At 71.4% G+C, this 54,850-nt stretch carries 58 protein-coding genes (1 of these 58 cut by a window edge); 16 read left to right on the top strand and 42 right to left on the bottom strand.

From position 1 onward, the window contains the following. Positions 1-537, bottom strand: partial view of a TetR/AcrR family transcriptional regulator gene (locus ACFWBW_RS00290; RefSeq protein WP_385367112.1) — the 5' portion only. 90 nt of this gene lie to the left of the window's left edge; only the first 537 of its 627 coding nucleotides appear in the window; the start codon lies at positions 535-537; its stop codon lies beyond the left edge, outside the window. A 124-nt stretch (positions 538-661) separates the two neighbouring features. Between ACFWBW_RS00290 and ACFWBW_RS00285 the strand changes: the two genes are divergently transcribed. Then, entirely contained in the window at positions 662-1,531 is an 870-nt protein-coding gene (locus ACFWBW_RS00285) for an NAD(P)-dependent oxidoreductase (RefSeq protein ID WP_385367110.1), read from the top strand. Between the two features lie 38 nt (positions 1,532-1,569). Here the strand turns inward: ACFWBW_RS00285 and ACFWBW_RS00280 are convergent, their stop codons facing one another. The 16 genes from ACFWBW_RS00280 to ACFWBW_RS00205 all read right to left on the bottom strand — a co-directional run bounded on the left by ACFWBW_RS00280 (position 1,570) and on the right by ACFWBW_RS00205 (position 15,637). Then, on the bottom strand, positions 1,570-2,247 hold the full coding sequence (locus tag ACFWBW_RS00280; protein ID WP_385367108.1) for a hypothetical protein: 678 nt from the start codon (positions 2,245-2,247) through the stop codon (positions 1,570-1,572). 229 nt (positions 2,248-2,476) lie between these two features. Next, on the bottom strand, positions 2,477-3,475 hold the full coding sequence (locus ACFWBW_RS00275; protein WP_385367106.1) for a pirin family protein: 999 nt from the start codon (positions 3,473-3,475) through the stop codon (positions 2,477-2,479). A 137-nt stretch (positions 3,476-3,612) separates the two neighbouring features. Continuing rightward, positions 3,613-4,338, bottom strand: coding sequence for a class I SAM-dependent methyltransferase (locus ACFWBW_RS00270; protein ID WP_385367104.1), 726 nt, complete (start codon positions 4,336-4,338; stop codon positions 3,613-3,615). Between the two features lie 170 nt (positions 4,339-4,508). Then, the gene (locus ACFWBW_RS00265) at positions 4,509-5,174 is read right to left on the bottom strand and encodes an O-methyltransferase (RefSeq protein ID WP_385367102.1); all 666 of its coding nucleotides are present in this window, start codon (positions 5,172-5,174) and stop codon (positions 4,509-4,511) included. Positions 5,175-5,188: 14 nt separating this feature from the next. Next, positions 5,189-5,995: an aspartyl/asparaginyl beta-hydroxylase domain-containing protein gene (locus ACFWBW_RS00260; protein WP_385367100.1), complete on the bottom strand. Its 807-nt coding sequence runs from the start codon at positions 5,993-5,995 to the stop codon at positions 5,189-5,191. A gap of 119 nt (positions 5,996-6,114) precedes the next feature. After that, a complete protein-coding gene (locus ACFWBW_RS00255) occupies positions 6,115-6,840 on the bottom strand; it encodes a 2OG-Fe(II) oxygenase (protein WP_385367098.1) in 726 nt (241 codons plus the stop codon). Between the two features lie 28 nt (positions 6,841-6,868). After that, complete coding sequence (locus ACFWBW_RS00250; RefSeq protein WP_385367096.1) at positions 6,869-7,171, bottom strand: phosphopantetheine-binding protein; 303 nt, start codon at positions 7,169-7,171, stop codon at positions 6,869-6,871. A gap of 11 nt (positions 7,172-7,182) precedes the next feature. After that, the gene (locus ACFWBW_RS00245; protein ID WP_385367094.1) at positions 7,183-8,490 is read right to left on the bottom strand and encodes an AMP-binding protein; all 1,308 of its coding nucleotides are present in this window, start codon (positions 8,488-8,490) and stop codon (positions 7,183-7,185) included. Further along, the gene (locus tag ACFWBW_RS00240; protein ID WP_385367092.1) at positions 8,483-9,766 is read right to left on the bottom strand and encodes an MFS transporter; all 1,284 of its coding nucleotides are present in this window, start codon (positions 9,764-9,766) and stop codon (positions 8,483-8,485) included. Before ACFWBW_RS00240 ends, ACFWBW_RS00245 begins: the two co-directional genes overlap by 8 nt. Continuing rightward, complete coding sequence (locus ACFWBW_RS00235; protein ID WP_385367090.1) at positions 9,766-10,767, bottom strand: radical SAM protein; 1,002 nt, start codon at positions 10,765-10,767, stop codon at positions 9,766-9,768. The genes ACFWBW_RS00240 and ACFWBW_RS00235 overlap by 1 nt, the downstream gene beginning before the upstream one ends. Then, positions 10,761-11,996: a dienelactone hydrolase family protein gene (locus ACFWBW_RS00230; protein ID WP_385367088.1), complete on the bottom strand. Its 1,236-nt coding sequence runs from the start codon at positions 11,994-11,996 to the stop codon at positions 10,761-10,763. Before ACFWBW_RS00230 ends, ACFWBW_RS00235 begins: the two co-directional genes overlap by 7 nt. Then, positions 11,993-12,967, bottom strand: a complete 975-nt coding sequence (locus tag ACFWBW_RS00225; protein WP_385367086.1) for a GNAT family N-acetyltransferase — start codon at positions 12,965-12,967, stop codon at positions 11,993-11,995. The genes ACFWBW_RS00230 and ACFWBW_RS00225 overlap by 4 nt, the downstream gene beginning before the upstream one ends. Continuing rightward, positions 12,951-14,213 carry a B12-binding domain-containing radical SAM protein gene (locus ACFWBW_RS00220; protein ID WP_385367084.1) on the bottom strand — a complete coding sequence of 421 codons (1,263 nt, stop codon included), beginning with the start codon at positions 14,211-14,213 and terminating at the stop codon, positions 12,951-12,953. Before ACFWBW_RS00220 ends, ACFWBW_RS00225 begins: the two co-directional genes overlap by 17 nt. A 261-nt stretch (positions 14,214-14,474) precedes the next feature. After that, positions 14,475-14,768, bottom strand: coding sequence for a hypothetical protein (locus ACFWBW_RS00215; RefSeq protein WP_385367082.1), 294 nt, complete (start codon positions 14,766-14,768; stop codon positions 14,475-14,477). 296 nt (positions 14,769-15,064) lie between these two features. Beyond that, positions 15,065-15,241 (bottom strand): hypothetical protein, encoded by a 177-nt coding sequence (locus ACFWBW_RS00210; RefSeq protein WP_385367080.1) that lies wholly within the window; start codon positions 15,239-15,241, stop codon positions 15,065-15,067. A gap of 117 nt (positions 15,242-15,358) precedes the next feature. Next, positions 15,359-15,637 carry a hypothetical protein gene (locus ACFWBW_RS00205; protein WP_385367078.1) on the bottom strand — a complete coding sequence of 93 codons (279 nt, stop codon included), beginning with the start codon at positions 15,635-15,637 and terminating at the stop codon, positions 15,359-15,361. A gap of 124 nt (positions 15,638-15,761) precedes the next feature. Between ACFWBW_RS00205 and ACFWBW_RS00200 the strand changes: the two genes are divergently transcribed. Next, a complete protein-coding gene (locus ACFWBW_RS00200; protein ID WP_385367076.1) occupies positions 15,762-16,787 on the top strand; it encodes a LuxR C-terminal-related transcriptional regulator in 1,026 nt (341 codons plus the stop codon). A gap of 191 nt (positions 16,788-16,978) precedes the next feature. On the opposite strand, the gene ACFWBW_RS00195 is transcribed toward ACFWBW_RS00200, so the two are convergent. The 4 genes from ACFWBW_RS00195 to ACFWBW_RS00180 are packed head-to-tail and all read right to left on the bottom strand — an operon-like array spanning position 16,979 to position 19,514. Further along, positions 16,979-17,938, bottom strand: a complete 960-nt coding sequence (locus ACFWBW_RS00195; RefSeq protein WP_385367074.1) for a helix-turn-helix domain-containing protein — start codon at positions 17,936-17,938, stop codon at positions 16,979-16,981. Between the two features lie 24 nt (positions 17,939-17,962). Continuing rightward, positions 17,963-18,430 carry an SseB family protein gene (locus tag ACFWBW_RS00190; protein WP_243330916.1) on the bottom strand — a complete coding sequence of 156 codons (468 nt, stop codon included), beginning with the start codon at positions 18,428-18,430 and terminating at the stop codon, positions 17,963-17,965. Positions 18,431-18,478: 48 nt separating this feature from the next. After that, positions 18,479-18,682, bottom strand: a complete 204-nt coding sequence (locus tag ACFWBW_RS00185; RefSeq protein WP_385367072.1) for a DUF397 domain-containing protein — start codon at positions 18,680-18,682, stop codon at positions 18,479-18,481. Further along, a complete protein-coding gene (locus tag ACFWBW_RS00180; protein WP_385367070.1) occupies positions 18,663-19,514 on the bottom strand; it encodes a helix-turn-helix transcriptional regulator in 852 nt (283 codons plus the stop codon). Before ACFWBW_RS00180 ends, ACFWBW_RS00185 begins: the two co-directional genes overlap by 20 nt. A gap of 118 nt (positions 19,515-19,632) precedes the next feature. Between ACFWBW_RS00180 and ACFWBW_RS00175 the strand changes: the two genes are divergently transcribed. The 5 genes from ACFWBW_RS00175 (at position 19,633) to ACFWBW_RS00155 (ending at position 24,453) form a co-directional block, all read left to right on the top strand. Next, positions 19,633-19,842, top strand: coding sequence for a hypothetical protein (locus ACFWBW_RS00175; RefSeq protein WP_385367068.1), 210 nt, complete (start codon positions 19,633-19,635; stop codon positions 19,840-19,842). Then, positions 19,839-20,246: an ATP-binding protein gene (locus tag ACFWBW_RS00170; RefSeq protein WP_385367066.1), complete on the top strand. Its 408-nt coding sequence runs from the start codon at positions 19,839-19,841 to the stop codon at positions 20,244-20,246. Before ACFWBW_RS00175 ends, ACFWBW_RS00170 begins: the two co-directional genes overlap by 4 nt. A gap of 67 nt (positions 20,247-20,313) precedes the next feature. Continuing rightward, the gene (locus tag ACFWBW_RS00165) at positions 20,314-22,140 is read left to right on the top strand and encodes an acyl-CoA dehydrogenase (protein WP_385367453.1); all 1,827 of its coding nucleotides are present in this window, start codon (positions 20,314-20,316) and stop codon (positions 22,138-22,140) included. A 174-nt stretch (positions 22,141-22,314) separates the two neighbouring features. Continuing rightward, on the top strand, positions 22,315-23,058 hold the full coding sequence (locus ACFWBW_RS00160) for a hypothetical protein (protein ID WP_385367064.1): 744 nt from the start codon (positions 22,315-22,317) through the stop codon (positions 23,056-23,058). A 99-nt stretch (positions 23,059-23,157) separates the two neighbouring features. Next, on the top strand, positions 23,158-24,453 hold the full coding sequence (locus ACFWBW_RS00155; RefSeq protein WP_385367062.1) for a M18 family aminopeptidase: 1,296 nt from the start codon (positions 23,158-23,160) through the stop codon (positions 24,451-24,453). A 10-nt stretch (positions 24,454-24,463) separates the two neighbouring features. Here the strand turns inward: ACFWBW_RS00155 and ACFWBW_RS00150 are convergent, their stop codons facing one another. From ACFWBW_RS00150 to ACFWBW_RS00135, 4 genes are all read right to left on the bottom strand, one after another. After that, entirely contained in the window at positions 24,464-26,365 is a 1,902-nt protein-coding gene (locus ACFWBW_RS00150) for an NHL domain-containing thioredoxin family protein (protein ID WP_385367060.1), read from the bottom strand. Between the two features lie 97 nt (positions 26,366-26,462). Continuing rightward, a complete protein-coding gene (locus ACFWBW_RS00145) occupies positions 26,463-27,347 on the bottom strand; it encodes a hypothetical protein (protein ID WP_385367058.1) in 885 nt (294 codons plus the stop codon). Continuing rightward, entirely contained in the window at positions 27,344-27,865 is a 522-nt protein-coding gene (locus tag ACFWBW_RS00140; RefSeq protein ID WP_385367056.1) for a SigE family RNA polymerase sigma factor, read from the bottom strand. Before ACFWBW_RS00140 ends, ACFWBW_RS00145 begins: the two co-directional genes overlap by 4 nt. 288 nt (positions 27,866-28,153) lie before the next feature. Beyond that, positions 28,154-28,957, bottom strand: a complete 804-nt coding sequence (locus tag ACFWBW_RS00135; protein WP_385367054.1) for a hypothetical protein — start codon at positions 28,955-28,957, stop codon at positions 28,154-28,156. Between the two features lie 32 nt (positions 28,958-28,989). On the opposite strand from ACFWBW_RS00135, the gene ACFWBW_RS00130 reads away from it, so the two are divergent. Further along, positions 28,990-29,493 (top strand): LURP-one-related/scramblase family protein, encoded by a 504-nt coding sequence (locus ACFWBW_RS00130; RefSeq protein ID WP_385367053.1) that lies wholly within the window; start codon positions 28,990-28,992, stop codon positions 29,491-29,493. A gap of 292 nt (positions 29,494-29,785) precedes the next feature. On the opposite strand, the gene ACFWBW_RS00125 is transcribed toward ACFWBW_RS00130, so the two are convergent. Further along, positions 29,786-30,565 carry a carbon-nitrogen family hydrolase gene (locus ACFWBW_RS00125; protein WP_385367051.1) on the bottom strand — a complete coding sequence of 260 codons (780 nt, stop codon included), beginning with the start codon at positions 30,563-30,565 and terminating at the stop codon, positions 29,786-29,788. A gap of 172 nt (positions 30,566-30,737) precedes the next feature. On the opposite strand from ACFWBW_RS00125, the gene ACFWBW_RS00120 reads away from it, so the two are divergent. Together ACFWBW_RS00120 and ACFWBW_RS00115 are read left to right on the top strand one after the other, a co-directional pair. Beyond that, positions 30,738-31,568, top strand: coding sequence for a maleylpyruvate isomerase family mycothiol-dependent enzyme (locus ACFWBW_RS00120; protein ID WP_385367049.1), 831 nt, complete (start codon positions 30,738-30,740; stop codon positions 31,566-31,568). 25 nt (positions 31,569-31,593) lie between these two features. After that, on the top strand, positions 31,594-32,583 hold the full coding sequence (locus ACFWBW_RS00115; RefSeq protein ID WP_385367047.1) for a helix-turn-helix domain-containing protein: 990 nt from the start codon (positions 31,594-31,596) through the stop codon (positions 32,581-32,583). A 296-nt stretch (positions 32,584-32,879) separates the two neighbouring features. Here the strand turns inward: ACFWBW_RS00115 and ACFWBW_RS00110 are convergent, their stop codons facing one another. The 7 genes from ACFWBW_RS00110 to ACFWBW_RS00080 all read right to left on the bottom strand — a co-directional run bounded on the left by ACFWBW_RS00110 (position 32,880) and on the right by ACFWBW_RS00080 (position 39,768). Beyond that, the gene (locus ACFWBW_RS00110; protein WP_385367045.1) at positions 32,880-34,307 is read right to left on the bottom strand and encodes a nitrate/nitrite transporter; all 1,428 of its coding nucleotides are present in this window, start codon (positions 34,305-34,307) and stop codon (positions 32,880-32,882) included. Then, positions 34,304-34,972 (bottom strand): GntR family transcriptional regulator, encoded by a 669-nt coding sequence (locus tag ACFWBW_RS00105; protein ID WP_385367043.1) that lies wholly within the window; start codon positions 34,970-34,972, stop codon positions 34,304-34,306. The genes ACFWBW_RS00110 and ACFWBW_RS00105 overlap by 4 nt, the downstream gene beginning before the upstream one ends. A 127-nt stretch (positions 34,973-35,099) precedes the next feature. Then, a complete protein-coding gene (locus tag ACFWBW_RS00100) occupies positions 35,100-35,426 on the bottom strand; it encodes a hypothetical protein (RefSeq protein ID WP_385367041.1) in 327 nt (108 codons plus the stop codon). Positions 35,427-35,458: 32 nt separating this feature from the next. Next, positions 35,459-37,375, bottom strand: coding sequence for a C1 family peptidase (locus tag ACFWBW_RS00095; protein WP_385367039.1), 1,917 nt, complete (start codon positions 37,373-37,375; stop codon positions 35,459-35,461). Between the two features lie 192 nt (positions 37,376-37,567). Next, positions 37,568-37,975: a HEAT repeat domain-containing protein gene (locus tag ACFWBW_RS00090; RefSeq protein ID WP_385367452.1), complete on the bottom strand. Its 408-nt coding sequence runs from the start codon at positions 37,973-37,975 to the stop codon at positions 37,568-37,570. A 225-nt stretch (positions 37,976-38,200) separates the two neighbouring features. Then, on the bottom strand, positions 38,201-39,076 hold the full coding sequence (locus tag ACFWBW_RS00085; RefSeq protein ID WP_385367037.1) for a hypothetical protein: 876 nt from the start codon (positions 39,074-39,076) through the stop codon (positions 38,201-38,203). Positions 39,077-39,282: 206 nt separating this feature from the next. Beyond that, on the bottom strand, positions 39,283-39,768 hold the full coding sequence (locus tag ACFWBW_RS00080) for a GNAT family N-acetyltransferase (RefSeq protein WP_385367035.1): 486 nt from the start codon (positions 39,766-39,768) through the stop codon (positions 39,283-39,285). Between the two features lie 345 nt (positions 39,769-40,113). Here ACFWBW_RS00080 and ACFWBW_RS00075 point away from each other — a divergent pair, with 345 nt between their 5' ends. Together ACFWBW_RS00075 and ACFWBW_RS00070 are read left to right on the top strand one after the other, a co-directional pair. Further along, a complete protein-coding gene (locus ACFWBW_RS00075) occupies positions 40,114-41,343 on the top strand; it encodes a DUF1266 domain-containing protein (protein WP_385367033.1) in 1,230 nt (409 codons plus the stop codon). Next, positions 41,340-41,915: a GNAT family N-acetyltransferase gene (locus tag ACFWBW_RS00070; RefSeq protein WP_385367031.1), complete on the top strand. Its 576-nt coding sequence runs from the start codon at positions 41,340-41,342 to the stop codon at positions 41,913-41,915. Before ACFWBW_RS00075 ends, ACFWBW_RS00070 begins: the two co-directional genes overlap by 4 nt. A gap of 19 nt (positions 41,916-41,934) precedes the next feature. Here the strand turns inward: ACFWBW_RS00070 and ACFWBW_RS00065 are convergent, their stop codons facing one another. From ACFWBW_RS00065 to ACFWBW_RS00055, 3 genes are read right to left on the bottom strand one after another with little or no spacing between them, the layout of a single operon-like run. After that, positions 41,935-42,324, bottom strand: coding sequence for a VOC family protein (locus tag ACFWBW_RS00065; RefSeq protein ID WP_385367029.1), 390 nt, complete (start codon positions 42,322-42,324; stop codon positions 41,935-41,937). Between the two features lie 24 nt (positions 42,325-42,348). Beyond that, on the bottom strand, positions 42,349-43,575 hold the full coding sequence (locus ACFWBW_RS00060) for a DUF418 domain-containing protein (protein ID WP_385367027.1): 1,227 nt from the start codon (positions 43,573-43,575) through the stop codon (positions 42,349-42,351). Between the two features lie 27 nt (positions 43,576-43,602). After that, entirely contained in the window at positions 43,603-44,589 is a 987-nt protein-coding gene (locus ACFWBW_RS00055; RefSeq protein ID WP_385367025.1) for a DMT family transporter, read from the bottom strand. 149 nt (positions 44,590-44,738) lie between these two features. Between ACFWBW_RS00055 and ACFWBW_RS00050 the strand changes: the two genes are divergently transcribed. Together ACFWBW_RS00050 and ACFWBW_RS00045 are read left to right on the top strand one after the other, a co-directional pair. Beyond that, entirely contained in the window at positions 44,739-45,680 is a 942-nt protein-coding gene (locus tag ACFWBW_RS00050) for a LysR family transcriptional regulator (RefSeq protein ID WP_385367023.1), read from the top strand. A 73-nt stretch (positions 45,681-45,753) separates the two neighbouring features. After that, positions 45,754-46,164, top strand: a complete 411-nt coding sequence (locus ACFWBW_RS00045) for a PPOX class F420-dependent oxidoreductase (protein ID WP_385367021.1) — start codon at positions 45,754-45,756, stop codon at positions 46,162-46,164. Positions 46,165-46,197: 33 nt separating this feature from the next. Here the strand turns inward: ACFWBW_RS00045 and ACFWBW_RS00040 are convergent, their stop codons facing one another. From ACFWBW_RS00040 to pdhA, 6 genes are all read right to left on the bottom strand, one after another. Continuing rightward, positions 46,198-46,947: a hypothetical protein gene (locus tag ACFWBW_RS00040; protein ID WP_385367019.1), complete on the bottom strand. Its 750-nt coding sequence runs from the start codon at positions 46,945-46,947 to the stop codon at positions 46,198-46,200. Positions 46,948-47,002: 55 nt separating this feature from the next. Next, positions 47,003-48,382 carry a hypothetical protein gene (locus ACFWBW_RS00035; protein WP_385367017.1) on the bottom strand — a complete coding sequence of 460 codons (1,380 nt, stop codon included), beginning with the start codon at positions 48,380-48,382 and terminating at the stop codon, positions 47,003-47,005. A 52-nt stretch (positions 48,383-48,434) separates the two neighbouring features. Further along, positions 48,435-49,376, bottom strand: coding sequence for a GNAT family N-acetyltransferase (locus tag ACFWBW_RS00030; protein WP_385367015.1), 942 nt, complete (start codon positions 49,374-49,376; stop codon positions 48,435-48,437). A 171-nt stretch (positions 49,377-49,547) separates the two neighbouring features. Continuing rightward, positions 49,548-50,978 carry a dihydrolipoamide acetyltransferase family protein gene (locus ACFWBW_RS00025; protein WP_385367014.1) on the bottom strand — a complete coding sequence of 477 codons (1,431 nt, stop codon included), beginning with the start codon at positions 50,976-50,978 and terminating at the stop codon, positions 49,548-49,550. Between the two features lie 13 nt (positions 50,979-50,991). Further along, positions 50,992-51,972 carry an alpha-ketoacid dehydrogenase subunit beta gene (locus ACFWBW_RS00020; protein WP_385367012.1) on the bottom strand — a complete coding sequence of 327 codons (981 nt, stop codon included), beginning with the start codon at positions 51,970-51,972 and terminating at the stop codon, positions 50,992-50,994. A gap of 5 nt (positions 51,973-51,977) precedes the next feature. Then, positions 51,978-53,183, bottom strand: a complete 1,206-nt coding sequence (gene pdhA, locus ACFWBW_RS00015; protein WP_385367010.1) for a pyruvate dehydrogenase (acetyl-transferring) E1 component subunit alpha — start codon at positions 53,181-53,183, stop codon at positions 51,978-51,980. A 325-nt stretch (positions 53,184-53,508) separates the two neighbouring features. Between pdhA and ACFWBW_RS00010 the strand changes: the two genes are divergently transcribed. Together ACFWBW_RS00010 and ACFWBW_RS00005 are read left to right on the top strand one after the other, a co-directional pair. Further along, a complete protein-coding gene (locus ACFWBW_RS00010; protein ID WP_266906697.1) occupies positions 53,509-54,171 on the top strand; it encodes a response regulator transcription factor in 663 nt (220 codons plus the stop codon). Between the two features lie 164 nt (positions 54,172-54,335). Further along, positions 54,336-54,752, top strand: a complete 417-nt coding sequence (locus ACFWBW_RS00005) for a pyridoxamine 5'-phosphate oxidase family protein (RefSeq protein ID WP_327253906.1) — start codon at positions 54,336-54,338, stop codon at positions 54,750-54,752. Positions 54,753-54,850 lie beyond the last annotated feature (98 nt).

Here is a 54,850-nt window from a genome sequence, read left to right as displayed (position 1 = left end):
GCGGGTGACCTGGGAGGTCATCTCGGCGCCCTCCAGGGTGTTGATCACCGTGACCGCCAGGTCGCGGGCCTGCGCCTCCGGGTGGCCGCAGGCCAGGAGCTTGGCGGCGACGAGCTCCTGCCAGTTCGCGAAGGCCTGGGCGCAGGCCGCCTGGAGCTCCGGCAGGCGGCCGACCGATTCCAGCGCCGTGGGCGTCACCGGGCAGCCGTCGCGCCAGTCGGATGCTTCGAGCGCCTCGGCGAGCAGCTCCGCGACGGCCTCGATGGCGCGCGCCGGGTCCGCGTGGGCGGACAGCCCGACGCGGAGCCCCTCGGCGAACTCCTCGTCGCCGAAGTGGATCGCGGCGACCGCGAGCTCCTGCTTGCCGCCGGGGAAGAAGTGGTACAGCGAGCCGAGGGTGGCTTCCGCCTCGCGGACGAGCTGCTTGACCGGCGCGTTCTCGTACCCGCCGTGCTGGAGCAGGCGCGAGGCGGTGCGGACCAGCCGCTCCCGCGTCCCGAGTCCGTCCGCCGCCGTCTTCACCTCTGCTGCTGCCATGGGGGGAACCCTACCGCCGAATCTAGATAGAGCGTTCGTTCTAGTGCGTGCTACGTTCGTTCCGAGCGCTGGATAGAGCGTTCGTTCTAGAGACGCGCAGCATCGATCCGAGGAGAGCTCTGCCATGAACCAGCCGACGCACAAGGTCACCGTCATCGGACTCGGCCCCATGGGCCGGGCCATGGCCGCCGCCTACCTGGACGCCGGGTACGAGGTCACCGTCTGGAACCGCAGCCCCGGCAAGGACACCGAGCTCGTGGCGCGGGGCGCGCGGCGGGCCGCCGACGCCGCCGGCGCGGTCGCCGCGAGCGGGCTGACCGTGCTCAGCCTCATCGACGTGGACGCCATGTACACGGCCCTGGCCGGCGCCGACCTCGGCGGCCGGGTCCTGGCCAACCTGTCCTCCGACGTACCCGACAAGGCCCGGGCGGCCGCCCGCTGGGCGCAGGAGCGCGGAGCCTCGTACCTCACGGGCGGGGTCAACGTCCCGCCCACCGGCATCGGCCAGGAGGGCTCGTCGATGTTCGTCAGCGGTCCCGAGGACGTCTACGCCGCCCACCGCGCGGCGCTCGACCTGCTCTCCGCCACCGACTACCGGGGTACGGACGCCGGGTACGCGCAGCTCTACTACCAGCTCAACATGATCATGTTCTGGACCGCGTACACCGGCTGGTACCAGGCCCTCGCCGTGGCGAAGGCCAACGGCCTGACGGCCGCGGACATCGTGCCGTACGCCGGCTACACGGCCGACACCATGCGCACCTTCTACGAGGGCTCCGCCCCGCTGATCGACGCGGACGCGCACGAGGGCGAGCACGAGCGCCTTGCCATGTGCGCGGCGAGCGTGGAGCACATCCTCCACACCGCCGCCGACTCCGGCGTGGACACCGGGATCCTGGCCGCGCACGCCGACCTGTACCGCCGCGGAGTCGCCGCGGGCTTCGGCGCCGACAGCAGCTCGCGACTGATCCAGCTGCTGGGTGCGGGCGTCTGAGGGCCTGAGGGCCTGCCGGGCGTCCCCGTCCACCGGCCCTAGCCCGCGGCCACCTCGAACTCGATGGTCTTGCTTCCCGTCTGGCCCCAATTGGTGGTGATGTCGGCCTGCAACGTGTAGCTGCCGACCTCCCTGAGGCTGTCGCCGAAGTTGAAGAGGGTGCTGCTCGGCGGCCGGCAACGGCCGCTGCTGTGGAGCTTGACCACCTCGCCACCGCGTTTGAGCGTCCACTGCACGAAGCAGCCGGTGTCCAGGCGACCCGTCACGTCGTAGACCTCGGTGTTGGCGCCGGGCGTGGACCGGGCCCGCCAGACGTTCGGCCCGATCTGGCCACCCGACCCCATCAGGATGCGAACGGTCAAGGGGCCGGTGTGCTGCGGGGATTGACGCGCGGGAGGCGCGGAGGACGGCTTCACCGGCGGCGAGGTCTTGGGCTCGGACCCGGGACGCCGCTCCGGCGTGGTGGGCCGGTCGGTCCCGGACGGTTCCGGCTCCGGCTCGGGGGACGGCACGCGCGTGGCGCTGCCGGTGTCGGGCGACGTCTGGCCGTTCGGGCGCGACGAGGGCTGCGCCGGGGGCTGTGCGGACGTCGCGGGCGGCGGGGCGTCCGGGGCCAGCAGCTCCTTGACGGCGACCAGTCCGCCGAGAACGGTGAAGATGAAGACGACGATGACGATAAAGGGGTGATCGGCCAGATTCCTCTGTCCAGCGCTCAACGAGATTCCCTCCCCCTGACCCCGTTCTCTACCGCCGGGGTGACCTCGTGAGCTGCCGACCCTAGCGGCTCCCGGACCACCCCTGCGGGCGAATGCCGCCGCCGCGTCGTGCCGTTTCGACCGTCGGCGCGGCCCGGCCCGCCAACGGCGTCCGGCCGGTCCGGGCTCGCGCCCGGCCGGCCGGTGACGTACTCACGTCGAGGTCGGGCCCCTCAGGACCCCGGGACACCTACTCGGTGTCGGCCTCGCCCGTGCCGCGGTGGCCGAGGCCGGTGCGGGCGGTGGTGGGGATGCGGCCCAGCCGGCCCGCCTGGAAGTCGTCGAACGCCTGCTGCAGCTCGTGCTTGCTGTTCATCACGAACGGCCCGTAGTGCGCCATCGGCTCCCGGATCGGCTGCCCGCCGAGCAGGACGATCTCCAGTGCGGGGGCGTTGGAGTCCTGGCCCTCGTCGGCCCGCAGGGTCAGCGAGCCGCCCTCGCCGAAGACCGCGGTCTGCCCGGTGTGGACGGGCCGCCGGTCCTCGCCGACCGAGCCGCGCCCCGCCAGTACGTACGCCAGGGCGTTGAAGTCCTCGCGCCACGGGAGGGTGATCTTCGCGCCGGGCGCGACCGTCGCGTGGATCATCGTGATCGGGGTGTGGGTGATGCCGGGGCCCTGGTGGCCGTCCAGCTCACCGGCGATCACGCGGAGCAGGGCGCCGCCGTCCGGTGTGGACAGCAGCTGGACCTGGCCGCCGCCGATGTCCTGGTAGCGCGGGGGCATCATCTTGTCGGAGGCGGGGAGGTTCACCCACAGCTGGAGGCCGTGGAACAGCCCGCCGGACACCACGAGCGACTCCGGCGGTGCCTCGATGTGCAGCAGGCCGCTGCCCGCGGTCATCCACTGGGTGTCGCCACCGTTGATGACTCCGCCGCCGCCGTTGCTGTCCTGGTGGACGAAGGTTCCGTCGATCAGGTAGGTGACGGTCTCGAAGCCGCGGTGGGGGTGCCACGGGGTGCCCTTGGGCTCGCCCGGGGCGTACTCCACCTCGCCCATCTGGTCCATCATGATGAACGGGTCGAGGTACTGGTAGTTGATCCCGGCGAACGCACGGCGCACCGGGAATCCCTCACCCTCGAAGCCACCCGGGGCGGTCGTGACGGCCAGCACCTTGCGGGCGGTCGTCTCCTGGGCCGGCTCCCCGACGCGCGGGAGCGTCAACGGGTTCTCCACAGTCACTGCAGGCATGGTCGGAACCTCCTTCTGGCGTCGAGTTTAGTTGAAACCCGAACTTTCTGCCACCCGGAGAACATCCCCCCTCCCCGCCGCATTCCCGGAGCCCTCACCTCTGCGTTCCCGGAGCCCTCCCCGTACCGCCGGCCCCGTCAGAGCGGGCGCCGGAAGAGCCCGGTGTTCAGGAGCGACACCCCGAAGAGCGGGGAATCGGACGGCTGCCTCCTCATGGCACGCAGCTCGATCTCGGTGAAGGCGGGGAAGAGGCCGCGCAGGTCATCGAGGGTGTAGGCCAGTCCGCCGTCCAGGCTGCGCGTGCGGTAGAACTCCTCGTCGGGCAGTTTCGAACCCGTCGCTCCCGAGGCGAAGCACGCCAGCGCGAAGTGGCCACCGGGGGCGAGCGCCCGCTCCAGCAGGGCCAGGTAGCTGATCCGGCGGTGCGGCGGCAGGTGGTGCAGGCAGCCGGAGTCGTAGATCAGGTCGTAGCGGCCGGGCGGCAGATCGACGGTGAAGATGTCACCACAGTGGAAGCGGACGTCCGCACCGGCTTCCCGGGCCCTCTCCTCTCCCCAGGCCACCGCGGTGCGGGAAAGGTCGACCGCGTCCACCTCGTAGCCCTGCGCGGCGAGGAAGACGGCGTTGCGCCCGGGCCCGCAGCCCAGGTCCAGGGCCCGGCCGGGTGTGATGAGGCCGCGTTCCAGGTACGAGGCCAGGTTCTCGTCCGGCTTGTCGACGAAGAACGGGATGTCGCGGGACCGGTTGGCGTAGAACTCGTCCCACCAGTCGCACGATCCATCCGTCCAGCGGTCGGTCTCCGTGGTGAACAGTCGATCCAACATCTGCAGGACGTCGTCCACCGTGCGGATGTCACGGGTCACTTGTCTTCCTCCTCGTCGGTCACGCCCTGCGATCGGCACGGCTCATTGGTGTATCCGCCCACTCGGGCCCGGGGGGCGGGGGGCGGCGGGGGCGGCGGGGGCGGCGGGCGGCGGCGGGGGGCGCCTTCCGCCGAACCGGTCGGGAGGCGCCCACGGGCCCCGTGCCGCTGTCAGCTCATCCGGATGACGAGCATGCCGTCGTGCCCTCGGTGGCCCACCGTCTGGAAGACCACCCCGTCGACCCGATCGGAGCTGCTGACCAGTTCGAGCACCCGCTGCGTGGCGCGGACGGCGCCGTTCGACGTCTCCAGGTTCCGGACTTCGCCGGACCTCACGACGTTGTCGAAGACGATGACGCTGCCGGAGCGGCCCAGTCGCAGGCAGCTCTCGAAGTAGGTGACGTTGTTGTGCTGGTCGGCGTCGATGAAGAAGAAGTCGAAGGGCTCGGCCCTCTCGTCCGCGAGCCGCTCCAGCTGTTCGGCGGCATTGCCCACCCGGACCTCGACGCGGTCGTCGAGCCCGGCCGCCCTGATGTTGTCCGCGGCAACCACGGCGTGCACCGGGTTGTTCTCGATGGTTACCATGCGGCCGCCCGGAGGCAGCGTCTTGGCCAGCCACAGGGCGCTGTAGCCGCCCAGGGTTCCGACCTCGAGTATCCGCCGGGCACCGACCATCCGCGCCAGCAGGCTGATCTGCTTGCCCTGGAGCGCGGACACGTTGATGACCGGCAGGTCGGCCTCCTCGGCGACGTCAAGGGCGCGTGCGAGGTCGGGGTCGGGCGCACACAGCACGCCACTGAGGAATGATTCGGTCTCGGACCAGGTGTCGACAGTCACGGCGGTCTGTTCTCCTAAGCGGCGAGGGAAGTCGGTCCGGGGGACGAGGCGTCCATCTGGTGCGCCCAGAAGTGCCGTGAGTACATGCGCCGCCAGACGCCCATCATGTGCGTGAGGGCCTCGATCTCCGGCGGGGTGAGCTCCGGGTGCCAGAAGTCGAAGAGCAGCACCGTCCGGCGCTCCTCGCCCTCGTTCCACACCTCGTGGTCGTAGGAGTCGTCGAAGACGAACGCCTTGCCCTCCTGCCAGGCACGCGTCTCCGATTCGACCCGGATGCGGGACCCCTCGGTCGCCACCAGGGACAGGTGGCAGCGCAGGTGCGCATTGCTGAAGCCGGAGTGCGGGCGGATGTGCGTACCGCCCATGATCGTCGAGAAGTACGTCATGCCGCTGTCGGTGGCCCCGTGGATGCCCGAGAGCGTCTTCAGCGTGTTCGGGAAGGCGGAGACGTTCTTGGCGTACGGGCGGCCGATGCACGACAGGTACAGCGCACGCCACTTGCCGTCCTCGGCCAGGCCCGTGGGATGCGATACGGCGCTGTCGAGGTTGACGCCCAGGGACTTCAGCTCCTCGAGGATCGCCGGAGCGGCGGCCTCGAGCCCGTCGAGCCAGGGGAAGTCCTCCCGGCTCCACCACGGCCGGGCCGTGAGTCCGGGGAAGTAGATCTCCGGCGTCTGGAGACCGCCCATCTCACCGACCCGCCCCTCGGCGGTGATCTCCAGTCCTTCCCTGATGCGCTCGACCTGCTCGGGGTCGACCTTTCCCTGTGCGAGCCACCGGTCGAACTCCCGAGGGCCTTCGGTGATCCACAGTTCTTCCATGTTCCTGTTTCCAATCCTGCGAGAGATGCGAGAGATGCGAGAGAAGCGGGGGAAGCGGGGGAAGCCGGTAGGCCTGGGCCTGGGCCTGCCTAGGCCGATGCTTGGGTGCTCAGGGGGCCCTAGACGGCACCGAGCAGGGACGACAGCCGTTCCACGGACCGCTGTTCGGGCGCGGGAGCGGCGCCGGCGACGAAGCCGGTCATCGTCTGCCGCAAGGTCGTCCCCGCCGTCCGGTCCACCCGGTTGATGCAGTGGATGGTGCCTTCCTGGACGAGGACCAGCCGGTTCGGCTTCGGCACGACGGCCGTCAGGGCGTGCGACGCCAGGCTCGCCTTCGCCTCGACGGCCTCCATCGCGGACATGCCGGTCGTGTCGACGCCGAGGGTCTCGGGATCGGCGTCCAGGATGAGCAGTTCGCCGGCCCAGGACGCCTTCCATTCCTCGTGGAGGAAGAAGACGAACTCCCCCAGCCGGCCGCTCGCCACATCGTTGTGCCAGCCCAGCCGGCTTCCCGCGGGGTACTGCCAGAAGCTGAAGCCGACCGCCGACCAGTCCTGTCCGGGCACTCCGAACATGTCGGCGTGCGAGCCGAGTTCGCCGAGGATCGTCCGGTAGGCGGCGGGCTGCTCGTCCCGGTCCCGCGACTCCGCCGTCGGCGCCCCGGTGTCCTGCCGGAGCACGGCTCCGCGGGAGCGGAAGGCGTGCCCGTCCGTCTCCGGATAGATGACGCTGGCGACTTCTTCGAATCGCCGGCGCTCCATCACCGCACGGATCTCCGCGAGCTGGTCCGGCGGCAGGAAGTCATCGATGACCCGGTACCGCGCTCCGCTGGCGACGACATTCATGAATACTCGACCTTTCTCTTTGTCCGACTCAGCGCGCTGCGCGCCGACATTCCGCGAGTGCACGTGCCAGACCGAGGACCGTGCGCGATTCGGGAGTCACGACCACCACGTCGGGCAGCAGGACGTCGAAGCGCTCTTCGAGCACCGTGAGCACCTCCAGCCAGGTCAGGGAGTCGAGACCGAGCTCCGCGGGCGATTTCAGCAGCGTGTCCTCGTCCGCCGTGCGCAGGCACCGCAGCCGGGCCAGCACGCTGTCGTCGGCCCCTGCCTTCCCGGCCGCGGTGACGATCGCGTCCATCACCGCCGTCAGCCCGTCAGGGGAATCCGGCACCGGTTGTTCCGTCATTTCGTCCTGATCCATTCCGTGAGCGCAGCGCGGTCCAGCTTTCCGATGGCGGTCCGCGGGAATTCCGCAAAGATCCTCAGCCGCGGGGCGACACCGGACGGAGCGCTCGCGTACAGCGCGTCCTCCACGGTTTCCCGCGAGGGCGGCCGTCCGGACACCACCGCGTAGACGTCCTCGAACTCCGCGTCGCCGGCCCGGGGGAGGACCAGGAACTCGACCTCCTCCACACCCGCCACTTCGCCGACGGCGGCCCGGACCGGGGAGACGTCCACGAACTTGCCGTTGACGCGTACGGCTCCGGGCTCGCGCTCGGCGAACCACACCTGACCCGAGGCGTCCCGCTCGACGACGTCCCCGGTGCGCCACAGCAGCGAGTCGCGTACGGGCTCGTGCGCGTAGCCCCAGACGGGGGTCGCCGTGCGCACGACCAGCTCGCCCCGGGATCCCGGATCCGGGCCGGCGATCCCGACCGCGGGGATCGGCTGCCCGAGCCCGCGGGATCCGATGAACATCCCGCCGGTCTCGCTCGACCCGTACCCCCGGGTGACCGGGACGCCGAAGCGGGCCGCGCAGGCGGCGTCCAGCTCGTCCGAGACCGGGCCGGCGCCGACGAGGACCGCCCGCGGCCGGGAGTCCCCCGTGCGCCGGGTCTTCGTCAGCAGCCGCAGCAGGGCCGGGGTGACGGCCAGCTTCGTGCTCCTGCCCCGGTCCAGATCCCGGGCCACGCCCGAGGGCGTCGTGAACGGACGGGCGTCGACCCGGCACCCGGACAGCAGCGCGGAGAGCGCCACCCCCGAACCGAAGGAGTGCGCCACCGGTACGGGGATCCTCACGGTGTCCTCGGCGCCCAGGCCCAGGCCCGCGCGGTAGCCGATGTGCTCCGCGCGGATGCTCTCTACGCTGCGCCGCGCGAGCTTGGGCTCGCCGGTGGATCCGGACGTCTCGTGCAGCAGGCCGAGACCGGCGGGAACCGGCCCGGCCGCGGTGGCGCGCCGTGCCACCGCGATCTCCCCGGCGGGCCCGGGAGCGACGGTGAAGGACGCGCCGTGCGCGGCGAACGCCTGCGGCTCGCGGGGGGTCACCCACGCCGCGGCGCCGGTGTTCCAGCACGCGACCACGGCCGCCAGGAGCGTCTCCGGGGCGAGGCCGGAGAAAACGAGCAGGTCGCCGTCCGTGACACCCGCTCCGCGGTACTGCTCGGCGCACCGCGCGATGCGGCTCGCGGTGGCCTGCGGGAGTCCCTCGCCGATCCGTCCCGCGGACGAGAGGACGGCCGCGGCCAGCCCGCGCCGGGCCTCAGACACCGGACTCGGGGGCCGGCGTCACGGAACGGATCAGCCGGTCCATCCCGGTGATGGGGAGAGCCGTCAGGAGGGCACCCGCCACACCGATCCACAGGCAGGGCACGATGCCGATCTGCGAGCCGAGCCAGCCGGCCAGGATCGCCGCGAGGGGCATGCTTCCCCACACCACGAACCGGATCGAAGCGGTCATCCGGGCCAGCATGTTCTTGGGACAGACCCGCTGGCGCACGCTCACCTGCGCGATGTTGAAGGTCACCGCGCCCCAGGTCATTCCGAACTGGCCGAGGACGAGCAGGACGACCGGGGCCACGACCGAGGACTCCTCCAGGGATCCGGCCACGGGGAAGGCCACCATGGAGACGCCCGCCAGCACGAGGCCGACCGCCATGACCTTGCCCGCGTCGAACCGGGCACGGACCTTCGGGAGGGTGAGCGAGGCCACCAGGCCGCCGAGCGTGCCCACGCCGAGGACGACCCCCATGACCGTGGAACCCAGACCCAGAGTCCGCAGGATGAGCAGGGGCGTCAGCGTCATGGTGATGGTGGCGAAGAAGTTCGACACCCCCACCGACACGCACAGCCGCCGCAGTACCGGATTGCCCACGACGAACCGGACACCGGCCAGGATGTCCTGCGCCAGCCGTGAATCCTCGCCCGCCTTCTCATCGCGGGAAGGCTCGGAGTCCTTGACCGTCGCCAGGAAACCGGCGCACACCACGTAGGCCACCGCGTCGATGGCGATCACCAGGGGCGCGCTCACGGCCTTGAGGAGGAGCCCCGCCGCGGCCGGCCCTCCGGCCGCGGAGATCTGGGCCGACGACTCCAGCCTCGCGTTCGCCCGCTCGATGTCGTGGTCGGGAACGATGAACGGCACGTACGACTGGTACGCGACGTCGAAGAAGACCGAGGCGACACCGACGATCACCGCGACCGCGTACAGCCACCCGAGCGAGAGCTGGTCGAAGGCCCACAGCAGGGGGACGACGGCCAGTACGACGGCTCGTACCACCGCCGCTCTGATCATCGTGGTCCGCTTCGACCACCGGTCGACCCATGCACCGGCCGGCAGGCCGATCAGCAGGTAGCACACGGTGAGCGCGGCGGTCAGGTAACCGACCTCCGCGGCCCCGGCGTGGAGGGTCTCGATCGCGACCACGGGCAGGGCCATCATCCCGAAGCGCTGGCCGGCCTGGGAGACGGTCTGCGCGGTCCAGAACCGCAGGAACCGGCCGGCGTTCACTTCCGACACGGCGGCGTCGGACACGGAGGCGCTCATCAGACCGCCACCCCGCTCGTGAGGGACGGCTCGATGAACCGGGACCCGCTCAGCTCCAGCCCGGAGGACCGGACGAGCCCGCGCACGTGGTCGAGCGTGACGACGAAACGGTTCTTCCCGTAGATCAGATAGCGCTTCTGGTCGCTGGCGCTGGAGAAGTTCACGGTCATCACATTGGCGCCGGCGTCCAGGCCGCGCGACTGGCCCCCGTCGCCCACCCGCTCCAGCGCGCTGACCGAGGGGATCAGCAAGTGCGGGTAGCGCAGCCGCAGAACGGCGATGACGTTGAGCGCCAGCTCGTTGTCCCCGATGGGCGAGATGCTCATCGGCGTGTTCGGAGCCGGGATGAAGGGGCTCACGCTGCACATGTCCACACCGAGCTCCCCCGCCAGCTCGATGTCGTCGATGATGCTGTCCAGCGACTGCCCCGGCAGGCTGGAGATCAGCCCCGTGCCGACCTTGAAGCCCACCTCCTGGAGGTCCCGCATGCACCGGAGGCGCGACTCCAGCGTCTCGTGCCGGAGGCTGAGGTGGAGCTCGGGATCGCTCGTCTCGTGCTTGAGGATGTAGCTCGTCGCGCCCACGGCCCGCAGTCGCTCGTACTGGGACCGCTTGAGGTTGCCGACGTTCAGCAGGATCTCGACCCGGTCGTCGTACAGCCGGCGGATCCGCGGTATGACCTCCTCCAGGAGCGGCATCAGCGCCGGGGTCTCGCCCCCTTGGAGCAGGATGACGTCGATGCCGTTGTCCCGGATCAGTCCGGCCAGCTCGACGATCTTGTCCGCTTCCAGGAAGTACGTGTCGTTCTCGCGCACGTTGTCCCGACGCATCGGGCAGTAGTCGCAGTTCACCCGGCAGACGTTGGTCAGCTCGATGACCCCTCGCAGCACGACGGCCGCACCGAAGTGCTCGTTCCGCTGCTTCCGGCTCTCCGCGAACAGCTGCTCCTGCTCAGGACCGCGCACCAGCAGCAGACGGCGCATTTCATCACGACTCAGCAAGACGTACCTTCTTCCTCACGCATCTCGGGCAATGCCATGTCGACGACCATCTGCGCCATGCGGCCGGGGTCGGCATCCGCCTCTGCGTACGTCGATACGGCATCGACCAGGGACGGACGGAAATCTATTTCTCGGGACTCGCCGTCGACGGTCACCAGCACCCGGCCGTGATCCACCAGCCGGTCACCGAGGAAGAGCCGCAGCCGCGAGCACCCGGACGTACGGATGACCAGGTGCCGGCGGTCCACCGCACGGGCGTCCACGGTCGCCGTGCTCCCGGGGTGGAGCTCGTCCATCTCCACCCAGTGGGCCCGGCCGTGCGCCCTCTCGCGGGCGCGGTGGCGGACCCGGGCGGGCCACGGCGTCCTCTTCGCGGCGCCGAAGCACCGGACGACCTCGTCGAACTGCGGATTGCCCGGCTCGATCGCCATCGTGCTCAGCTTGTGTTCTCCGTCCGGCACTTCGACGAACGAGATCCCCTGATGGCCCCGGCCCCTGAGATGCGTCACGGCATCACGCGCGAGGACGAGGGGGATCTGCTGATCCCGGACTCCGTGCACCACCGTCAGCGGCACGTTCAGGACGTTGGGCAGCAGCTCGCGCATCGTGTTGTCGGGCCCGAACATCTCCCAGATCGAGGGTGCGCCGTTGACGGACGCCGCCATGGCGAGGCCGTCCCAGCGGCGTGACGCCATGCCCCACGTCGCGATGCCCCCCATCGAGGCCCCCACCACGGCGCAGCGGTTCACGTCGACGGCCAGGTGTGTACGGGCCCAGCGCAGGGCCCGCACCGGGAAGTCGCCCGGCTCCGTCGTCCACCGGGCCCCCCGGAAGCGGCTGCCGAAGATTCCGGCCAGGTCGAAGTTGCTGCTCGCCCCGTACGGCTGGAGCGCGGTCGGGCACAGCAGGACGGCGCCGCAGGCCTCGGCGAGCGCCCGGAGGTGGTCCCGGAGCACCGCCCCGGAACTCCCGACGCCGTGCAGGCCCACGATCAGGCCCCGGGGACGGTCGTCCCGGCGCGACGGCACGTACAGCTCCGCCTCGGTCGGCCGTTCCCAGGCGTCCAGCAGCCGTACGGTTTCCGACCGGGCGGGTTCCTCCGCGTCGGCCGTCGAGAACAGCAGCCGCTCGAGGCCCCGCGGGTCGAGTCCTTCTCGCCGCAGCAGCTCCGCCGCCGTGCCGGGACTCTCCTCCAGGCAGACGCGCCGCGCCTCGTGCGCGCCGATCACGGTGTCCTCAGCTCCGTCGCGGCCGGGTGGACCGGCGTGCCCGAGGGCTCGGCGCCCGGGAAGGACACCATGCCCAGAGTGACCGGGGACCGGCTCAGCCGCCGCGCCCCGAGGCCGGCCATGGCCAACGCGGCCATGATGTCCGCCGCCTCGAGCACGACCTCGGCGGCGGTCGCGCCGACCGACACCGCGGTGTCCTCGAGGGCGGCCAGGAACCCGTCCAGGTCGCCCGTCGAACGGCACGGGTTGCCGCTCAGGACCAGTCGCGAGCGGTCCAGCACCCAGGCGAGCCGGGTGCCGGCCGAGGGGGTGCTGGCCGAGGGGCTCCCGGCAACGCCGAGCAGTTCCGGGACCATGGGGGCCGCGCCGGATCCGCCCGGGACGACGAGCGTGCCGGACGTGCGCGGGGGTGTCCCGGAGCTGCGCGGGGGTGTCCCGGAGGTGCGCGGGGGTGTCCCGGAGGTGCGCGGGGGTGTCCCGGAGGTGCGCGGGGGTGTCCCGGACGTGCGCTGGGGCGTCCCGGCCGGGCGCTCCGTGCCGGAGCCGTACGGCAGCTCGACGAGGTAGCGGTGCAGGCGCGGGCCGACGGGCCGCAGCCGCAGCCTGGTGCCCAGCCGTGCCTCGGGCTTGTTCGGCTCCACCCAGGCGGCGACGCCTTCGTATCCGGCCTCCCGGGCCCAGTCCCGGATGGCGAACGCCACTGCCAGCGCGGCCCCCGACCCCCGGAACTCCTCGTCGACGAAGACGCCCTTGAGCAGTAGGTGCCGGCCCCATCTCATGGCCCGGTGCACCGCCGCCGGCTTTCCGTCCGGGGTGAACAGGCCCATCCAGCAGTAGTCCGCCCCGGCCGCCAGTTCCCGGCGGATGACGTCGGCGTCGACGTCCTCGAACGGGCAGAGCCGCAGAGCCGTGTCGACCTCTCCGGCCTGAAGACGGCGTGCCGTCAGCGCCACGTCAGACTCCGCAGCCACCGCCACCACCCCCTCCTACCGAAGCCAGGGTGAGGTAGGTCCGCCCCTGGGACGGGACCGCGGGCATTGCTTCCGTTTTCGCCATCTTGCGTGCGGCCGCACGGCCGGCCATCAGGTTCATCATGAGCTGGGGGGTGATGAAGCGGGATTCCAGGTCCTGGACGATCCACGTGAACACGTCGAGATCGAAGGGATAGAACACGGGGTAGAGCAATTGGTCGTCGTCCGTGCCGAGTTGCTTGGCGAGGGCAGTCTCGGGCAGCACGCGATATCCCACGTGCATCACGAGTTCGTCGTCGCGGAGGTTCTCGTTGATGAAACGGGCACTGTTCCGGACCGATTCCCTGCTCTCGCCCGGGCCGCCGAACACGACGTTGACCTTCACCGGAAGGTCGTTCCTGCGGCTGCGCTCCAGGAATCGGGAGACGTGCCGGCTCGAAAAGGATTTGCCCAGGTTCCGCATCATGACGTCGTCGAGGCTGTCGGGTGACACCACGACGGCTTCCACTCCGCTGTCCTGGAGCATTTCGCCGAACTCTTCATCGAAGGGCTTCGGCGTGAAGTACGCCGACCAGGTCAAGCCGTCGAGGGCGAGGTCCTTGACGAGCTGGACGACTTCCTTCGCGAACCGGAGCTCACTGTTGAAGATGCCGTCCGTGAAGAAGATGCGCCTGAATCCCGCACGGTGAATGGCACGGATCTCGTCCGCCAGGACGTCCAGCGGCTTGAGGTCTCCGGCGTTGTCTCCTTCGATGTACGCGTACGGGCAGTACCCGCAGGTCTGGTAACAGGTCTTGCGACGGGTCTCCACACCGATCATCGCCTGGTGCGCGTTGGTGTAGGCCGCCATGAGCGAGGCCGGGTGGCTCAGGGTGTCGGTGAGGAATCCGCAGTGCCGCCGTCCCTGGAGGACGCCCCCTCGTCCCTTGAAGGACCGAGGGTCCGTGGCGATGTCGAGCATGACCTGCTCACCCGGGCCGATGACTCCCACGTCGAGCCCGAGCCTGCCGACGAGGGTGTCGCCGAACAGGCTGAACCCCGGCCCGCCCCCGACCAGCACCGGGTCGAGCCCACGCCGGTCGAGCTCGGTCCGCACGCGCTTCGCGAAGGAGACGTACTCGTCCACGTGCGTGCTGCAGGTGATGTCGATGGGGTCGATGTTCCGGATGGTGAACCCGATGACGTCCCACGCCTGATCGAGCCAGTCGAGGTCGGTCAGACCGGCCGGCTCCGCAACGAAATCCATGAGCCGCGTCACGTGGCCCGCGCGGTCCAGGGCGTCCTGGACACACCGGACGCCGATGGGGAATATCGGTTGATTCCCATCCATGGGAAGACTGGCCAGGTTGACCAGCAGCACGCGTGACATACAAAACCTCTTCACCCAGAGAGAAGGCCGGGGGCGCAAGGACGACGGAGATGTCGCCTCTTGCGCCCCGGCCGGAGGCGAGTAGCGGCTCAGTTCTTATGAAGAATCACGTAGCCGAAGCACGCCGGGATTTCTGATTCAGCCGCAGGACGGCGAGGACATCGTGATGAGGAAGTCCGAGTCGACCAGGTCGAAGAGGAGCTCACACGCCCGGTCGAAGCGCTCGGCGTCGACGAGCATGAGCGACTCCATGGACTCCTTCTCGATGACGATGCCGGCGTCGGCAAGCGTCTTGCGGGGCTTGTCCTTCAGAGCCGCGGCGAACGACTCGTCGGAACCGAGGCGCGCCACGAGAGCCTCCAGGGTCTGCGCCGCCTTCTCGGCCTCGGCGACCTGCTGAGCGGTGAACGTGGTTACGGCGGTCTGCGTCATTCCATTGCTCCTATTGACATGATTGAACAACCGGATATCGGCCGGGAAGCCCCGAGTTCAAAACCGCGGCCGCCCCTTTCGATGTTTCGATCCTTGCCGACCGAGAAGGGCCGGACCAGAGATCCGGCCTGGCACAATCTGCTTGTGACCGGTTCATGCCTGGGATTACGGGACCGGAACGCAGAAAACGGCCCGCCGCCGGCGGGCCGTTCGCACTGTCGCTCCTGCTGTCGCTTCTGCTGTCGCTTCTGCTGTCGCTTCTGCTGTCGCTTCTGGTGGCGCCTCTGCCGGCGCCTCTACTGCCAGCCGACGTCGTTGAAAGTCGTCGGGGTGGGCGTGGGCGCGGTGACCGAGGCGACCGCCGGCTGATCGGTCGACGGGGAGACGCCTTGGCCGATCCCGAGGAACACCATGGCGCCCAGAGCCGCTGCGGCAAGAAGTCGAAGACCGAAACGCACGACAAGTACCCCCATGAGGAAAGCTCCGTGTTGACAGACCCCATGCTTTCCGTGCGCATCGGCAAATCCAGAGGCACGCGGTGGCATAAACGATCCATGACACAACCGTGTCGGCCGGCTGTTCGGCCGACGTCACGCCACGGGAAGGAGATCGCACTCCGCGAGTGCCCACGTGTCCAGCGCCGGCTCGTTACTCACGGCCCGCCGGAAGAGCTCACGGCCGTACTGCCGCGCTGCGCGCGAGTCGGGGCCGATGAGGAAAAGCACCACCTTTGCCCCGCCCCGTGATGGGTGAATCCGGGCGTGCTCCAGCCACCCCCGGGCCTCGTCGGCCCGCTGCAATGCCCGCATCAGCACCTCCGGCTCCTTGAGCGACTGATGCGCGGCGCACGTGGCCACCACGTGAACCATGTACATAGAGAACCCCTAGGCGTAAATACCGCATTTCGGGTGACTTGGACTTGCCCAGCGGGGCTCCCCGACCGACAATCGATGGCCTATACACTTTGGCCGACACACTCTCTGGGGGGGATTGATGTTGAAGAATGTCCACCTGGACAAAGCAGTCGAACCGGTATACCTACTGCTGCTGCGCCGCCCCGGGATCACCATTGCGGATATTTCCGCAGCCCTGGACATCACGGACTCCGAGGTGAAGAACTGCCTCGACGTTCTTGCCGACCTGGCCCTCATACGGCGGTCGTGGCAGGACCCCGACACCCTCATGCCGATGAACCCCGAGAAGGTGTTCCAAGCCGTCCTGTCCCAGAAGCAGGCGGAGCTGGCGAAGCAGCAGCACGAGATGGAAGAGCTCCGGGCGGTAGCGGCGCGCCTGGCCAACGAGTACGCGGTCGAGTACTCGTACGGCCGGGGGGAGGCGTTCGAGCGGCTGGCCAGCGTCGAAGCGGTCCGGGAGCGGATGGACGAGCTGGTCGCGGCCACGACCACGGAGACCCTGGCGTTCGCCCCCGGTGGTCCGCAGACCGCGGAGAACCGGGCGGCCAGTCGACCCCTGGCACAGTCCCTCCTCTCGCGCTCGGTGGTCATGAAGACCATTTACCTTGACAGTGTTCGAAACGACCCGGGAAGCCTGGAACACGCCCTTTGGCTGGCCGAAAACGGCGCCGAAACGCGCACGGTTCCCGTACTGCCTCTCCGGCTCCAGATCTTCGACCGGCGCTCGGCTCTCATTCCGATCAATCACGAGGACAGTTCCCAGGGCGCGATCTTCGTTGAGGAACCGGGCATAGTCGCCGCCCTGTACGCCTTCTTCCGACAGGTGTGGGAGGCGGCCGCGCCCATCGCCCAGCCGAAGCGGACCCGGGACGTCAGCGCCGTCTCCCCGCAGGAAAGAGAACTTCTCCGCCTTCTCGCCGACGGACTCACCGACGAAGCCGCGGCCCGCAAATTGGGCATCTCCCTCCGAACTGAGCGGCGCATGATCACCGAGGTTTCCGCGCGCCTGGAAGCGCACAGCCGATTCCAACTGGGCCAGCGGGCTGCGGAAAACGGGCTGCTTTCGCCGGACTCAGGTTTCAACTCCCAGTCTGGCACGGCATAGAGAGCAGTTTCGCTGGGTGTCATGACAAGAATGTGACACTGGCGCGAACGTGGCAGGCACCCCGTCAAGGCGCTTTGAGGGAGAGGAAGGGAGCGGGGAGCCCCCCCGTACTACCCGGCTCCCCGCTGCTTCCACTCTCGGCCCTCGGCACCTGACCCCGCGATCCTTTCGGGCACCGCCGAAACCTGCGCTCAGCCGCCGCTGTGGAGGAGGTCCACGCCCAGGGCCGTCGCGGAGTGCAGGACCGCCTTGCCGTCCCGCGCCGTGGTGATCAGGCCCGCAGCGCGCAGGGTGCGGGTGTGCTCCGAGACCGACGGAAGGCTGATGTCGAGGTCGCGGGCCAGCTCGGAGGTGGTCCGCTGCTCGATCAGCAGCTGGAGCACGGCCGCCCTGGTCCGCCCCAGCAGCGCGTCCAGCGCGCCGTCCGCCCGGTCCGGGGAGACCAGGGGCAGGGGGGTCAGCGCCGGGTAGAGGAGTACGTACGTCCCGTCCGGGTGGTCGTCGAGCAGCGGGCGGCCCGTCCAGAACGGCGAGGGCATCAGGACGAGCCCGCGCCCGCCGAGCCGGACCTCGTAGTCCGGCGGCCGGCCCACCTCGAAGACCAGGCCGGACCAGTCGGCCGCCGGGTGGGTGCTCGCCAGGCAGGCCTTGATCCCGTGCGCGGCCAGCAGCCGGGTCCGCCAGGCCACGTCCGCTTGGAATGACTGCCGGATGCGCGGCCAGTGCGGGGCGATGAGCACGTCGTACGCGGACCGGATCGCGGAGTCGAGCTGGTCCCAGGCCTCCCGGTCCTGCCCCCACAGGGCGCGCAGCCAGGACGGGGACCCGGGCGCACGGGTCGCCGCGCGGGCCAGCCCCTCCGGCGTGAGGAAGGGGACCCGGTCCCGGATGACGGTGAGGCCCTCCTCCAGGCTCCGGGCGTACGGCTCCACGAAGTGGGGGTTGTCGCCGTCGGGGCGGAGGAGATCGAACAGCGGCCGCACCCGCCCCGGCAGCTCCCGCGCGGCGAGGCTCCGCCAACGGCCGAAAACCGCCTGCTGGTCCGTACGCTGCGCGGCGACCAGCGCGAGGGCCAGCTCCACCAGGGGCAGCGGCTCGCTCGCGAAGGTGACGTTGAGCAGGTCCTCGGCCTCGAAGTGCACGCGCAGCATGTGAGCCCCCCGGGCCTCGTGTGCCTAGCCGTACATGCGGCGCATGGCGAAGTCGACCATCTGTTCGACCGCCTTCGCGTCGAAGACCATCCGGTGGTCGCCCTCCATGTCGAGGACGAAGCCGTAGCCGGTGGGCAGCAGGTCGATCACCTCGGCACCGGTGATCACGAAGTACTTGGACTCCTTGCCGGCGTACCGGCGCAGCTCCTTGAGCGTGGTGAACATCGGGATGACCGGCTGCTGCGTGTTGTGCAGCGCGAGGAATCCCGGGGTGTCGCCGCGCGGGCAGTAGACCTTCGAGGAGGCGAAGATCTGCTGGAAGTCCTCGGCGGACAGCGACCCGGTCGTGAAGGCGCGAACCGCGTCCGCGAGGGAGGGCGGCGAGGGCTCCGGGTACAGCGGCTGCTGAGGCTGCTGCTGCGCGTAGCCCTGCTGGGGCTGGGCGTAGCCGCCCTGCTGCCCCGCGCTCACGTTCTGGTCGTAGCCGTACATGGCCCGAAGCCTACCGAGGCGGTGGCCCGCCGGGACGACGAGTTCCGGTCAGTGGGACTTCAGCCCCGCGACGAACCCCGTCCATGCGGTGGCCCCGATCATGAGGATGGGGCCGCCCTGCACTTTGGAGTCCCGGACGGGGACGAGGCCGGGGAGCCCGTCAGCGACCTCGACGCAGTTACCGCCGTCGCCGTTGCTGTAGCTGCTCTTGCGCCAGTTGGCCGTACGCAAGTCAGCGTTGGTGCTTGCCATTTCGGTAGTCCTCAGCCGCATCCTCGATCATCGCGAGGGACGCCTCCGGCGGCAGTGCGGCGGCCCTGAGCCGATCGTATGCCTTGCGGTAGTGCTTCACGAGGGCCGGATCGTCGACCGTCTGGCCGTGGTACGGCCCCTCCGTGTACATCAGCGGCGGCTCGTCATCGAATTCCATGAACATGAGCGACAGCTCCATGAAGGGCCGGGTCGGCGCGTTCCACAGAAGGATCTGTGGAACGATGCGCCTTCGCCTTGCCAGGGCAGCGATCTGGTCCAGTTGCTCGGCCATCTCGGCTGGCGGGAGAAGCGGATTCCGCACCAGCGACTCGTGCAGGACAGCCCAGTACTCCGGCCTCTTCGGTTCATCGAAGAGCTTGGCCCGTCGCAAGCGCATGCTGATCTTCGCGTCCACTTCCTCAGGGAGGTCCAACGGATGGGTGGCGTGAATGACCGCGCGAGCGTACGCCTCGGTCTGGAGCAGCCCCGGAATGAGCGCGTTGCACCACTCCTCAATCGTCTGCGCCCGCAGCTCGGCTTCCGCTACCGGTGCGAAATACCCCGCGTGCGCACCCTGCTTCGCGTTACGGACGTCCTCGCAGCCGCGCGCGAAGAAGCCGTCCGTCCGCAGCACCTGATCAACATGCTGCGCCAGATCCACCGGCATGCGCCGCTGACCGCGCTCGATCTCGCTCAGGTAGCTGACCCCGTAGAAGCTGCCCTCGACGGCCTGTTGAAGCGTGAGCCCCGCCGCCTCGCGGCGCCAGCGCAACTCCTTGCCGTAGAACGCCGGCACGCTCGCCGAGCCGTCAATGTCCTTGCTCGTACCCACCGTCAGAGCCTGCTTTCCACACTTCGCGCTGTGGACTGGAAACCCTTCCCACGCTACGCCCGGCCACGCCAGCCTGTGAGCAGTTCGTCACTCCCCGCTGCGAAAGGCCGGCTCCGCCATGAGCGACCACCCCCACGACCACGAGGCGACCCAGGCCCTGGACAACCTCCGCTCCGCACTCGCCGGACACGGAATCGTCCTCCCCTCCCTCGACCTCCACCTCCTCTCCTACGCCGGGCGCTACACGAGCCCACCCCTCATCGCCCTCGGCAACTGCAACGCCGCCACCGCGCAGCGCCTGGCCGAAGCCCTGGCGGGCACCCCATGAACAGCGACCTCACGCTCCACCTCATCGCCACCCCCGGTGCCGTCCCGCTGGCCCGCCACGCAGTGCGGGAACACCTCGGGAGCCACGACGCCGAGCTCTGCGTCAGCGAGCTGCTGACCAACGCCCTCGCCCACCTGGGCCACGGCACGGCCGTCACGCTGCGGGTCACCGGAAGGGCAGCCCGTACGCGGGTCGAGCTCACCGACCCCGACCCGCGCGCATGGCCCGTACCGCGGGAGGCGGCGACAGACGAGGAATCCGGCCGGGGCCTAGCCCTGCTCGACGCGCTCGCGCTGCAATGGGGCGTCATCCGGGGACCCGGGAGCAAGACCGTCTGGTGCGAGCTCGAACTTGACCCTGGTCACAGTCACCACGGAAGGGTTGCCCTTATTACCGGCGGGTAGCATCATTACGTTACCGATTGGTATGCACGAGGAACCACTCTCACCGAGCCTTAACGGAGCCGTCGCCATGGGGCACTACAAGTCGAATCTCCGCGACATCGAGTTCAACCTCTTCGAGGTACTCGGCCGCGACAACGTGTACGGCACTGGCCCGTTCGGTGAGATGGACACCGAGACCGCCAAGACGATCCTCAGCGAGATCGCCAAGCTCTCCGAGAACGAGCTGGCCGCCTCCTTCGAGGACGCCGACCGCAACCCGCCGGTCTTCGACCCGGCCACGAACACCGCGCCCGTCCCGGCGTCCTTCAAGAAGAGCTACAAGGCCTTCATGGACTCCGAGTACTGGCGCCTGGGCCTGCCCGAGGAGATCGGCGGCACCACCTCGCCCCGCTCCCTGATCTGGGCCTTCGCCGAGACGATCCTGGGTGCGAACCCGGCCGTGTGGATGTACTCCTCCGGCCCGGCGTTCGCCGGCGTCCTCTTCGAAGAGGGCAACGAGGTCCAGAAGAAGATCGCCGCGCTCGCGGTCGAGAAGCGCTGGGGCTCCACCATGGTCCTCACCGAGCCGGACGCCGGCTCGGACGTCGGCGCCGGCCGCACCAAGGCCGTCCAGCAGGACGACGGCTCCTGGCACATCGAGGGCGTCAAGCGCTTCATCACCTCGGGCGAGCACGACATGGAGGAGAACATCCTCCACTACGTCCTCGCGCGCCCCGAGGGCCACGGCCCGGGCACCAAGGGCCTGTCCCTCTTCCTGGTCCCGAAGTTCCACTTCGACTGGGAGACCGGCGAGCTGGGCGAGCGCAACGGCGTCTACGCGACGAACGTCGAGCACAAGATGGGCCTCAAGGCCTCCAACACGTGCGAGATGACCTTCGGCGACCAGCACCCCGCCAAGGGCTGGCTGATCGGTGACAAGCACGACGGCATCCGCCAGATGTTCATGATCATCGAGTTCGCCCGGATGATGGTCGGCACGAAGGCCATCGCGACCCTGTCGACCGGCTACCTGAACGCGCTGGAGTACGCCAAGGAGCGCGTGCAGGGTCCGGACCTGGCCGAGTTCATGGACAAGGCCGCCCCCAAGGTCACCATCACGCACCACCCCGACGTGCGCCGCTCGCTCATGACGCAGAAGGCGTACGCCGAGGGCATGCGCGCCCTGGTGCTGTACACCGCCTCGATCCAGGACGAGATCCAGGTCAAGCAGGCCGCCGGCGAGGACGCCGCGTCCCTGGTCGGGCTGAACGACCTGCTCCTGCCGATCGTGAAGGGCTACGGCTCCGAGAAGTCCTACGAGCAGCTCGCGCAGTCGCTCCAGACCTTCGGCGGCTCGGGCTACCTGCAGGAATACCCGATCGAGCAGTACATCCGCGACGCCAAGATCGACACCCTCTACGAGGGCACCACGGCCATCCAGGGCCAGGACTTCTTCTTCCGGAAGATCGTCCGCGACCAGGGTGCTTCCCTCAACGTCCTCTCCGAGACGATGAAGAAGTTCCTGGCCGAGGGCCCCGGCGGCGAGGACCTCGCCCCGGCCCGCGACGCGCTCGCCAAGGCGGCCGTCGACCTGGAGGCCATCGTCGGCCAGATGATCGTGGACCTCACCGCCACCGGCGAGGACGTCAAGAACATCTACAAGGTCGGCCAGAACACCACCCGCCTGCTGATGGCCTCCGGTGACGTGGTCGTCGGCTACCTGCTCCTCAAGGGCGCGGCCGTCGCCGCCGAGAAGCTGGCAGGCGCCTCCGCCAAGGACGTGCCGTTCTACACCGGCAAGATCGCGGCGGCGAAGTTCTTCGCCTCCCAGATCCTGCCCGGCGTCTCGGTGGCCCGCGCGCTCGCCGAGTCCGTCGACAACACCCTGATGGAGCTCGACGAGGCCGCCTTCTAGGCCCGGTCCCCCTCCTCCCCAGCTGTACGCGGTGTACGTACGCGCAGTCGGCCGGGTCCTCCGCACGGGGGCCCGGCCGTCGGCGTGCGCGCGGGGGGCCTCTGCCAGGGCCCCGTACCGCCTGTGGGCTGGGGGGTTCCCGGGATGTCGGTGGTTCGTGGGACGCTCGTGGGTATGAGTCCACAGGAGCAGCAGCGCGGCAGCAGGGGGTACTCGGTCCCGACCGGGCGGCCCTATGCCCTCAAAGAGCTGCAGTCCGCCGTGGGCAGCCTCGGAGACCACCTCAAGGAGCTCTACGAGGGCGCCCACCCCACCGAGTACGAATCGGTGGCCGACGCCCTCTACACCGCCTTCCAGACCGCCGCCGGGCTCGCGCCCGCCAAGAGCTACACCGGCTGCCCGGAACACCCCAACGGCGCGCTGGACCCCGAGGCGCCCGACGGCTGGGGGCGCTGCCTGATCTGCAACGACCGGCGCCGCCTCGGACTGCGCGCGCAGGGCGTCCGCGCCGCGTCCGCCGCCACCCCGCCCGCCGGCGAGCAGCGCCGGCTCGGCTATCCCGTGCCCGAGCCCCCGTACACGCTCCAGGCGCTCCAGACCCGCCTGCGCACGGTCGAGGAGCGGCGCTTCCACCTGAGCCTGTCCTCGCCCCCCGACGACTTCGTCGCCATGGCCGACGACCTGCACCGGGCCTTCATCGTGGCCCGCGAGCTGTCCCGGCCGCGCAACGCCTCCGGGTGCTCCGAGCATCCCGGCGCACCCATCGACCCCGACGCCCCTCCCGGTGAGGCCTGTATCTTCTGCGCCGGACGCAAGAGGCGCGCGCAGCGCTCCGCGCAGACCCCGGAAATGCTCCCGCGCATCCGCCGGGGCGAGCGCAGACAACTGCAGCGCCGCTTCGACCGTCCGCCGGGCTGACAAGCACCGGGGGCCCGGGACACACACCCCGCCGCCCTTACTCCGGCTATCCGCCGCAGTCCGGCCATGACGAACACGACCGTCGTTAAGGTGAACTACATGAGCTCTCCCGCCGCCCGCTTCGACCGCGGCCACACCGACGACCTGATGACCTTCCTGGCGGCGAGTCCGTCGCAGTACCACGCCGTGGCCAACGCGGCCGAGCGGCTGGAGAAGGCCGGATTCAGGCAGTTGGCCGAGACCGACGCTTGGGACGCGAGCACGGGAGGCAAGTTCGTACTCCGCGGGGGCGCGATCATCGCCTGGTACGTGCCCGAAGGCGCCGCCGCGCACACCCCGTTCAGGATCATCGGCGCGCACACCGACTCCCCCAACCTCCGGGTCAAGCCGCTGCCCGACACCGGCGCCCAGGGCTGGCGGCAGATCGCCGTGGAGATCTACGGCGGCACCCTGCTGAACACCTGGCTCGACCGCGACCTGGGCCTGGCCGGACGCCTGACCCTGCTCGACGGCACCGAACGGCTCGTCAACATCGACCGTGCGCTGATGCGCGTACCCCAACTCGCCGTGCACCTGGACCGGTCGGTGAACACCGACGGGCTCAAGCTGGACAAGCAGCGGCACATGCAGCCGATCTGGGGCCTCGGCGACGTCCACGAAGGCGACCTGATCGCCTTCCTGGAAGACGAGGAAGGCCTGGAGCGCGGCTCCGTGGCCGGCTGGGACCTGATGGTCCATTCGATCGAGCCCCCGGCCTACCTGGGCCGCGACCGCGAGCTCCTCGCGGGCCCGCGCATGGACAACCTGCTCTCGGTCCACGCGGGCGTCGCGGCGCTCGTGGCGGCCTCCACGGCCGGCACGCTCGACCACATCCCCGTCCTGGCCGCCTTCGACCACGAGGAGAACGGCTCGCAGTCGGACACCGGCGCGGACGGCCCCCTGCTGGGCAACGTGCTGGAACGTTCAGTCTTCTCGCGCGGCGGCTCCTACGAGGACCGCGCGCGGGCCTTCGCCGGCGCCATCTGCCTCTCCTCGGACACCGGCCACGCCGTGCACCCCAACTACGCGGAGCGGCACGACCCCACGCACCACCCGCGCGCCAACGGCGGCCCGATCCTGAAGGTCAACGTCAACCAGCGCTACGCGACCGACGGCAGCGGCCGCGCCGTGTTCGTGAGCGCCTGCGAGCGCGCCGGCGTCCCGTGGCAGACCTTCGTCTCCAACAACTCGATGCCGTGCGGCACGACGATCGGCCCGATCACCGCCGCCCGCCACGGCATCCAGACGGTCGACATCGGCGTGGCCATCCTGTCGATGCACAGCGCCCGCGAACTGTGCGGCGCGGACGACCCGTACCTCCTGGCCAACGTGATGCTGGCGTTCCTGGCGAACTGAGCCCGCGTCATCACGCCGTCGTGACCGTGGCCGCCGGGGGGTCTCCCCCCGCGGGGCAAGTGGGTTGAGGCGGAGCTTCGTCGTCCATCCCCGCCAGGACCAGCGGCAGGCGGGTCGCGCCGCCGGAGGTGATGTTGACCGGGACCCCCCAGTCCTGCTGGTGGACGTGGCAGGCCGGGTACTCGTTCTCGGGGTCGTCGTCGCAGGAGGCGGCCATCGCGGAGACGTGCAGGACGCCCCCGGTCAGCTCCGGGTTCAGCGCGAGCTCCCGGAACAGGTCGGTCCCGGCCCCCTCCCCCGCGGTCAGCAGCTCGGGCGGCGTCGAGGAGACCAGCAGCCGGGTCGAAGGCCCGTAACGGGTGTCGAGCTTCTGGCCGGACGGCGCCTGGAAGACGATGTCGAGCCGGAGCGTGCCGGGGGCCACGTCGGTGGCGGCCCGCTGCGTGCGGTGGGCGACCGCGTCCACCCGTACGGCCTCCTCGGGAAGCCGCAGCCGGGTCAGCCGGTGCCGGGCGGACTCCACGACCACGATGTCGTCCCCGACGAGCACGGCGTCGCTGGGCTCGCGCAGATCGGTGGCGAGGGTGGTGACCTGCCCGTTCGCCGGGTCGTAGCGCCGCAGGGCGTGGTTGTACGTGTCGCACACCGCGACCGAGCCGTCGGGCAGCGCGGTGACGCCGAGCGGGTGCTGCAGCAGCGCCTGGGCGGCGTCGCCGTCCCGGTGCCCGAAGTCGAAGAGCCCGCTGCCGACGGCGGTGCGGATCTCATAGCCGCCCTCGCCCACCTCGACGTACCGGAGCGCACTGGTCTCGGAGTCGGCGATCCACAGCCGGTCCTCCGTGGCCGCGAGCCCGGACGGCTGCGCGAACCAGGCCTCGGCGGCCGGCCCGTCGTGCAGCCCCTCGTTGGTCGTCCCCGCGGCGACGGCCACGGTGCCGCTCTCCGGGTCCCAGGTCCACAGCTGGTGGACGCCCGCCATGGCGATCCACACCCGGCCCTGCCACCAGGCCACGTCCCACGGCGAGGACAGGTCGACTTCGAGGGCCGGCCCCGAGGTCGGCGACCCCTGCCACCACTGCCGCCCGGTCCCGGCGACGGTTTCCACGGCCCCGGTCACGGGGTCGAAGCGCCGCAGCGCGTGATTGACGGTGTCGGCGACCACCACGGACCCGTCGGGCAGCAGCGCCAGCCCCTGGGGCTCGCTGAAGGCCTCCGGCCCGAACCCGCGCTCGCCCCCGCCGACGCGCCGTACGACGCTCTCCCCGTCGGGGGCCAGCTCCACCAGCTGGTGCCGGGTCGTATCGGAGACGAGCAGGTTCCCGGAGGGCAGCACGAGCGCCTTCCCGGGGAACCGCAGGTCGCCCGCCACCGGCTCGGGCGCCACGTACGGCCCGTCCCCGCGCCGCAGCGTCCCCTTGGCCTCGTGCTCGGCCTCCAGCTCCTCCACGAGCTTCGCGATGGCGTGCGCGTGCCCCTCGCCGGCGTGCTGCGCGACGACGTACCCCTCGGGGTCGATCACCACGAGCGTGGGCCAGGCGCGGACGGCGTACTGCTTCCAGGTCGCGAGCTCGGGATCGTCGAGCACGGGGTGGTGCACCCCGTACCGCTCGACGGCGTCGACGACGGCGGAGTGCTCGGCCTCGTGCACGAACTTCGGCGAGTGCACCCCGACGATCACGACGGTGTCGCGGTGCTTCTCCTCCAGCTCGCGCAACTCGTCGAGCACGTGCAGGCAGTTCACGCAGCAAAAAGTCCAGAAATCGAGGATCGTGATCCGTCCTCGCAGGTCGGCGAGGGTCAGACCCTTCCCACCCGTGTTGAGCCAGCCGCCCTTGCCGATCAGCTCGGGGGCACGGACTCGGGCGCGACGGGGTGCGGGCGCGGGGGTGGGCGCCGGGGCAGCATCGTTCATGCTTCAAGCTTGCCATCCGCCTGTGAACGCAGGATCACGCCCGCACGAAGCACCTGCTCAGGGCGTACGCCGGCTCAGTGGCGGCCGGCGGGGCGGCTCATCCGCCGCAGGATCTGGCGATCTTCCCGGTCTCGTCGATTTCGACCGGGAAGGCGGAGGCGCCGCCGAGGTTCACGGTCCATCCGTGGGTGAGGGTTCCGGACGCGGGGTTGTCGGCGAGCCAGAAGGGGGGTGTGGTGAAGGAGCAGGTGCCGGCGTCCGGACCCTGGGCGGATCGAAGGTGCTCGGTCACGAACTGTTTCCCGAGAGTCTCCGGTGCCGCGGAGTCACCGGACTTGGCGGCCGTCACCAGTCCGCCGTAGAAGCCGGACACGGTCGGGTCACCGCCCTTGCCGTCTCCGGAGCTCGTCGCGCAGGTCAGCTCGACCACCTTCCCCGTGGTCGCGTCAAAGGTGACGGAAGGGGTCCGGTCGAGCGGTTCGGTCCCCCGGTACAGCAGGACCCGGCCCGGCAGCAGCACGCCGTCGACCGCGGTACCGCAGGTCACGCCGAGCGAGTCGGCGCCCCAGATCCGCCGGTAATTGGGCTCGTTGGAGAACAGTGCCGCCACCTCGGCCGGATCCACCTGTGAGCGGGTGGCCGGGTTCTGGTAGCGCAGGGCGGAGAGGAACAGGGTGTTCATCGCCCGCGCCAGGTCGACCGGGGGCCGTTCGACGGGCACGGAGGGGGTGGGGGGCATGTCCGGGCTCGGCACGGTCGCCGCCGGCGCGGGTGTCGAGGTGCGGTCCCTGCCCTCCTGGACGACGAAGCCGGCCCCCAGGGCCACGATCACCGCGGCCGCCACCGCACCCGTCTGCAGGCGGCGCCGGCGCTGCCGTACCCGCCCGATGAGGCCGTCCACGTCGTAGCCGCGCGGCGGTTCCTGGCCCGCACGGTCGAGCATGGCCGCGGCCAGCTCCTCCTCCAGGTCGAAGTCCTTCATGACGCCCCTTCCGAACCTGCGCGCAGTGCCTGTGTACCGACGGTCGACCGGAGCTTCGACAGGCCCCGGGCCACCTGGGACCGGACCGAGCCGGCCGAGATGTTCATCAAGCGGCCGATCTCCGCGTCGTCGAGGTCTTCGAAGTACCGCAGCACCAGTACGGTGCGCATGCCGACCGGCAGGGACTGCAGTTCGCGCATCAACTCGTCGCGGACCACGAGCCCTTTGTACGGATCGACGTGCCCGCCCCCGATGCCGTCGTCCAGGGGGACTTCCGCACGCCCGCGCAGCTTGCGCCAGCGGTCGTTCGCGAGGTTCACCAGGATCCGGCGCGCATAGGCCTCCGGCGCGTCGGCGGAGCGGACCTTGCGCCAGTGCCGGCACACCTGCTCCAGCGTGGACTGCACCAGGTCGTCGGCCACGTGCCGCTCGCCGGTGATCAGCAGAGCGGTCCTGAACAATGCCGAGGACCGTGCCTGCACGAAGGCCGTGAAGGCGGGAACGTCAGCGGTTCGCATGGCCACCCGGCCCGTGCCTCTTGGGCATCTGCACCCCTCCCGAAGCCCCCTTGGCTCCCCCGGCCTACCTGACGGAGCCCGCTCCCCGACTGCTGCACGCGGCCTCCGACCGTGACCCAAGCGTTATCTCCCGCGCTCCCTCCGGCGCCGCGTGCACGGCTCTGACCAGGTACGCAGCGCGGCGCAGGATGAGTAGGCGGTCCTGGTCAGCGCCCTGATCAACGCCTCGGCGATCTGGGCCCTGCTCCGCTACGTGGCCCGGCGGGCCGTCGCCGCCAGTGCGCGGGGCTAAGAGGTTCCGAAGCTGTGGAGGGAGCGGACCAGGGCGGTGACGAAGGCGTCCTGGGTCTCGGTGGGGAGGAGGTCCAGGGAGAGGTACGGGTTGAGGTCCTCCAGTTCGACCAGGAGGAGCTCGCCCGAGGGGGCGCGGCAGGCGTCCACGCGCTGGATGCCGTGGGTGAGGGTGTTCCAGTCGATGAAGGTGCGCGCGAAGGACAGGTCCGCCGGGGTGGGCTCGTACGGGACCAGCTCCCAGCGGCGGGCCGGGTCGGGGGCGTACAGGGCGTACTGGAAGCTGTCGTCCACGAAGTAGAAGGAGACTTCGTAGGCGAAGTCGATGCGCGGCTGGATCAGGAACTCCCCCGGGGCGCAGTCCGGGTGCGGGGTGAAGGTCAGGCCTATCGAGTCCGCTCCTTGTTTCGGCTTCACCGCGTAGGTGGGGGACGCCGGGAGGAGGGACAGGTGCGCCGGGTCGTCGACCGTCGGGATGACCGGGTGGCCGGACGTGGTCAGGTCCACCAGGTACTGCTTGCCCGCCATGTCGCCGCGGCCCGTCAGGGGGTTGTAGACGCGGGTGCCGGCGGCGAGGGCGGCCGCGCGGAAGGAGTCGTAGGCCTGCTGGTGGTGGAGGACCGGGCCACTGTTGCGGACGACGACCGTGTCGAAGGACGGGAGGAGGGCCTCCGCGTCCAGGGGGTGGCAGAGGGCCAGCGGGAAGTGCTCGCGCAGGCGTGCGGTGAGGAAGACGTCCTCGTCGCCGTAGCGGCGCCCGCGCGCCGGGTACGCCAGGTCGGTCACGTAGAGAAGTGGCATGACCGGAACCTATCGCGGGCAGCGATGAGGGCGTGAAATACCTGGTACGGGACAAAATGCTGGCCATCGGGGACGACTACTGGATCGAGGACGAGGACGGCCGGCACGCCTTCCTCGTGGACGGGAAGGCCCTGCGGTTCCGGGACACCCTGGAGCTGAAGGACCCCGACGGGCGGATCCTGATCACGCTGCGGGAGAAGCTCTTCGCGTTGCGCGACGCGATGACGCTGGAGCGCGACGAGCGGCGGCTCGCGGTGATCCGGAAGAAGCGGCTCTCCCTGCTGCGCAACCACTACCTGGTCACTCTCAACGAGGGCACCGAGCTCGATGTCAGCGGGCGGATCCTGGACCGGGAGTTCAAGGTCGAGTACGAGGGTGAGCTGCTCGCCCTGATCTCCCGGCAGTGGTACCGGATCCGCGAGACGTACGCCGTGCACGTGGTCCGCGAGGACGCCGACGCCTCGCTGCTGATCGCCGTCGCGGTGTGCGTGATCCGGATGGCGGAGAAGGAGCGGGAGGGCCCGGGCGACGAGTAGCCCCGGTCAGCGTGTACGAAGGCCTCAGATGGGCGTTGTACGCCAGCCAGCCCCCGGCGGTCAGCGCCACCGCGGTCACCATGACGGCGAGTGCGGCGAACGCCCAGGCGAGGGCCGGGCTGCGGCGCGGATCGGCCCAGGCGGCCGGCAGCAGGACGATCGCCGACGGAACCACCGTCTCTCGTCTGCCTTCACGTCCGTCATGGCCCGCACCCCGTCCGTGCTCTCGTCCTCGGCCTCCGAGGGCTCCGGGCGACTAAAGCACGCAGGTGGTGCGGGCCCTCCGACGGGCTCAGAGGCCGAGACGGCGGTCCTTCAGGGCCGGGAACTGCTCGCGGGTTTCGGCGACCTTCTTCGGGTCGAGGTCCACCGTCAGGATCTCCTCCCCCGGGCCCGCCTCCGCGAGGACCTCGCCCCACGGGTCCACGACCAGGCTGTGGCCGGCCTGTTCCACGCCCCCGTTGGTGCCGGCCGTCCCGCACGCGAGGACGTACGACTGGTCCTCGACGGCGCGCGCCCGGTTCAGCAGCGTCCAGTGGCCCCGGCGGCGGGCCGGCCAGCCCGCGGAGACGACCAGCGTCGTCGCCCCGGCGTCGACCAGGCCGCGGAACAGCTCCGGGAAGCGCAGGTCGTAGCAGGTGGCCAGTCCCAGGGTCTGCTCCGGCAGGGCGACGGTGGTCAGGGACTCGCCCGCGGACATCAGGACGGCCTCGCCCTGGTCGAAGCCGAAGCGGTGAATCTTGCGGTACGTGGCGGCGAGCTCGCCCGTCGGGGAGAGGACGAGTGCGGTGTTGTAGAGCGAGCCGTCGCCCGCGCGCTCCACGAAGGAGCCGGCGTGCAGCCAGACCCCGGCGTCGCGGGCCGCCGCGGCCATGGCCCCGTAGGTCGGTCCGTCCAGCGGCTCGGCCTCTGTCTCGAACTGCTCGTAGGCGAAGGCGCCCACGGTCCACAGCTCGGGCAGGACCACGAGGTCCGAGCCGGACTGCTCGCGCACGAGGTCGGCGGCCCGGGAGCGGCGGGAAACCACCGACTCCCCCTCATTCACCGCGATTTGGATCAGGGAAGCGCGCACAGTACCACCGTCCTGGCTTTCAAGCCGTCAACTCGGGCCTACGATCGTCACACGAAAGCACTGCCGGGGTGCTCACCGGCAGCGTAGTTTTGAAGCCATTGCACAAGCTTCCAGAACCCGCCACATGCGCCAACGCGCCAACAGGCCAATGAACAGCACGCGAGGGGTCCCGTTGACCGTCCATCCGCATCCCAGCCTTCAGCCCTATGCCGACGCGTGGACCCACTCCATCGAGGCGATATCCGAGCTGGTCCTTCCGCTGACGGAAGGCGAGTGGAGCCGGGCGACGCCCTGCCCGAACTGGTCCGTGCGCGATGTCGTGTCCCACGTCATCGGGATCGAGTGCGAGCAGCTGGGCGACCCGCGGCCGATCCACACCCTGCCGCGGGACCTGCGGCACGTGGTCGACGAGTTCTCCCGGTACATGGAGGTGCAGGTCGACGTGCGGCGCCACCACACGGCGCCCGAGATGACCTCCGAGCTGGAGTACACGATCATCCGCCGCTCCCGCCAGCTGCGGAACGAGAAGCGGGAACCGGACACGATGATCCGCGGCCCGCTGGGCGAGCCGGCGACGCTGGAGCACTCGCTGCGGCTGCGCGCGTTCGACGTGTGGATCCACGAGCAGGACCTGCGGGCGGCCCTGGGGGCACCGGGGAACTGGGACTCGCCGGGTGCCTACGTGGCCAGGGACGTACTGCTCTCCGGACTGCCGAAGGTGGTCGCGAAGAAGGCGGGCGCGCCCGCGAACTCGGCCGTCGTCATCGACGTGCACGGGGCGCTGGAGTTCATGCGGACCGTACGGGTCGACGCGGAGGGCCGCGGCACCATCGACAAGGCCCCTTCGCTGGGGCCCGCGGTGACGCTGACCCTGGACTGGGAGACGTACGTACGCCTCGCGGCCGGCCGGGTGCGTCCGCACACCGTGGCCGACCGGGTGAAGGTGGAGGGTGACCCGGCGCTGGCCGAGGCCATCCTGGCCAACTTCTCCGTCACTCCTTAGGTTCGGAGAACCCTTGGTGTGGTCGATGATGTCGTCCGCCGCCGTGCCGGCGGCGGACCGGTTCGATTGGTTCGCCGACGTGGTGGCGCAGGAGTTGGTGTCCACGGCGATCAAGAGTGAGCACGCCCGGGACTTCCGGGCGGAGGCCGCCGTGCTGGACCTGGGCTCCGTCCAGGTGAAGCAGCTCGGCTACGCCCCGCTGCACTCCCGGCGCACGGCGGCGCACGTGCGCAGCAGCGATCCCGAGCAGTACCAGCTGGGGCTGGTGACCAGTGGGACCACGTGGGTCGCGCAGAACCGGCACGACTCGGGGCCCTTCTCGGGGGACCTGGTGCTGTGGGACACCTCCCGCCCGTTCGAGTCGGGCGTCCTCGGCACCCAGCCGCTCCACGTCGTGATCCTCTCGCTGCCCCGCACGCTGCTCCCCCTGCGGTCGGACCGGGTGGAGCGGCTGCTCGCCGAGCGGATCCCCGCCGACCGGGGGATGGGGGCGATCCTCGCGCAGTACATGCGCTCCCTGGCCGCGCACGGGGAGGAGTGTGCGCCCGCCGAGCTGGAGCAGTTGGGCTCCGTCGCCCTCGACCTGGCCGGAGCCTGCCTCGCGGGGCAGATCGGAGCCGAGGACGAGCTGTCCGAGGAGAGCCGGACCCGGGCGCTGCTGGCACGGATCGACACCTTCATCGGGCACAACCTCGGCGATCCCGAGCTGAGCCCCTCCGTGGTCGCCGCCCGGCACAGCATGTCGCTGCGCCGGCTCCAGCTGCTCTTCCGGGAGCGCGGGGAGAGCGTCGCGGCCACGATCCGCCGGCGCCGGCTGCAGCACTGCCGCGAGGACCTCGCCGATCCCGGGCAGCTCGCCGTCCCCGTCCACACCGTCGCGCTGCGCTGGGGATTCACCAACGCCTCGGTGTTCAGCCGCCTGTTCCGCGATACGTACGGGGCCAGCCCGAGCGAGTTCCGCCGCGTGGCGGCGGAGGAGACCTCGGCGGGCACCGGGGGCGGCGGCACGGCCTAGCTGCCCAGGTCCCTGACTGCCCGGCTGGCTGTGCCCGGCTGGCTGACTGCCCGGCTGCCCGGCTGGCTGACTGCCCGGCTGCCGTCAAACCTGCTGCGCGGATTGTCAACGGTCCCTGCGCGCAGTGCACACGCGACCGCGCGGAGCCCTCATAGGCTCGGCACGCGTTGGCCGGAACCCGACTCCGTGGAGCAGGCGGTCGGACGGGTGGGAAAGGACGGGGGTCTGTCCCACTCCGAGCCGTCCCGTCCTCCTCGGTTCGGGGGCCGACGCGCATGCCGGGCCGGTACCGGATGTCAGCGGACCGGCCGCGGGTCGGCAGGGGTGCCGACGGGGGTGCCGGCCCCGGCGGCGGCCACGGCGGTGGCGGCCTGAACCGGGGCCGGCAGGACGGCCGCCCCGGACTGCGGGGGCACGCCCGTCCCTACCCGTTCGTGTTCACGTTCACGTTCGCGTTCGCGTTCGCGGGCCAGGGCGCGGCCGCGCAGGCGCAGGATCTGGGCGATGCCCAGGAGTTCCAGGGCGAACACCGAAGAGAACGCGATGCGGTAGTTGTCCCCGGTGGCGTCGAGCAGCAGGCCCACCACCAGCAGGGTCGTCATCGAGGCGATGAAACCGCCCATGTTGGTGATTCCGGAGGCCGTGCCCTGACGGTCCGCCGGGTTGGCGGGGCGGGCGAAGTCGAAGCCGATCATCGACGCCGGCCCGCACGTGCCCAGCACCAGGCAGAGCGCGATCAGCAGCCACATCGGCGCGTGGTCCCCCGGGTAGGCCAGGACCGAGCCCCAGAGGAGGGCGGTCAGGGCGACCGTGCCCAGGGCGAGCGGGATCCGGGAGGACTGCCTCCGGCCGACGACCTGGCCGTAGACCAGGCCGAGCGCCATGTTCGAGGCGACGACCAGCGTGAGCAGCCCGCCCGCGGTGGTCCGGGACAGCCCCTGGGCCTCGACGAGGAAGGGCATCCCCCACAACAGCAGGAACACCATCGCCGGGAACTGCGTCGTGAAGTGCACCCACAGCCCGAGCTTGGTGCCCGGCTCGCGCCAGGAGTCTGCGATCTGGCGCCGTACGAAGCCACCCGCGCCGGACGCCGGCGAGGGCGCGGGCTCGTGCCCCTCCGGGTGGTCGCGCAGGAACAGCACGAGCGGGACCAGGACCACCAGCCCCGCCACCGCGCTGCCCGCGAACGCGGGCACCCAGCCGACCCCGTGCAGCACGGGAGCCAGCACCAGCGTGGAGATCAGGTTGCCGGCCATCCCGACCAGGCCGGCCAGCTGCGCCATCAGCGGGCCCCTGCGGGCCGGGAACCAGCGGGTGCCGAGCCGCAGTACGGAGATGAAGGTCATGGCGTCCCCGCAGCCCAGCAGGGCGCGGGCCGCCAGGGCCATCCCGTAGGAGGGGGAGAGCGCGAAGCCGATCTGGCCCGCGGTGAAGAGCACGGCGCCCAGCGTGAGCACCTTCTTGGTGCCGAGCCGGTCCACCATCAGGCCGACGGGTATCTGCATGCCCGCGTAGACGAGGAGCTGGAGCAGGGAGAACGTGGACAGCGCGGAGGCGTTCACGTGGAAGCGGTCGGCGGCCTCCAGCCCGGCCACGCCGAGGCTGGTGCGGAAGATGACCGCCACGAAGTAGACGGCGACGCCGATCGACCAGACGAGCACCGCCTTGCGGCCGCCCGGCGGGTCCTTGAACACAGCAGGGGCGGCGACGGACGGGGAGCTCATCGGGTGGTCCCCCGCACCAGTTCTCCGACCCGGCTCACGTGGGCCCGTACCGCCGCGGCGGCCGTGTCGGCGTCTCCCGCGCGCAGGGCGTCGAGGATCTCCCGGTGCTCGGCCAGCGTCCGCTCCACCCGCTCGGGGTGCGCGTGCAGCAGGGCCACGCCCATGCGGAGCTGGCGGTCGCGCAGTTGGTCGTAGAGGCGGCAGAGGATCTGGTTGCCGGCGTTGCGCACGATCTCCGCGTGGAAGGCCCGGTCGGCGGCCATCATCGCCGCGAGCTCGCCCGCGTCGCCGAGGCGGCGCTGCTCCTCGACCAGTTCCGCGAGCCGTTCCAGCAGTCCGGCCGGGGCGGGCACGGCCTGGCGGACGGTGAACTCCTCCACCAGCAGCCGGGTTTCGATGACATCGGCGATCTCTTGGGCGGAGACCGCGAGGACGAGGGCGCCCTTCTTCGGGTACAGCTTCAGCAGCCCCTCGGTCTCCAGCCGCAGCAGCGCTTCGCGGACCGGTGTGCGCGACACCCCGACGGCGACCGCCAGCTCGCCCTCGGTCAGCAGCACCCCGCCCTCGTAGCGGCGGTCGAGCACGGCCTGCTTGACGTGTCGGTAGACGCGTTCGGCAGCGGTCACGGTGGCAGCGGCGGTACCGGCGGTACGAGCGGGTGGCATGCGCACAGCATAGATACAACAGAGGTGCAACCTGGGCGGCGTCCATCATGTGGACCACCACAGAAGTCACCATGTGGACCCTCAGACGGTCACCATGTGACCCCGGGCGGGATCACGATGTGGACCCTCAGCGCACCGTGACGTCCAGCACGAACTCGTCGTACGCGGCTTCGTCCGGATACGGCGGCCGGACCTGCGCGAAGCGGATCCTGGCCCGGCCCGCCACCCGCCCCCGTACGAGGTACAGCCGCTCCACCGTCGCCCCGGGCAGCTCCGGCTCCGGCGCCTGCGCCTGCGCGGCAGCGGCCGGTGGCCCCGGCGGCTCCTCCGCCACCGAGACGGCGTCCGCGTCGCCCGTCACCCGCCAGGTCCAGACGTAGCCGCGCGCACCGCGCCCGGTGAGCCGCAGCTCGTACGCCCCACCGGGCGCGAGCACCACCTCACGCACCTCCACGCGGACTCCTCTCTGTGGCGTCCCGCCACGGCCTACGCCGGGCCGATCACCGCCCCCTCGTGCCAGCCGGCGCCGTCGCGCCAGTAGTGCTGCAGCAGGCGGTCCGTGCGCAGGACGATCACCTCCAGGTTGAACCCGAAGCTGCCCTGGAGCATCCCGGTGACCGCCAGCACGTCGTGGCCGAAGACGGCGGAGCGCTGCCAGGCGGCGCCGCCCGCGTTGCCGCGCCACCAGTGCTCGACGCGGCCGTCCGCGCCCGTCACGCACAGCTCGTAGTTCCCGGCGGTGTCCTCGTCGGCCGCCCCGTACTGCGCCTCGATCAGGCAGGGCGCGGAGGTGATGCCGGACCCGAAGATCTCGCCGGGGCGCCAGACGAACCCGTTCGGGTCGTCGCGCCACCACAGCTGCATCCGGCCGTCGGTGCGGGTGGCGACCAGGTCGAGGTGGCGGGCGCGGGTCTGCACCAGGGCCGGGCCGAAGTGCGCGATGCCGGAGGCGAAGCGGCCGCCGTCGTTCCAGGTCCAGGGGGCGCCGTTGATCCGCCACCAGTGGCCCAGGCGGCCGTCGGCGGTGCGGACGACCACCTCGAAGTTGCCGGGCACCCCGTAGTCGCTCTGGATGAAGGCCGGGGTCGAGCCGATCGCGGCGTCGCCGGGGCCGAAGGCGCCGCCGTCGCGCCAGGCGGCGGCGAAGTGCTCGTAGTACCAGTGGCGGAGCCGGCCCCCGGTGGTGACGTGCAGGGACTCCATGTTCCGGTTGTACGTGGTCCCCGTGAAGGCGGGCTGGCCGGAGGCGTCGGAGGCGAAACTCTGGGCGCGGTTCCAGGAGAAGGGGGCGTCGCCCTCGCGCCACCAGTGGCTCAAGGAGCCCGCTTTCGCTCCGCCGAGGGCCGCCAGCTCGAAGTTGCGGTGGGCGCGGCCGTTCCCGCTCTCGTAGACGTTGCCGGTGTGCAGGCGGCGCTTGGTCCACGGGTCGATGTTGGTGTCCTGCAGCCCGCACTTCGCCCAGTCGTCGATCCGCGCCTCGCCGTACGCGATCCGGCCGTAGCCGCCCACGTGATGGCCGGTGCCCCAGGAGTTCTTGAACAGCCAGCAGCCGGCCGCATCGTCGTAGCCGGTGATCAGGACGCAGTGGCCGCCCGCCAGGCGGTCGCTGGTGCGGTGGTAGACGCCGGAGCCCAGGCCGAAGAAGTCCTCGTACACGTCGAAGCAGGCGGTCAGCGGGCCCACCGTGTCCAGCCAGACCTTCTGCTGTTCCACGTCGCCGAGCCGTACGTGGCCCCCGGTGATGCGGACGGTCCGGCCGGAGCGGTCCCAGCTCGGGGTGTACTCCGCCCGCCAGGCCTCCCGGCGGTCGACGGGGGTACCGGGCGGCGGCGGCGAGTACGGCCAGCAGCCCGGGTCCGCGAGTCCGCCGTTGGCCCGGATCCAGTCGAGGGCGGCCTCCGGGCTGCCCGTCTGCCCGCAGGGGGCCTTCATCCCGTCGTGCACGTCCCCCTCGGACCGCTCGGCCCACACATGGTGTTCGATGCGGGCCATCGACTCCACCAGGCCGGCCGCCCCGAACGCCCAGGAGGCGCTGCACGGCCCCTGGTCCTTCACCTTGGTGAGCCAGGGCCGGCCCCACCGGCTGCGCCAGTCCACGGCGGAGGGGCGGGCGGCGGCGAGGGGGCGGGTTCCGGGGAGCAGGCCGTGCGCCGCCCTGCGCCGGGTGAGGTGCGGATTGCCGCTGACCCGGCCCACGAGGCTCCGCAGGTCCACCGGCGGCGCGGCCCCGGCGGGGGTCAGCTCGACGGCCGCCGCCGTGCTCGCCCCCAGGCCCAGGGCGCGCCGCGGCACGGGATCCCCGTCGGCGAGGTGCTCGCTCACGGACCACCGCGCCCCGCGCGCGGCGAGCAGTGCCCGCAGCTCCCCCGCCGTCTGGACACGCCCCTCCGACTGCTCCGGCATTCCGGCCCCCCAACGCACCGTACGGATCCGAGCCCCGGGAGCGTCTCCCCGGGCGGGGGGCGCGTCAAGGGGGTCCGCCAGGTCGCGCGGCGGCACGGCGGTCGCACGCAGACGCTGCCGCTGGGTGACCGGGGGCCCCCGATCCCTTCGGCCAAGGGGGACGGGTCCGCGCCCACGGGCGAGCCGTTCAAGTCAGCGGCCAGTGCCGCCTGTCCACGCCGAGATCTCCGCGGCACCCCGCCGAACAGGCTCCTCCCGGTCCCGGACGAGATTCCCGCAGACCGCAGCGACGTCCGGCAGACCCTCCGGTCCCTCGCGGGCGTCATGCACCCCGGTCTGCAGCCAGTCGGCCTGGTTGTCGTCGGCCTCGACGACCGCGAGGGCGATGAGCCTCACCGCGGCCGTCGTTCCGATTCGAGCCAGGGCCTCCGCCGTCTGTCGGGTCACCGCGGTGTTCTCGCCATCCAGGAGGAGCCCCACCAGCGCTTCCGCAGCTTCGGGAACATCGGCGAAGGAAGCGAGGTCACGCCCGGCGCGAGCACGCTGCGTCCACGAAGGAGACGACGCCTCAGCCAAGGCCGACTCCAACCCACCCGTCATCTCTGGCACGACCAGACAGTCTCATGCCCCGCGAGGAAGACAGCACGGCGGGAGGGCCGGGGGTGCCCTGACCTCTTCGGTCGGCGAAACGGGGCTGCGCGCGATCTTCCGTTTCCGGCCTGCCGCGGCAGGGCTGCTGCCTGCCGCTGCCCGGCCGCGACCGCCCCGGCGGGGCGCTGCCGCTGCTGGGCGGGCAGCGCCCGGGCCGGGGGTGCGGCGGCTTCGCTACTGGACGGGGAGCGGGACCGGGAGGGGCGGGGCCGGGACCGGGAGGGGCGGCAGACCCGGGAGGCCGAGGCCGGTGAGCAGGGCGACCAGGGCTGCGACCAGGTCGGTCACCACGTCCGTGGCCTTGGCCTTGGCGTCGGTGGAACAGCCGCACGGGCCGGCGGCCTTGGTGAGGCCGTCGACGGAGCCCTTGAGCTTGTCGATGGCACCCGTGGCCAGGTCGAGCGGGCCGGCGGCGGCGGGCTTCGCCTTGTGGGCGGCGACGGGCAGCGCCACGGGCAGCGCAGGGGCCGCCACCGGGAGCTTCGGGGCCTCGACGGGGAGCGCGGGGGCCGCCACGGGCAGCTTCGGCGCCTCCACCGGCAGCTTCGGCGCCTCCACCGGGAGCTTCGGGGCCTCGACCGGCAGCTTCGGCGCCTCCACCGGCAGCTTCGGCGCCTCCACCGGCAGCTTCGGGGCCTCGACCGGGAGCTTCGGCGGGTCCACCGGGAGGGCCGGTGCGTCCACCGGCGGGACCGGTACCGGCAGGGCCGGGGCGGGCAGGCTCTTCTTCAGGTCCTCGATCGCGGCGGCGATCTTCTCCTTGAAGGCGGCCAGGTCCGCCTCCGGGATCTTGCCGTCGGGGGACGCAAGGACGGCCGCCAGCAGATCGGTGATGGGTTTGAGCAGCCCGCCGACCCCGCCCAGCGACTTCACCTGCGCGAGCAGGGCCTCCGTACCGGGGATGGCCTTCCCGGCCGGCGCGGCCGCCGTGAACGCGGCGGCGGCCTGCGGCTTCGCGGAGGACTCCGCCGCCGACGCCAGACCGGGGGACGCGGTCAGGAGGGTCAGGCAGAGGGCGGCGGGGACGGTGTAACGCGTGATGCGGTGCAACGAATCTCTCCTGTCGAGGAGCCCCAACATGGGACGTGCCGGGGCGTGACGTGGGACGCGACATGGGACGTGTCCCAGCCCACTCACCGACACCCCGTCAGCCCCCGCAACCCGAGCCCCCGCACCACCCGCTCGGACACGCCGCGCAACCGGCCTACGTACGCCCTTGACCTGGGTCTACGCCGTCACCCTCGGGCGATGCCCCGTCAGGCGGGTCCCTCCCAGCGGATCTCGCCGTCCTCGACCCGGTCCGTGGCGGCGAGCCCGACCCGCGCGGCGACGGCCGCGGACGCGGTGTGACCGGGGTGGACGTGCGCGATGACGCTGCGCACCCCTGCCTGGGTCCCGAGCCACTCGACCATCGCCCGGGCCGCCTCGACGGCGATCCCGCGCCCCTGCCAGGGCGTACCGACCACCCAGGCGATCTCGGCGACCTCCCCCGACACGGTTGCCTGGACCGTGCCGGTCAGGCAGTCCTCGGCGTCGAGCCGGACCACCCAGTTGCACCAGATGACGGCGGGGTCCGGCGAACCGGCGACCAGTCGTTCGTACCGCGTGCGCAGCTCCGCCGCGGTGAGCGGAGCCCCGCCGATGAAGCCGTGCAGCTCCGGGTCGCCCAGTACCGCGGCCATCTCCTCCGCGTGCGCGACTTCCAGGGGCAGCAGGGTCAGCCGCCCGGTCCGGATGCTCATCCGGCCTGCGCCGCGAAGGCGGTCCGCGCGGTGGCGGTGTAACCGGACTTCACGAAGTGGAACGGTGTCACGTCTGGAATCCCTTGCCGATGCTGTCGATCAGATCCATGGCGGCGCCCTGTTCGCCGCTCTCCACCCACACAGTAGAACCGACGATGCACGGATGCCCACCTGCCCGGAACGGCAGTACCCGGACATGGATGCTGGGGTCTTCACATCGTCAAGGCCCTCTCCGCGCACTGGGGGTCACGGACCGGATCGTCGGCAGGACCGTGTGGGCGGAGCTGACCCACGGCTGAGGCCACGAGGCCACGAGGCCACGAGGCCCCCGTTAGGGTGATCCACATGGATGGGTGGACGGCGCCGAGTTCCATCGAGCGCGAGTTGTACGAGGCCAAGGCGCGCGGGGACTGGGCGGGATACATGGACGCCCTCGCACGCAGCGAGCTGTTCCTGCCGCAGTCCCGGGCGCAGGTCGACGCCGAGCCCACGACGGCCCGCTTCCACCCCACCCCCGACCGGCGCTGCCTCGTCGTCCACACCCGCGGCATGCTGCCCGTCCCGGACCCGCACACCGTGTACCTGCCCAGGTCGCTCGCCTGGTTCGCGAACGCCTGGGACTCCGCCGACCCGCCCCACCTCGCCGTGAACCCCGGCTCCCCCACCGAGGCCTTCCTCACGACCACCCCCGCCGACCTCGCCCGCTGGCGCGCCCACTGGGACGCCGCGGCCCCGGTCTGGGGCCTCGCCCCCAAAGCCGTGCACGCCCTGCACGTCGGCGGCCCGCTGCACGGGCCGGTCGCGCACGGGCTGGCCGTCGGAGCCCATCTCGCCGTCACCAACGGGGAGTTCTGGAACGCGCTGGCCTACCACGGCGACGGCTACACCAGGGAACGCGAACGCCTGCGCCGGGACTGGGACGTCACCGACTCCGCCGGCTGGCACCAGGTCCTGCGCGGCCTGCTCTCCGCCGGGATGGTCAGCCCCGTCTGGGAGTTCGCGCTGCGCGTGCGCCGCCTCCTCGCCTCCGACTTCGCCGGCCCCGTGGACCCTGAGCACTGGCGGCACGCCGCGGCCACCGCCCTGCGCCGCAACGCCGAGCGGGAGGCCGAACCGCAGCTCACCCCCGAGGGCGTCACCCTCGCCGCGCCCCGGCCGACCGCCGAGGTGGAGGGCGAGATCGCGGGCGTACAGCGGCTGATCGGCCGGATCGCCCGCTACGAGCAGCGCTTCCGCGCCGACGGGCTGCTCCCCGAGGACGGCTGGGTCCGCTCCGTCGAGGGCTGGGACCACGGCCGGGCCTCACAGCTGGCCCGCTGGGGACTCGCCGCCCGCTACGGCACCCTCGCCGAAGCCGAACGCGGCGTACTGGCCGCCGGGGCCGCGGCGCGCGCGGCCTACCGCTCGTGGGAGGAGTTCTCCGCCGGGTACGCGCTGGCGCGGTGCCTGCACTTCGACGAGGAGGAGTTCGGCGACTGGTACGCGAGCTCCCTGGCCACCCACCTCACCCTGACCACCGACCCGGCGAGCCCCTGGCGCAACATCCCCTGGCGGGCACCCGAAGGAGCCACGTGACGCAGCAAGGGAACATCACGACGGAGCGCATCGACGGCCCGGCCGCGGCGCCGGCGGCGGACGCGTTCGGGCTGGTCTACGCCGAGGTGTTCGCGGAGCCTCCGCACCTCGAGACCGAGGACGAGATCGCCGCCGCCTTCCGCCGCTTCCCCGACCTGACGCACAGGCCCGCCTTCCGCGCGGCCCTGGCCCGTACCCCGGAAGGCGAACCGGCCGGCATGGCCTACGGCTGGACGCTGCAGCCCGACGCGGTGTGGTGGGACGAACTCACCGAGCCCGTGTCCGCCGCCATGCGGCGCGAGAACGGCCGCCGCACCTTCGGGCTCATCGAGCTCGCCGTGCGCGCGCCGTGGCGCGGACAGGGCGTCGCACGGCGGCTGCACACGGCGCTGCTCGACGGCACCACGGCCGAGCGGGTGCTGCTGAAGGTCCACCAGGAGGCCGGGGCGGCCTCGGCCGCCTACCGGGCGTGGGGGTACCGCAAGATCGGCGAGGCACGGCCCCCGGGCGCGGACCCCTACGCGAGCACGGACCTGCGTGATGTCATGCTGCTCAATCTGCTGCGGCGCTGAAGGCGGGACAGGCCTCGGCTCACGGCCGGGATTCCATGGCGGCCTTGTCGGACTCGCTCCGCAGGACGCAGAACTCGTTGCCCTCGGGATCGGCGAGGACGGCCCAGCCCGAGCCGTCGGGCTCGCGCCGGTCGGCCACCAGGACGGCGCCGAGGTCCAGGAGCCGGTCCACCTCCTGCTCGCGCGAGACTTCGGGGCGCAGGCACAGGTGGATCCGGTTCTTGACCGTCTTCGCCTCGGGCACCTCGTTGAAGTACAGCGCCGGTCCCTCCGCCAGGAGCACCTGTGTCGCCGGGTCGCCCGGCCTGGCGTCCGGATCCAGCGGGCGGCCCGTCACACCGCTCCAGAAGCGGGCCAGCCCATAGGCATCCGCACAGTCGATCGCCACGTTCTGCACCACCGAAACCATGCGCCCAGCTTTGTCGATCACCGCTCAGGACGCCACCGGCTTGTGGCGCTCGTCACGGTTCCGCGGGAGCCGGGCGAGGGTGACCGCGCGCAGCAGCCATTCCACCGGGCCGTACCGGTACCTGGCCATCAGGTGCTTGCTGAGGGCGAGTTGGGCCCCGTATAGGACGAGCGCGCCGAGTTCGACGACGGCCGCGCCGAGGCGGTCGTACAGGGCGAGGCCGTAGGCGGTGAAGACGAGGGCCATGACGAGGGACTGGCTCAGGTAGTTCGTCAGAGCCATCCGGCCGGCGGGGGCCAGGAGCGCCGCCGTGCGCCCGCCCCGGGCCGTCTTGAAGAAGAGGAGCATTCCGCAGACGTACGCGGCGGTGAGCGCGGGGGCCGTGACCATGCCCACGACCGAACCGGGCAGGCTCCACCGGGGACCGAGCACGCCGCCGGCGGCCAGGGCCATGAAGACGCTGCCGGGCAGGCCCAGGGCGACGCCGAGCACGCAGATGCGGCGCATCCGGGCCGCGTACCGTCCGGTGTCGGCGAGGAGGCGGCGCTTGCCGCAGTACAGGCCGGTCAGGAAGGCGGCCAGGACGAAGCCGCCCATCAGCAGCACGGCGAGGAGCGCGTCGGGCAGCTGGCCGAGGTTGGCCCGCACGACGGACGCCGGGTCGCCGCGGTACTCGGCGACCAGTGCGGCGAACTCCGGCGGGAGCGCGCTCAGTTCGGCCGCTTCGGCGTCCGACGTGAACAGGGATCCCAGACCCAGGAGGAGCAGGAGGGCGCTCGCGCATCCGTACACGACCCGGGCCGCGCGCAGGGCCGCCCCGGGCGAGCAGTTCCGTGCGGCGATCAGGACCAGGCCGAGCAGCGCGTAGGTCATGAGGATGTCGCCGGTATACAGCAGTACGGCGTGCAGGAGGCCCAGGACGAGCAGGCCGAGCGAGCGGCGCAGCATCCGGGGGACGGGGCTCGCGCCGTCGCGTGCGGCGGAGTCCTGCTGGAGGGTGAAGCTGTATCCGAAGAGGAACGAGAACATCAGGTAGAACTTGCCGACCACCAGGGCCTGTACGACCCCCTCGACGGTGCGGTCGAGCGTGGTCGCGTCCGGGTCGACGGTGCCGCCCGGGGCGTACGGGCTCGCCATCATCAGCACGTTGACCAGCAGGATGCCCAGGAGCGCGAACCCGCGCAGGGCGTCGACCTCCGGTATCCGTGTGGGCCGGTCCGTCCGTTCGTGCGCAGCAGCCGTTGCGGGCACCGCTTCCCCCAAGTGGTCGTGGGCGTGTCAGGCCCCTGCCCCCGGCTGCCGGACGGTGGCCGCGGCCTCGGCCGGGGCCGGGGCTGTTCGGTCGTCCAGGTGGTCGGGCCGGGGCGAGGGGCGCTTGGCTTCCTTGACGACCGTAGCCCGGCGGCGCGTCAGGGCGACGCCCAGGAGGACGACGGCCATGCCGACGATCACGCGCGGGCCGATCTCCTCTCCCAGTACGAGCGCTCCCAGCACCACCGAGACCACCGGCAGGAGGTAGCCGACGGTCGCCGCGTTGGTCGCGCCCTCGTCGGCGATGATCCGGTAGGTGAGGTAGAAGGTGACGCCGGTGGCGAAGACGCCGAGGACCACGACGGCGAGCAGGGGCACCGCTTCGAGCCGTACCGCGGTCAGGCCCGGTCCGCCGACGGGCAGCGCCAGCGTCGTGAGCCCGGTGGCCGCCAGGAGTTGGGCGGTGGCGAGCGAGAGGGTGGGCACACCCTTGCCGACGAGGTGACGGCCCATGTAGGTGAAGGCGAAGGCGTAGCTCGCGGCGGCTCCCAGGATGGCGAGCGCTCCCCAGCCCACGTGCCCCGGCCCCGACCGCTGCCACGGGGCGAAGATCAGCGCGGTCCCGGCGAGCCCGACCAGCAGACCGGCCACCCGGATCGCGCGGGGGCGGCGCTCGGCGCGGGTGACGAGCCCGATCAGCAGCGACCACAGCGGGGTCGTCGCGTTCAGCACGCCCGCGAGCCCCGAGTCGACGCTCTGCTGGCCCACGCCGAACAGGGCGAACGGGAGCGCGTTGCAGAAGAAGGCCGCCACCAGGACGTGGCCCCACACCGCCCGCCCCGCGGGCAGGCGTTGGTGCGCGAACCGGCACGCGGCCCCGAGGACGAGGGCGCCGAGAGCGCAGCGGACCAGGGTGACCTGGACCGGGGTGAATCCGTCCAGGGCCAGGTCGATCCACAAGAACGTCGAGCCCCACAGGAGGGCGAGCACGCCGACGCGTCCGGCACCGATCACGGTTCTGCTCCTCGGGTATCGGCTGTCAGGTATCGGGTATCGCGAATCGGGCCACGGGGTGTGGGTCGCGGTTCCCTCCCCACCACGGTGCGGCACCCGATACGACAGGACAAGCAAATGGTTCTGCATCAACCGTTAACGTGTACTACATGCTCGATGTGCGAAGGATGCAGGTCCTGAGGGCCGTGGTCACCAGCGGATCGGTGACCGCCGCGGCGGCCCACCTGGGGTACACCCCCTCCGCGGTCAGCCAGCAGGTGGCGGCCCTGGAGCGGCAGGCCGGCATCCCCCTGCTCGAACGGGTCGGGCGGGGCGTCCGGCCCACGGCGGCGGGCCGGCTGCTCGCCGACCACGCCGCCGTCATCAGCCGCGACGTCGCAGCGGCGGAGACCGCCCTGGCCGACCTCAGGGCAGGCCGCACCGGGCGCCTCGCCGTCCGCTACTTCGCCACGGCGGGCGCGGCGCTGGTGGCCCCCGCCCTGGCCGGGCTGCGCCGCGAACACCCGGGCGTGCGGATCGACTTGCGGATGACCGACCCCGAGGACCCGCTGCTGGAGGTGGAGCAGGGCCACGCGGACCTCGCCCTGGTCATCACGCCCCGGACGCGGCCGCGCGAGGACGTGGAGCTGGTCCACCTGCTCGACGACGCGTACGACGCGGTGCTTCCGGCCGGGCACCGGCTGGCGTCCCGGGAGACGATCGCCCTCGTGGAACTCGCGGACGAGCAGTGGGTAGGCAGCGAGCCGCCCGGCCCCTGCCTGGAGCCGGTCCTCGAAGCCTGCGCGGCGGCGGGCTTCAGCCCCGACTTCGTGGTGCAGAGCGAGGACTACCCGACGGCTCAGGGCTTCGTCGCCGCCGGCCTCGGCATCGGCCTGATGCCGCGCATGGGCCTGGGCCTGGGCATGGGGATGGGCCCGGGCCCGGTCGCGGGCCGTCATCCGGGGGTCGTCGTACGCCCGGTCCGCGATCCGCGCCCGACCAGGTCCGTCTACGCCGCGGTCCGCAAGGTGTCCATGGGCCGGCCCGCCGTACGCGCCCTGCTCGAAGCACTCCGGCAGGGCGCGGCACCCGACACCGGCGACCTGCCCTAGTGCTGTGACCGGGAGCCCCGCGTCCGCGCCAAAGTCGCTTTGGGCGTGCGGGCATCCCCATTACCGTGCCCGCATGACCCTTGTGCTGAACGACACCGTACGAAAGCTCCTCGACGCCCCGCACCCCGCCGTGCTCGCCACCCTCAACCCGGACGGCAGCCCGCAGAGTTCGGTGGTGTGGGTGACCCGGGACGGGGACGAGATCCTGATCTCCACCGAGCGCGGCCGCCGCAAGGAGCGCAACATCGTGGGGGACCCCCGCATCGGCCTCACCGTCTTCGACCTGGCCAACTCCTCGCTCTACGCCGAGATCCGCGGCACCGCCACCGTCACCGAGGACATCGGCCGGTCCGTCGCCGTCCGCGTCGCGGAGGAGTACGAGGGCCCGGGCGCGGGCGCGGAGTACGCGAACCTCCCGGCCGAGAACGTCCGGGTCGTCATACGCCTCACCCCCACCAAGGTGCTCGGCAGCGCGGCGCGCTGAAGCCCCCCCCGCCCCTCGCCCGCCCAAGCCCCCCTACGGGAGTCCCGGCCGCACCGCCGCCCAGACGTCCACCGCCGCCGCCAAGGGGTCGGACACCGCGAGGTAGGGCCGGGCTGGGGCCATGCAGGGGATCAGGTTCTTGATCCGGCGCAGCCGCAGGATGGCGGGTCGCGGCAGGTCCCGCCAGCCGGGTGCCTGCGCGAGTGCCTCGGCCGGGGTCAGCTCGAAGAGGGCCAGCACGTCCCGGCACAGGGCGGCGGGGTCGCGGTCCGCGGCGCCGTCCCCGCCGGGACCGAAGCGCTGGAGCAAGTAGCTCCGTACGTAAGGCCGTTCCTCGGGGCGGTCCAGCCGGTCGAGCGCGGCGAGCGCGATGCTGCCCCACCGCAGCCGCACCCCGTCGGGCAGCCCCTCGTCCTGCATCCGGAACGTGGCCAGGGAACGCAGCTGCTCCGAATCCGGCTCCTCCAGCAGCGGGGGCCCGGTGGCCAGCCACGCCTCCAGCTCCCCCAGCGCGTGCCCGGTCGGCGGTACGCACGTCAGCACCTGCCCCTGCGCGAGCAACGCGACCACGGGCCCCGTGAGGTGCACCTTCGCCACGTGCCCCGCGTCGAAGGACCCGACCGTGCGACCGTACCGCTCGATCTCCCGCAGCCTGGTCCGCAGTTCGCCGGTCGCGTACACCTGCCCGGCCCGCGCCACTCCGCCGATGCACCGCACCACGCACACGCCACCCGTGACATCGGCCGCCTCGACGGCACACACCTGCAACTCCGCGAAGGACACCGCGTCCCACCCCTCTCCCGGCGGGGAGGCTACCCCCGGAAGCCTCCCCGCGCGGTCACTTCCGGCTACGCCGGGGCTGCGCGTGCCGGAAGGAGTCCCGGGCCGCGCGCACGGCGGCCCGGAGCCCGGCGTCGTCGAGGTCCCCCGGTTCGGCGAGCTCCGGATCCGCCGCGTAGTCCTCGAGCACCATGAACACCTCGTCGAAGAGGGCGCCGAGCGGCCCCTGGACCCGTTCGCCGTCCGCCAGGGAAGCGCTGCGGGCTTCCCGCCAGCCGGCTGCGAAGTCCGGTGCGGTGCAGGCCCCGTCGGTGAAGGCGTCCAGCAGCGCCAGCCGTCGCGCGGCGGCGCTCGCCGGGTCGACCTCGTCGGTACGGGACCACGCCCGGTGCACCGGGGGATGCGCGGCCGCCACGGCCGGCAGCGCGGGGTGGCGGTCCGCGAGGGCGCGCGCGTGACGGCCGAACCGGGCGCGGGCCGCGTCGTGTCCCTCCACGACCGCCGCCGTCATGAACGCGGCCGTCCCCGCGATCAGCGCATGGCCCGGTCCGGGGAAGAGGACGGCTCCTTGCAGGTCGGGCGTGCGCAGCAGGAACGGCGGGTGGATGTCCGTGCCCTCCGTGCGGCCCGCCGGGAGGGACCTCGTACCGCCGGCCGAACCGGGTTCCTCTGCGAGGTGCGAGGCGAGGACGGACGACGCCCCGACCGCACGGCATCCGGCCGCGATCCGGCCGCTCAGCGCCGCGTCGATCCGTGCGCCCGCGGGGACCGGGACCACCGTTTTGTCCCGCAGCCAGGAGGGGGCGAAAGTGCCGTCCCGTTCGACCAGGGCCCGCGGACCGGAAGCCCCGTCGCACACCGGCCCGGTCGTCCCGCCTGCCACGGATGCCTCCCCCGCCCAGACCTCCCGCCTCACGACCGCCGGATCCCTCACCGCCCGCGCTCCGGCCGTGTACAGGAGCCATCTCAGCTCCTCCCGGGCGAAGGAGGGCTCGCCCCAGGTGTCCAGCCACAGCCGCAGCACACCGTCACCCGCGGGCGGGGCCGTCAGGTCCCACCAGGCCCATCCCCGGACCTCCAATGCGGGATCGAAGCGCCAGAGCCAGTCCTGCAGGGCCCAGGGCGTGTCGCCGGTCCGCTGTGCGTACCGGTCGCGCCCGCGGGCCGCGAAGGGCTCCACAGGACCGCCGCCCCGGCAGACGCCGGCGAACCAGCCGGGCACGGTGTCGACGGGCAGGTCCTCGTCCCCGTCGAAGGACTCCGTGGCGGCGATGTGCAGTACGGCGTCCAGGACTCCGCGCAGCCTGTCCGCGAACCGCACCGGGTCCCCGTCCACGGTGAGTTCGACATGGGCGAGGACCGGCGGCGCGGTATCGGACTCCGGCCGGTGCGACACCCGGTACCGCTCGGCTTCGATGTCCTCGACCTCGTGCAGCACTTCACCCTCCTGGTGTTCCGGCCCCACATTCTCCGGGACCCCGCCGGTTGCCTCAGGCCTTCGGGGCCGCCTCCAGGACCAGGCGGATCTCCGTGACCTCGTAGCCGGCGCGGGTGAAGGCGGCGGCCATCGGGGCGTTCACGGTGTCCGTGGTGGCGGTGATGCGTTCGGCGCCCTCGGAGGCGTGGAAGCGGGTGATCTCGGCGAGGATCTCGTCGATCAGGCCCTGTCCGCGCTGCTCCGGGACCACGCCGAGGTAGCCGACGTTGCGGTGGTACGGGGTCGCGGAGGGGATCGCCATTCCGGCGAGGGTGCCGTCGGGGAGGTGCGCCAGGCGCCACCAGGAGCGCTCGCCGGGGCAGTCGGTGTAGAACTCGATGTCGTCGCGCGCCAGTTCCTCGGCGTCGATCGTGCGGAGCTCGTTCTGCGTGTGCAGGTCCAGGCTGCCGGCCGAGAGGCGGACGAAGGCGTCGAGGAACTCCTCGTCGGTGCCCTCGCGGAAGACGAGGCGGCCGGTGGGTTCGGCGGTCCCCGCGGCGGGGGTCCACTCGAAGCGGAGCCGCTCGATCTCGCGGACCAGGCCGGAGGAGACGGCGGCCTTCTGGCGCCAGGCGACCGCGTCGGCCAGGCCGTCGGGGGAGGTGCGCCAGTCGCGCGGGAGCGAGACGTTGTAGTCGGGGAGCTTGCCGAAGGCCTCGTGCCCGGCGGCGAGCAGCCCGGCGGCGACGGCGGCCGGGTCCGCCACGGAGCCGCGTACCTGGAGGCAGTCGAGCGCGATCGGGCGCTCGCTGTCGGCGCGGCCCCACCACAGGGCGCGGGCCAGGATCTCGCCGTTCTCGTCCTCGGCGAACCAGGTCCACTCGGGGCGCATCTGGCCCGCGGCCAGCTCTTCGCGGATCTTCTCGGGGGTGAGGGCGGGGACGGGGCCGTCGGCCGGGTAGGCGAGGGCGCGGTCCAGGTCGTCGGTGTCTGCTGTGGCAGCGCGGAAGTGCATGGGCCGATGATCACACCGGACGGAGACGTTCTCCAAGGAGTTTCTGCACGTCAGGGGCACGTCCGGGGCGCGCCGGGGGCACCTCGGGGGCGCCTCGGAGGCGCCTCGGAGGCGGTTCGGTACGGATTCCGGCCTCCGGGAGCAATCCCCGGAGGCCGGTCCGCCGGGCCGTCAGGACCAGGTGATCAGACGGCGGGGGTGCTCCAGGACGGCGGCGATGTCCGCGAGGAAGCGGGAGCCGAGTTCGCCGTCGATGAGGCGGTGGTCGAAGGACAGCGCCAGGGTGGTGACGTGGCGGGCCTTGACCTTGCCCTTGTGGACCCACGGCTGGAGCTTGATCGCGCCGACCGCGAGGATCGCGGACTCTCCGGGGTTCAGGATGGGCGTACCGGTGTCGACGCCGAAGACGCCGACGTTGGTGATGGTGATCGTGCCCTGCTGCATGTCTGCCGGGGAGGTCTTGCCCTCGCGGGCCGTGGCGACCAGCCCGGACAGCGCCTGCGACAGCTCGCCGAGCGTCTTGGCGTCCGCGTCCTTGATGTTCGGGACGATCAGCCCGCGGGGGGTGGCCGCCGCGATGCCCAGGTTCACGTAGTGCTTGAGCACGATCTCCTGGGCCGCCTCGTCCCAGGACGCGTTCACGTCCGGGTTGCGGCGGATCGCCACGAGGACGGCCTTGGCGATCAGGAGCAGCGGGTTGATCCGGAGCCCCGCGAGGTCCGGGTCCTCCTTGAGCTCCTGGACCAGCTTCATCGTGCGGGTCACGTCGAAGGTGATGAACTCGGTGACGTGCGGCGCGGTGAAGGCGGAGCCGACCATGGCCTGGGCGGTGACCTTGCGGACGCCCTTGACCGGGATACGGGTCTCCCGGGCGGTCGCGGACCCCGCCACGGGCACCTCGGCCGGAGCCTGTACGGGAGCCTGCGCCGGAGCCGGAGCCGCCGCGGGAACCGCAGCCGGGGCCACGGTCTGCGGGGCGATCGCCGCCGCGGCCGCCGCATGGACGTCCTCGCGGGTCACGACCCCGCCGTCGCCGGTGGGGATCACCGCCGCCAGGTCGATGCCGAGGTCCTTGGCGAGCTTGCGCACCGGCGGCTTCGCCAGTGCCTTGCCCGCGCCGCTCTGCGCCGGGACCACGACGGCCGGAGCCGCGGGGGCCGGGGCGGCCGCGTGGGCCACGCCCGTGCCGTTCTGCGCGGCGACCGCGGGCTGCGGCGCAGCCTTGCGCGGGCGGCGCTTCGTGGAGGCGGTGGAGACTCCGTAGCCGACCAGGACGGGCTGGCGGGCCGCCGGGGCCTCGGGCTCCGCCGCCGCGGCGGGTTCCAGAGCGGCCGGAGCCGCTGCCGGAGCCTCGTCGGCCGGGCCCGTCCGGACGGAGATGATGACCTGGCCGACGTCGACCGTGACGCCCTCCTCGAAGAGGAGCGCGTGCACGACCCCGTCGAAGGGGATCGGCAGCTCGACGGCCGCCTTCGCCGTCTCCACCTCGCAGACGACCTGGCCGTCGGTGACGGTGTCACCCGGCTGGACGTACCACTTGAGGATCTCGGCCTCGGTGAGGCCCTCGCCCACATCGGGCATCTTGAATTCGCGGATCGTCATCGCAGGGCTCTCCTCAGTACGCCAGCGAGCGGTCGACTGCGTCGAGCACCCTGTCCAGGCCCGGCAGGTACTCGTCCTCCAGGCGGGCCGGCGGGTACGGGGCGTGGTAGCCGCCCACGCGCAGCACGGGCGCCTCCAGGTGGTAGAAGCACCGCTCCGTGATGCGAGCGGCGATCTCCGAACCCACACCGAGGAACACCGGCGCCTCGTGGACCACCACGAGCCGGCGGGTCTTCTCCACCGACGCCTGGATCCCGTCGAAGTCGACCGGGGACATCGAGCGCAGGTCGACGACCTCCACCGACTTGCCCTCCTCGGCGGCGGCCGCCGCGGCCTCCAGGCAGACCTTCACCATGGGCCCGTAGGCCGCCAGGGTGATGTCGGTACCCGTACGGGCCACCCGCGAGCCGTGCAGCGCGTCGGGAATGGCCTCGACGTCGACCTCGCCCTTGTCCCAGTAGCGGCGCTTCGGCTCGAAGAAGATCACCGGGTCGTCGCTGAGGATGGCCTGCTGGAGCATCCAGTAGGCATCGCTCGCGTTGGACGGCGAGACCACCTTCAGGCCCGGGACGTGCGCGAACAGCGTCTCCGGGGACTCCGAGTGGTGCTCGACCGCGCCGATGCCGCCCGCGTAGGGGATGCGGATGACGACCGGCATCTTGATGGTGCCGAGCGAGCGCGCGTGCATCTTGGCGAGCTGCGTGACGATCTGGTCGTACGCGGGGAAGACGAACCCGTCGAACTGGATCTCCACGACCGGCCGGTACCCGCGCAGGGCCAGGCCGATCGCGGTGCCGACGATGCCGGACTCGGCGAGCGGGGTGTCGATGACCCGCTCCTCGCCGAAGTCCTTCTGGAGTCCGTCGGTGATGCGGAAGACGCCGCCGAGCTTGCCGACGTCCTCACCCATGATCAGGACCTTGGGGTCCTCTTCCAGGGCCTTGCGCAGGGAGTCGTTGAGCGCTTTCGCGATGGTGAGCTTCTGTACGGCCATGACGGTCACTCCCCGCCTTCGAAGGACGCGAGGTAGGCGGCGAACTGAGCGCGCTCCTCGTCGACGAGCGCGTGCCCGTCCGCGTAGACGTTCTCGAAGATCGCCATCGTGTCGGGGTCGGGCATCGAGCGCACGACCTCGCGCACCCGCTTGCCGAGCGCCTCGCTCTCCACCTCCAGCTGCTCGAAGTACGCCTCGTCGGCGCCTCCGGTGGCCAGCAGGTGGGCCTTCAGGCGCAGGATCGGGTCCTTGGCCTCCCAGGCCGCCGTCTCCTCGTCGCGCCGGTACTTCGTCGGGTCGTCGGAGGTGGTGTGCGCACCCATCCGGTAGGTGAAGGCCTCCACCAGGGTGGGCCCCTCTCCCCGGCGGGCCCGCTCCAGCGCCCAGCGGGTGACCGCGAGGCAGGCCAGTACGTCGTTGCCGTCCACCCGGACGCCCGGGAAGCCGAAGCCCTGCGCGCGCTGGTAGAGCGGCACGCGCATCTGGCGCTCGGTGGGCTCGGAGATGGCCCACTGGTTGTTCTGGCAGAAGAAGACCACCGGCGAGTTGTAGACCGCCGAGAAGGTGAAGGCCTCCGCCACGTCGCCCTGGCTGGACGCGCCGTCGCCGAAGTAGGCGATGACGGCCGAGTCCGCGCCGTCCTTGGCCACGCCCATCGCGTACCCGGTCGCGTGCAGCGTCTGGGAGCCGATGACGATCGTGTACAGGTGGAAGTTGTTGGTGGTCGGGTCCCAGCCACCGTGGTTCACACCGCGGAACATGCCGAGCAGGTTGGTCGGGTCGACCCCCCGGCACCAGGCGACACCGTGCTCGCGGTACGTCGGGAAGACGTAGTCGTCGTCGCGCAGGGCCCGGCCGGAGCCGATCTGGGCAGCCTCCTGGCCGAGCAGCGAGGCCCACAGGCCCAGCTCGCCCTGGCGCTGCAGGGCGGTCGCCTCGCCGTCGAAACGGCGGGTCATGACCATGTCGCGGTACAGACCGCGCAGGTCATCGGTGGTGATGTCGGCGACGAAGGGCGCGAATTCCGCGACGTCGGGATTTTCCGCGACGTCGACGCGCACCCCCTCGGGCGTCAGCAGCTGTACGAGCTGGGGCTCGGCGTCATGCGTCTTCGCGGTGGCAGCGGCGGGCTTGGCGGCGCTTGCCGCGCCGGCCGGCCGCTTGGTGCCGCTGCGGCGCGGCTTGCGCGCGGCAGTGCTCTCCACGGTCACGATTGCTCCTCCGTCGGTCCGGCACCCGGGTTCTCCGGGGACCAGTGCGGCTCACCTGGATCTCTGCCCGCGCACGGGGTGGGTGCGCTTCGGGTCTGGGATTCAGGCGTGACAGGTGCCCCGGCGAGTGCCCTGCGCAATGCACGTTACCCAGTGCGTCGCATAACTGCGAAACCCCGTTTGACCTGCGATTTTGCTTGGATTTCCAAGTAAATCGGCGGAACCGGGAACAACCACTGGTCACAGCCTTGCAGGGGGCCGGAACAACGGCACGTTATCCCGCTCGTCTCCGGCAGGGAAGGGGTGAGTGTGTGAAACTGAGTTCGTGCGCGAAAACGGAAAAATCAAGGTATTCCTCCTGGACGACCACGAAGTGGTGCGTAGGGGTGTTCACGAGCTGTTGTCGATGGAATCGGACATCGAAGTGGTGGGTGAGGCCGGTACGGCCGCCGACGCGCTGGTCCGGATCCCCGCCACCCGCCCCGACGTGGCCGTCCTCGACGTCCGGCTGCCCGACGGCAGCGGCGTGGAGGTGTGCCGCGAGGTGCGCTCCCAGAACGAGGACATCAAGTGCCTGATGCTCACCTCGTTCGCCGACGACGAGGCGCTGTTCGACGCGATCATGGCGGGCGCCTCGGGCTACGTGCTCAAGGCCATCCGCGGCAACGAGCTGCTCAACGCGGTGCGTGACGTGGCGGCCGGCAAGTCCCTGCTGGACCCCGTCGCCACGGCCCGGGTGCTGGAGCGGCTGCGCGACGGCAAGAACGGCAAGGGCGACGACCGCCTGTCGAACCTCACCGAGCAGGAACGCAAGATCCTCGACCTGATCGGCGAGGGCCTGACGAACCGCGTGATCGGCGAGCGGCTGCACCTGGCCGAGAAGACGATCAAGAACTACGTCTCCAGCCTGCTGTCCAAGCTCGGCATGGAGCGCCGGTCCCAGGCCGCCGCGTACGTCGCCCGCCTGCAGGCCGAGAAGGGGCGCTAGCCGCACCCCCCGCATTCGCTACACAGCGTTACGCCCCGTGGTCGCACACTGCGTCACATCGGAAGGTGGCACGGGGCGCGCTGTTTAATTCGGGACCAACGTCCCCGATGTGCGGGGCGGGCTCCTCTTTCCCGGCAGCGTGTCGGTACCGGACAGTGGATGACATGTCCCCAGAGGAACTCCACGCCATCGAACTGCTGCGCCGCGTGCCGTACGGCCGAGCCGCCACCAGCATGCGCGCGCTGCCCTTCCTCGCCGTCGCGCGCCACATCGTGGTGAACGGCAAGGTCGTCCTGAGAATGCACGCCGGTTTCGGATATCACCACGCCTGCAACGGCAGTGTGGTCTCGTACGGGGCCGACAACTTCAATTCCGGCGAGTCCCAGCTGTGGTCGGTGCAGTTCACCGGCACCGCGAACCTCGTCGAACCCACCACCGCCGAACTGGAGCTGTTCGGCCCCGGTCCGCACTTCGTGGACGGCGCGGTCTTCGACCCCGTCTACATGCGGATCGAGCCGCACCTCGTCACCGTCCACACCCTCGCGGGCAACCTGGACCGGCAGTACCAGCACGCGCTCTGAGCACCACTGCGCGGGACTTTGGTCCCGACGCGGGAACGGGCCCGGGGGGGAGGGGGGTGGGAGGGAACCTGCGGTGCCTCCCCTCCTTCCCCCCACCC

The sequence above is a fragment of the Streptomyces sp. NPDC059957 genome (assembly GCF_042730015.1).
GTDB lineage: Bacteria > Actinomycetota > Actinomycetes > Streptomycetales > Streptomycetaceae > Streptomyces.
Note: the sequence above shows the minus strand (reverse complement) of the source record. Positions and strands in the feature narration are given on the sequence as shown.

Excerpts from the sequence above, each read along its gene's own strand:
- ACFWBW_RS00285 (WP_385367110.1), top strand. The coding sequence starts at position 662 with ATGAACCAGCCGACGCACAAGGTCACCGTCATCGGACTCGGCCCCATG.
- ACFWBW_RS00275 (WP_385367106.1), bottom strand. The coding sequence starts at position 3,475 with ATGCCTGCAGTGACTGTGGAGAACCCGTTGACGCTCCCGCGCGTCGGG.
- ACFWBW_RS00260 (WP_385367100.1), bottom strand. The coding sequence starts at position 5,995 with ATGGAAGAACTGTGGATCACCGAAGGCCCTCGGGAGTTCGACCGGTGG.
- ACFWBW_RS00255 (WP_385367098.1), bottom strand. The coding sequence starts at position 6,840 with ATGAATGTCGTCGCCAGCGGAGCGCGGTACCGGGTCATCGATGACTTC.
- ACFWBW_RS00240 (WP_385367092.1), bottom strand. The coding sequence starts at position 9,766 with ATGAGCGCCTCCGTGTCCGACGCCGCCGTGTCGGAAGTGAACGCCGGC.
- ACFWBW_RS00220 (WP_385367084.1), bottom strand. The coding sequence starts at position 14,213 with ATGGATTTCGTTGCGGAGCCGGCCGGTCTGACCGACCTCGACTGGCTC.
- ACFWBW_RS00215 (WP_385367082.1), bottom strand. The coding sequence starts at position 14,768 with ATGACGCAGACCGCCGTAACCACGTTCACCGCTCAGCAGGTCGCCGAG.
- ACFWBW_RS00210 (WP_385367080.1), bottom strand. The coding sequence starts at position 15,241 with ATGGGGGTACTTGTCGTGCGTTTCGGTCTTCGACTTCTTGCCGCAGCG.
- ACFWBW_RS00205 (WP_385367078.1), bottom strand. The coding sequence starts at position 15,637 with ATGGTTCACGTGGTGGCCACGTGCGCCGCGCATCAGTCGCTCAAGGAG.
- ACFWBW_RS00200 (WP_385367076.1), top strand. The coding sequence starts at position 15,762 with ATGTTGAAGAATGTCCACCTGGACAAAGCAGTCGAACCGGTATACCTA.
- ACFWBW_RS00195 (WP_385367074.1), bottom strand. The coding sequence starts at position 17,938 with ATGCTGCGCGTGCACTTCGAGGCCGAGGACCTGCTCAACGTCACCTTC.
- ACFWBW_RS00190 (WP_243330916.1), bottom strand. The coding sequence starts at position 18,430 with ATGTACGGCTACGACCAGAACGTGAGCGCGGGGCAGCAGGGCGGCTAC.
- ACFWBW_RS00185 (WP_385367072.1), bottom strand. The coding sequence starts at position 18,682 with ATGGCAAGCACCAACGCTGACTTGCGTACGGCCAACTGGCGCAAGAGC.
- ACFWBW_RS00175 (WP_385367068.1), top strand. The coding sequence starts at position 19,633 with ATGAGCGACCACCCCCACGACCACGAGGCGACCCAGGCCCTGGACAAC.
- ACFWBW_RS00170 (WP_385367066.1), top strand. The coding sequence starts at position 19,839 with ATGAACAGCGACCTCACGCTCCACCTCATCGCCACCCCCGGTGCCGTC.
- ACFWBW_RS00165 (WP_385367453.1), top strand. The coding sequence starts at position 20,314 with ATGGGGCACTACAAGTCGAATCTCCGCGACATCGAGTTCAACCTCTTC.
- ACFWBW_RS00160 (WP_385367064.1), top strand. The coding sequence starts at position 22,315 with ATGAGTCCACAGGAGCAGCAGCGCGGCAGCAGGGGGTACTCGGTCCCG.
- ACFWBW_RS00155 (WP_385367062.1), top strand. The coding sequence starts at position 23,158 with ATGAGCTCTCCCGCCGCCCGCTTCGACCGCGGCCACACCGACGACCTG.
- ACFWBW_RS00150 (WP_385367060.1), bottom strand. The coding sequence starts at position 26,365 with ATGAACGATGCTGCCCCGGCGCCCACCCCCGCGCCCGCACCCCGTCGC.
- ACFWBW_RS00145 (WP_385367058.1), bottom strand. The coding sequence starts at position 27,347 with ATGAAGGACTTCGACCTGGAGGAGGAGCTGGCCGCGGCCATGCTCGAC.
- ACFWBW_RS00140 (WP_385367056.1), bottom strand. The coding sequence starts at position 27,865 with ATGCGAACCGCTGACGTTCCCGCCTTCACGGCCTTCGTGCAGGCACGG.
- ACFWBW_RS00135 (WP_385367054.1), bottom strand. The coding sequence starts at position 28,957 with ATGCCACTTCTCTACGTGACCGACCTGGCGTACCCGGCGCGCGGGCGC.
- ACFWBW_RS00115 (WP_385367047.1), top strand. The coding sequence starts at position 31,594 with ATGATGTCGTCCGCCGCCGTGCCGGCGGCGGACCGGTTCGATTGGTTC.
- ACFWBW_RS00110 (WP_385367045.1), bottom strand. The coding sequence starts at position 34,307 with ATGAGCTCCCCGTCCGTCGCCGCCCCTGCTGTGTTCAAGGACCCGCCG.
- ACFWBW_RS00105 (WP_385367043.1), bottom strand. The coding sequence starts at position 34,972 with ATGCCACCCGCTCGTACCGCCGGTACCGCCGCTGCCACCGTGACCGCT.
- ACFWBW_RS00095 (WP_385367039.1), bottom strand. The coding sequence starts at position 37,375 with ATGCCGGAGCAGTCGGAGGGGCGTGTCCAGACGGCGGGGGAGCTGCGG.
- ACFWBW_RS00090 (WP_385367452.1), bottom strand. The coding sequence starts at position 37,975 with ATGACGGGTGGGTTGGAGTCGGCCTTGGCTGAGGCGTCGTCTCCTTCG.
- ACFWBW_RS00080 (WP_385367035.1), bottom strand. The coding sequence starts at position 39,768 with ATGAGCATCCGGACCGGGCGGCTGACCCTGCTGCCCCTGGAAGTCGCG.
- ACFWBW_RS00075 (WP_385367033.1), top strand. The coding sequence starts at position 40,114 with ATGGATGGGTGGACGGCGCCGAGTTCCATCGAGCGCGAGTTGTACGAG.
- ACFWBW_RS00065 (WP_385367029.1), bottom strand. The coding sequence starts at position 42,324 with ATGGTTTCGGTGGTGCAGAACGTGGCGATCGACTGTGCGGATGCCTAT.
- ACFWBW_RS00050 (WP_385367023.1), top strand. The coding sequence starts at position 44,739 with ATGCTCGATGTGCGAAGGATGCAGGTCCTGAGGGCCGTGGTCACCAGC.
- ACFWBW_RS00045 (WP_385367021.1), top strand. The coding sequence starts at position 45,754 with ATGACCCTTGTGCTGAACGACACCGTACGAAAGCTCCTCGACGCCCCG.
- ACFWBW_RS00030 (WP_385367015.1), bottom strand. The coding sequence starts at position 49,376 with ATGCACTTCCGCGCTGCCACAGCAGACACCGACGACCTGGACCGCGCC.
- ACFWBW_RS00025 (WP_385367014.1), bottom strand. The coding sequence starts at position 50,978 with ATGACGATCCGCGAATTCAAGATGCCCGATGTGGGCGAGGGCCTCACC.
- ACFWBW_RS00020 (WP_385367012.1), bottom strand. The coding sequence starts at position 51,972 with ATGGCCGTACAGAAGCTCACCATCGCGAAAGCGCTCAACGACTCCCTG.
- ACFWBW_RS00005 (WP_327253906.1), top strand. The coding sequence starts at position 54,336 with ATGTCCCCAGAGGAACTCCACGCCATCGAACTGCTGCGCCGCGTGCCG.